General features: G+C 36.9%; 46 protein-coding genes (1 of these 46 running past the window's edge). 2 read left to right on the forward strand and 44 right to left on the reverse strand.

Annotated features, from left to right (window positions below; genetic code table 11):
* Positions 1 to 49: 49 nt before the first annotated feature.
* The 20 genes from T323_RS28095 to uxaC all read right to left on the reverse strand — a co-directional run bounded on the left by T323_RS28095 (position 50) and on the right by uxaC (position 26,204).
* A complete protein-coding gene (locus T323_RS28095) occupies positions 50 to 4,849 on the reverse strand; it encodes a right-handed parallel beta-helix repeat-containing protein (protein ID WP_051556591.1) in 4,800 nt (1,599 codons plus the stop codon).
* Between the two features lie 131 nt (positions 4,850 to 4,980).
* Complete coding sequence (locus T323_RS0117835; RefSeq protein ID WP_026674500.1) at positions 4,981 to 6,510, reverse strand: tagaturonate reductase; 1,530 nt, start codon at positions 6,508 to 6,510, stop codon at positions 4,981 to 4,983.
* A gap of 30 nt (positions 6,511 to 6,540) precedes the next feature.
* Positions 6,541 to 8,034 (reverse strand): UxaA family hydrolase, encoded by a 1,494-nt coding sequence (locus tag T323_RS0117840; RefSeq protein ID WP_026674501.1) that lies wholly within the window; start codon positions 8,032 to 8,034, stop codon positions 6,541 to 6,543.
* Positions 8,035 to 8,103: 69 nt separating this feature from the next.
* Entirely contained in the window at positions 8,104 to 9,075 is a 972-nt protein-coding gene (locus T323_RS0117845) for a bile acid:sodium symporter family protein (protein WP_026674502.1), read from the reverse strand.
* A complete protein-coding gene (locus T323_RS27045) occupies positions 9,062 to 9,721 on the reverse strand; it encodes a YesL family protein (RefSeq protein WP_051556592.1) in 660 nt (219 codons plus the stop codon). Before T323_RS27045 ends, T323_RS0117845 begins: the two co-directional genes overlap by 14 nt.
* A 29-nt stretch (positions 9,722 to 9,750) precedes the next feature.
* Entirely contained in the window at positions 9,751 to 10,272 is a 522-nt protein-coding gene (locus T323_RS0117855) for a hypothetical protein (RefSeq protein WP_026674503.1), read from the reverse strand.
* A 16-nt stretch (positions 10,273 to 10,288) separates the two neighbouring features.
* Entirely contained in the window at positions 10,289 to 11,404 is a 1,116-nt protein-coding gene (locus T323_RS0117860) for a glycoside hydrolase family 88/105 protein (RefSeq protein ID WP_035179132.1), read from the reverse strand.
* Positions 11,405 to 11,432: 28 nt separating this feature from the next.
* Positions 11,433 to 12,923: a glycoside hydrolase family 28 protein gene (locus T323_RS0117865; protein WP_026674505.1), complete on the reverse strand. Its 1,491-nt coding sequence runs from the start codon at positions 12,921 to 12,923 to the stop codon at positions 11,433 to 11,435.
* An 18-nt stretch (positions 12,924 to 12,941) separates the two neighbouring features.
* Positions 12,942 to 13,253, reverse strand: coding sequence for a cupin domain-containing protein (locus T323_RS0117870; RefSeq protein ID WP_026674506.1), 312 nt, complete (start codon positions 13,251 to 13,253; stop codon positions 12,942 to 12,944).
* Positions 13,228 to 14,469: an MFS transporter gene (locus T323_RS0117875; protein ID WP_026674507.1), complete on the reverse strand. Its 1,242-nt coding sequence runs from the start codon at positions 14,467 to 14,469 to the stop codon at positions 13,228 to 13,230. The genes T323_RS0117870 and T323_RS0117875 overlap by 26 nt, the downstream gene beginning before the upstream one ends.
* Before the next feature lie 51 nt (positions 14,470 to 14,520).
* Complete coding sequence (locus T323_RS0117880; RefSeq protein WP_035179135.1) at positions 14,521 to 15,627, reverse strand: prenyltransferase/squalene oxidase repeat-containing protein; 1,107 nt, start codon at positions 15,625 to 15,627, stop codon at positions 14,521 to 14,523.
* A 56-nt stretch (positions 15,628 to 15,683) separates the two neighbouring features.
* Entirely contained in the window at positions 15,684 to 16,559 is an 876-nt protein-coding gene (locus T323_RS0117885) for a carbohydrate ABC transporter permease (protein ID WP_026674509.1), read from the reverse strand.
* A 23-nt stretch (positions 16,560 to 16,582) separates the two neighbouring features.
* Positions 16,583 to 17,476, reverse strand: a complete 894-nt coding sequence (locus tag T323_RS0117890; protein ID WP_281175748.1) for an ABC transporter permease — start codon at positions 17,474 to 17,476, stop codon at positions 16,583 to 16,585.
* Between the two features lie 570 nt (positions 17,477 to 18,046).
* Positions 18,047 to 19,588: an extracellular solute-binding protein gene (locus T323_RS0117900; protein WP_084309317.1), complete on the reverse strand. Its 1,542-nt coding sequence runs from the start codon at positions 19,586 to 19,588 to the stop codon at positions 18,047 to 18,049.
* Between the two features lie 318 nt (positions 19,589 to 19,906).
* Entirely contained in the window at positions 19,907 to 21,232 is a 1,326-nt protein-coding gene (locus T323_RS28100; protein ID WP_051556593.1) for a helix-turn-helix domain-containing protein, read from the reverse strand.
* A complete protein-coding gene (locus tag T323_RS28105) occupies positions 21,177 to 22,208 on the reverse strand; it encodes a cache domain-containing protein (RefSeq protein WP_051556594.1) in 1,032 nt (343 codons plus the stop codon). The genes T323_RS28100 and T323_RS28105 overlap by 56 nt, the downstream gene beginning before the upstream one ends.
* Before the next feature lie 206 nt (positions 22,209 to 22,414).
* The gene (locus tag T323_RS0117915; RefSeq protein ID WP_026674512.1) at positions 22,415 to 23,239 is read right to left on the reverse strand and encodes a sugar phosphate isomerase/epimerase family protein; all 825 of its coding nucleotides are present in this window, start codon (positions 23,237 to 23,239) and stop codon (positions 22,415 to 22,417) included.
* Between the two features lie 12 nt (positions 23,240 to 23,251).
* Positions 23,252 to 23,905, reverse strand: coding sequence for a rhamnogalacturonan acetylesterase (locus tag T323_RS0117920; RefSeq protein WP_026674513.1), 654 nt, complete (start codon positions 23,903 to 23,905; stop codon positions 23,252 to 23,254).
* 29 nt (positions 23,906 to 23,934) lie between these two features.
* Positions 23,935 to 24,681, reverse strand: a complete 747-nt coding sequence (locus tag T323_RS0117925; RefSeq protein WP_026674514.1) for an NAD-dependent epimerase/dehydratase family protein — start codon at positions 24,679 to 24,681, stop codon at positions 23,935 to 23,937.
* A gap of 116 nt (positions 24,682 to 24,797) precedes the next feature.
* Positions 24,798 to 26,204 carry a glucuronate isomerase gene (gene uxaC / locus T323_RS0117930; protein ID WP_026674515.1) on the reverse strand — a complete coding sequence of 469 codons (1,407 nt, stop codon included), beginning with the start codon at positions 26,202 to 26,204 and terminating at the stop codon, positions 24,798 to 24,800.
* Positions 26,205 to 26,344: 140 nt separating this feature from the next.
* Between uxaC and T323_RS0117935 the strand changes: the two genes are divergently transcribed.
* Complete coding sequence (locus T323_RS0117935) at positions 26,345 to 26,554, forward strand: hypothetical protein (RefSeq protein WP_026674516.1); 210 nt, start codon at positions 26,345 to 26,347, stop codon at positions 26,552 to 26,554.
* Positions 26,555 to 27,039: 485 nt separating this feature from the next.
* On the opposite strand, the gene T323_RS0117940 is transcribed toward T323_RS0117935, so the two are convergent.
* From T323_RS0117940 to T323_RS27055, 3 genes are all read right to left on the reverse strand, one after another.
* The gene (locus T323_RS0117940; protein ID WP_026674517.1) at positions 27,040 to 28,377 is read right to left on the reverse strand and encodes an ABC transporter substrate-binding protein; all 1,338 of its coding nucleotides are present in this window, start codon (positions 28,375 to 28,377) and stop codon (positions 27,040 to 27,042) included.
* Positions 28,378 to 28,710: 333 nt separating this feature from the next.
* A complete protein-coding gene (locus tag T323_RS0117945; protein ID WP_245613745.1) occupies positions 28,711 to 30,078 on the reverse strand; it encodes an MATE family efflux transporter in 1,368 nt (455 codons plus the stop codon).
* 91 nt (positions 30,079 to 30,169) lie between these two features.
* Positions 30,170 to 31,339 carry a glycoside hydrolase family 27 protein gene (locus T323_RS27055; RefSeq protein WP_084309318.1) on the reverse strand — a complete coding sequence of 390 codons (1,170 nt, stop codon included), beginning with the start codon at positions 31,337 to 31,339 and terminating at the stop codon, positions 30,170 to 30,172.
* A 136-nt stretch (positions 31,340 to 31,475) separates the two neighbouring features.
* Between T323_RS27055 and T323_RS0117955 the strand changes: the two genes are divergently transcribed.
* Positions 31,476 to 32,330, forward strand: coding sequence for an AraC family transcriptional regulator (locus T323_RS0117955; protein WP_035179143.1), 855 nt, complete (start codon positions 31,476 to 31,478; stop codon positions 32,328 to 32,330).
* Here the strand turns inward: T323_RS0117955 and T323_RS0117960 are convergent, their stop codons facing one another.
* From T323_RS0117960 to T323_RS0118060, 21 genes are all read right to left on the reverse strand, one after another.
* Positions 32,331 to 33,323 (reverse strand): glycoside hydrolase family 113, encoded by a 993-nt coding sequence (locus T323_RS0117960; protein WP_026674520.1) that lies wholly within the window; start codon positions 33,321 to 33,323, stop codon positions 32,331 to 32,333.
* 80 nt (positions 33,324 to 33,403) lie between these two features.
* The gene (locus T323_RS0117965) at positions 33,404 to 34,237 is read right to left on the reverse strand and encodes a carbohydrate ABC transporter permease (RefSeq protein ID WP_026674521.1); all 834 of its coding nucleotides are present in this window, start codon (positions 34,235 to 34,237) and stop codon (positions 33,404 to 33,406) included.
* 3 nt (positions 34,238 to 34,240) lie between these two features.
* Positions 34,241 to 35,152 carry a carbohydrate ABC transporter permease gene (locus tag T323_RS0117970; RefSeq protein ID WP_373279345.1) on the reverse strand — a complete coding sequence of 304 codons (912 nt, stop codon included), beginning with the start codon at positions 35,150 to 35,152 and terminating at the stop codon, positions 34,241 to 34,243.
* Positions 35,153 to 35,245: 93 nt separating this feature from the next.
* Entirely contained in the window at positions 35,246 to 36,586 is a 1,341-nt protein-coding gene (locus T323_RS0117975) for an ABC transporter substrate-binding protein (RefSeq protein ID WP_026674523.1), read from the reverse strand.
* 587 nt (positions 36,587 to 37,173) lie between these two features.
* On the reverse strand, positions 37,174 to 37,770 hold the full coding sequence (locus tag T323_RS0117980) for a YesL family protein (protein ID WP_026674524.1): 597 nt from the start codon (positions 37,768 to 37,770) through the stop codon (positions 37,174 to 37,176).
* Between the two features lie 27 nt (positions 37,771 to 37,797).
* Positions 37,798 to 38,751, reverse strand: coding sequence for a mannose-6-phosphate isomerase, class I (manA, locus tag T323_RS0117985; protein WP_026674525.1), 954 nt, complete (start codon positions 38,749 to 38,751; stop codon positions 37,798 to 37,800).
* Positions 38,752 to 38,835: 84 nt separating this feature from the next.
* Complete coding sequence (locus T323_RS0117990) at positions 38,836 to 39,765, reverse strand: glycoside hydrolase family 113 (RefSeq protein ID WP_026674526.1); 930 nt, start codon at positions 39,763 to 39,765, stop codon at positions 38,836 to 38,838.
* A 27-nt stretch (positions 39,766 to 39,792) separates the two neighbouring features.
* Complete coding sequence (locus T323_RS0117995; RefSeq protein WP_026674527.1) at positions 39,793 to 40,992, reverse strand: AGE family epimerase/isomerase; 1,200 nt, start codon at positions 40,990 to 40,992, stop codon at positions 39,793 to 39,795.
* A gap of 272 nt (positions 40,993 to 41,264) precedes the next feature.
* The gene (locus T323_RS0118000) at positions 41,265 to 42,305 is read right to left on the reverse strand and encodes a substrate-binding domain-containing protein (protein WP_026674528.1); all 1,041 of its coding nucleotides are present in this window, start codon (positions 42,303 to 42,305) and stop codon (positions 41,265 to 41,267) included.
* Positions 42,306 to 42,396: 91 nt separating this feature from the next.
* Positions 42,397 to 43,572 (reverse strand): glycoside hydrolase family 130 protein, encoded by a 1,176-nt coding sequence (locus T323_RS0118005; protein ID WP_026674529.1) that lies wholly within the window; start codon positions 43,570 to 43,572, stop codon positions 42,397 to 42,399.
* Positions 43,573 to 44,059: 487 nt separating this feature from the next.
* Positions 44,060 to 47,431, reverse strand: a complete 3,372-nt coding sequence (locus tag T323_RS0118010) for a glycosyl hydrolase (protein ID WP_026674530.1) — start codon at positions 47,429 to 47,431, stop codon at positions 44,060 to 44,062.
* Between the two features lie 331 nt (positions 47,432 to 47,762).
* On the reverse strand, positions 47,763 to 48,266 hold the full coding sequence (locus T323_RS0118015) for a PTS sugar transporter subunit IIA (protein ID WP_373279343.1): 504 nt from the start codon (positions 48,264 to 48,266) through the stop codon (positions 47,763 to 47,765).
* A 140-nt stretch (positions 48,267 to 48,406) separates the two neighbouring features.
* Positions 48,407 to 50,047: an AMP-binding protein gene (locus tag T323_RS0118020; RefSeq protein WP_026674532.1), complete on the reverse strand. Its 1,641-nt coding sequence runs from the start codon at positions 50,045 to 50,047 to the stop codon at positions 48,407 to 48,409.
* Between the two features lie 45 nt (positions 50,048 to 50,092).
* On the reverse strand, positions 50,093 to 51,622 hold the full coding sequence (locus T323_RS0118025; RefSeq protein ID WP_026674533.1) for an acyl-CoA carboxylase subunit beta: 1,530 nt from the start codon (positions 51,620 to 51,622) through the stop codon (positions 50,093 to 50,095).
* A gap of 17 nt (positions 51,623 to 51,639) precedes the next feature.
* Positions 51,640 to 52,422, reverse strand: a complete 783-nt coding sequence (locus tag T323_RS0118030; RefSeq protein ID WP_026674534.1) for an enoyl-CoA hydratase — start codon at positions 52,420 to 52,422, stop codon at positions 51,640 to 51,642.
* Positions 52,423 to 52,439: 17 nt separating this feature from the next.
* Positions 52,440 to 53,348 (reverse strand): hydroxymethylglutaryl-CoA lyase, encoded by a 909-nt coding sequence (locus tag T323_RS0118035; RefSeq protein WP_026674535.1) that lies wholly within the window; start codon positions 53,346 to 53,348, stop codon positions 52,440 to 52,442.
* Positions 53,349 to 53,351: 3 nt separating this feature from the next.
* Complete coding sequence (locus tag T323_RS0118040) at positions 53,352 to 53,564, reverse strand: acetyl-CoA carboxylase biotin carboxyl carrier protein subunit (RefSeq protein ID WP_026674536.1); 213 nt, start codon at positions 53,562 to 53,564, stop codon at positions 53,352 to 53,354.
* A 14-nt stretch (positions 53,565 to 53,578) separates the two neighbouring features.
* Positions 53,579 to 54,934, reverse strand: a complete 1,356-nt coding sequence (locus T323_RS0118045) for an acetyl-CoA carboxylase biotin carboxylase subunit (RefSeq protein ID WP_026674537.1) — start codon at positions 54,932 to 54,934, stop codon at positions 53,579 to 53,581.
* A 114-nt stretch (positions 54,935 to 55,048) separates the two neighbouring features.
* Positions 55,049 to 56,233 (reverse strand): acyl-CoA dehydrogenase, encoded by a 1,185-nt coding sequence (locus T323_RS27060; RefSeq protein WP_051556595.1) that lies wholly within the window; start codon positions 56,231 to 56,233, stop codon positions 55,049 to 55,051.
* Between the two features lie 61 nt (positions 56,234 to 56,294).
* The gene (locus T323_RS0118055; protein ID WP_026674538.1) at positions 56,295 to 56,954 is read right to left on the reverse strand and encodes a 3-oxoacid CoA-transferase subunit B; all 660 of its coding nucleotides are present in this window, start codon (positions 56,952 to 56,954) and stop codon (positions 56,295 to 56,297) included.
* A gap of 25 nt (positions 56,955 to 56,979) precedes the next feature.
* Positions 56,980 to 57,671, reverse strand: the 3' portion of a protein-coding gene (locus T323_RS0118060) for a CoA transferase subunit A (protein WP_026674539.1). Its footprint extends 1 nt past the window's final position; the window shows 692 of its 693 coding nt (coding positions 2-693); the start codon is cut by the window's right edge — 2 of its three bases fall inside, at positions 57,670 to 57,671; the stop codon is at positions 56,980 to 56,982.

The following is a 57,671-nucleotide window of genomic DNA, read 5'->3' on the forward strand; positions in this document are numbered from 1 at the left end:
GTTTTGTCCTTCATCACATCGATGAAGGACACTTTCATTCTGGCATATACTAGAACGTTTGCTTTTGCTTCTTTCTAGCAATCCAAACACCGAATACCAGCAATAAAATACCTAAGAAAAGCCAATTATACATAGTCGTATATGTTATCGGAAGCTTGTTTTTACCATCTAGAGTTGGCACTTGAGATAGCTCCTCTTCTTCTCCTTCTGGCGGCAACTTCTCTTCTTCTCCTCCCGGTGGCAACTTCTCTTCTTCTCCTCCCGGTGGCAACTCTTCTTCTTCTCCTCCCGGTGGCAATTCTTCTTCTTCTCCTCCCGGTGGCAATTCTTCTTCTCCTCCCGGTGGCAACTCTTCTTCTTCTCCTCCCGGTGGCAACTCTTCTTCAGAAGCATTCATTAAAGCAGAAAATTTATCCCACACATCATCCCAAAGAATATTTCCGTCCTCATCCCTTTTCACTGAAACAATTCTACCTTGACTATCATATTCAAAAAGAGCTTGGACGCTATCGAAAATATCGTCTGGGAGTATATCTCCCGCTTCGTTGACGGATTTGTCTCCATCAAACATATAATTTCGATTTGACTTAAGGGGTGTTGGAAAACGATCTCTTTCCTTTTTCCCCTCCTTCGTTTGATAAGAGACAAAGCCATCGATCGTAAAGTCTGTTGGAATTTGGGCATAGGTTGTAAAGCTAAGGTTAGCACCTTTATTATTTACTCCGATATTATTTTCGGCAATTACTCCTGGGTTACTATTACTCGTGAAGCCGAAATATCCATTTTCAAATGCGATGCTATTTTTGATGACATGTCCAACGTGAACCCCTTCTCCCCCTAGTTTAAATCCATTTTTTCCTGCATTTCCTTCATAACCATTTGTTAATGTACCATTATGAAACGCGATGCTATTTTCAATCGTTACTGCACCAATCGCTCCTGTTCCAACTTTTGTATACAAATCCCAGCCATCATCAATATTATTATGAGCAATCGAGCCACTAAACACATTTCCTTCACCAACTGTCAGTTTTGCAGCAAACCCATCGGCATTATTTTCAGATGGATCACGATTATCAAAAGATACACTATTTAACACTGTATTGAAAGCTGGCCACTCTTCTCGAGGTGTAGACGGATCGGTGCGACTAATTTGTAACCCTGTATCCCCATGTTCAAAAACGCGAACATTTTCAACGATATTGTGGCTTCCACCGATTGTATATCCTTTTGTATTACCAGCGGATTTCGCAAAATCTATTCCAATAACGTGCCAATAATCGCCGCTATGGACAACTCCTTCAGACTTACGATCAAAATCAACTAACGGTCGCTCTTCTGCATCAGGGTCAGCCAGCAAATATTTCAATGCGTTCTCTGAACCATCGTTGTATTTTTTTATTTCAAGAGGTGCTTGACGAACATAATGGCCTTCTTGAACGATAATGGCCTGTCCTTTTTGTAAAAAATCAATCGCCGTATCGAGGTCAAGCGGGTTCCCCTTTGTTCCTTCTCCCGTGCTTTCTCCATCTGGTGAAACATAAATATCTTCACCATTACGATACAATCTGTGCTCAACTGAAAAGTTTTTTACAATTTGGTGATAGACTGTTAAAAATTGTGTATCATCCGGTAAAAAGACAATCGTTAAATTCGTTCTGTCATTTTCATTTATCGTAGTCGGAATTTGCAGTTTTTCGCCAGACACGATTTCTTGCTCTTGAACAATTTCCTCTTGACCTCGTTTCACAGTAACAACACCATCAACATTAGAGCGTAGCAATAAGTCATACTCTGTTTCTGCTGTTTTATCAAGTGATAAAATGTCAATTGACGGATTTATCGGCTGTTGTGGTGGATCAACTTTCGGTTTGTCTGTCTTTACAGCTGTTACTCGAAAGTCAATATTGCTCACTTCAATTGTCGCAAGGCGTGCGGTATAAAAACCGACATATACTTTCTCATCTTGCACATGTAAAATGTCTGGTTCATAAAAAATAACTTCTTCCCCATCATTGAGTGCCATTGTATATCCACTATTTGTTTTTGTTAATGTTAGACGATACGGCTGCTCTGGGTGCGTCGAGGAAAGGTTTGGTTTCCCCTGCTTTAACATGTAACTTTGTATTCCTTCACTTCCTTCGCCATCAGGAGCAAGGACACCAGTTCGGATAAATCCTTGTGTTCCATTTGGATTTCTTGTCCCCCCACTGTATCCACCAACGGCTGCTATATTGGAAGCAAATACACTCGCATCTTGGACCGAATTAATCGCGTCTCTTGCCATTAATCCGAAAGATTCTTGTCCGTCATGTGGTTCTTTTGCATATTCAACGACTTTAAGATCAGCCGATAACGTAAAATTATCTTCTGTTGCATCAATTTCTGTGTAAAAATAAGAAACTCCATCATGGTCTCCCGTAATTTTCCCACCGCCTTCTAATGCAACAAGTCGTACTGTGCCGTCATCAAGTGTTTCAATATAATTACGTTGACTTGAGGTCGATTGTCCAAACACGATGGAATTCCATTCATAATCAACAACCTCTCTTACTGTCACAAATAATGAAATCGCTTGAATCGCAGGATCAGTTGGAACTATGACAATGTCGTAGGTTCCTTTTTTACTTGAATCAAAACGGGAGGAATCAACCCTATATTGCTCTTTTGGATAAACTTCTGTTTCCCCGTTATCATATACTTTAGAAACTTCTAAACCGGTTGAATTAAAGCTCTCCCCTATCGTATAGGTCGTAGTTGGGTACTCTGTTATCTCAAGACCGATGAGCTCTTTTTCCTTGACAATAACTGAAAAACTAGTCGTGATCCCTTTGTGGCTTATTTCCACATCTTTTTCTCCAATAAAACTTGTATCAAGCGGTGCGACTTCATACTCATCCGGCAATAGGCGAACTTCATTCCCATTACTATACGTCGCATACATTCGTAATCCGGCTAAATCAATGTCTTCCTCTAAGAAATACACTGTTTTTTGCGGGAGTTGTTTTATCGTTACACTCGTTAATTCTGCGTCTATTACAACGATAGAAAAGGTAGTCTGAATATGAGAGGCTTCCTTTGCCGTCACAGTAACCGTTTTTCTTCCTGGTTCCGAGAAAGTATACTGCTCGACTCCTTCTCCATCGATAGTAAGGACATAATCAGCATTTGATAATTCCTCCTTGTAACCGTTTTCATATTTTCCGATAATCGTTAACCCTTCAGTTCTAAACGAATCACCAATATAATAGTTTGTTTTTGCTGGATAAAAGGAGATTGATAATTCGGTTAAAGTTAAAGCAATGATCTTGAGGTCAATGGTTGCTGTTGCGCCTTGGTAATGTAGTGTAATCGTATTTGTTCCCGGCGTCGAATTGTCGAATCCTGTGACAATATAGTCGCTGTCTTGTAAGACTTGCTCTGTCCCATCTGAAAATATAGCTTTCACTACTACATTTGACATATCCAATTGTTCACCGACAAGGTACTCTGTTTTCATTTGACTTGTATCAATTTGTAATTCATTAACTTCTCTTCTGTCAATGACAATATCAAAGTCTCGAAAGGTCACTTCGGCATCTCGAGCAACATAAACACCGGCATAGAGAGAATGGTGAAATAAATCTTCAGCGATGATGACTTCCTGTTGTCCGTTTGTTGATACAACATACGTATTTCCTGATTTTCGAATTGATAATTCATATTCCTCTCCATTTGTCGGCACTGAAACTCCTTGAAAGGCATCTCGTTTTGTTTGATTTCCAGCTTGTTTGTAAAATCCTTTCATCACTGTATCTAGAGCTCCGACAGCGACATAATGACTCGTTACTGTTGTTGAGTCAAGATGTTGTCCGATTTCATCTCGGAGCATTAATCCAAATGACTTTTGATTTGGTGTACTGATGTTAGCATTCTGATTAAATGCACGTACTTCAGCTTTTGTTGTTAAAAGAAAATTAGCATCTGCTGGTATTTCTTTAAACATAAAAGACAGTCCTTCATCTCCAGAGGCAATTTTTCCACCTGAAGCGGTTAGTGTAACTGCACCATCCTCATGTGTAACCGGACCAGGATTACGTTCTTCACTCGTATTTCCTCCAAACGCACGAAACTCCCATTCACCAATGTCTATTTCATCGTTCACTATGTTTAATTGCACATCTGTAAATGTTACTGTCGTATTTCTAGACGTATATAAACCAGCAAAATGAATGTCTCCGTTATAATGTTCGATCGTTTGAATTTCATCATCTACTTTCAAGATATACAGTTCCCCAAGTTTTTGGATGCTTAACTGATATTCTTCTCCTGCAAGTGGTGGGGATGCTTGAAACTCAAAGCCGTTTTTTTGAATCGAACTTTCTTTATATTTATAAAATCCTTTCATTTGTTGATCGAGAGCTCCGACCGCAACGTAATCACCTGTAAACGTGCTATCATTTTCATTATCCAACACATTTCCTCTAACCATTATTCCAAAGGAAACTTGATTATTGGCCGTCCATTCCTCAACACGAGCTTTCGCCGTGATTTCAAAATTATCAGAGCTCTCCACTTCTTTGTAATAGTATGCAATTCCTTCACTAGAGCTTGCAATCTTACCCCGGTTGTTTGTACTTCGTAGTGTTACAGTTCCAAGTTCATGTTCAGTAATTTCAAAGTTTTCATACGTAATGTTGGCTTGTCCACCATTATCACCAAACACAGCCCCATTCCAATCACTCTGAATTTGAATCATTTGTTCTTGGGATTTCTCACTTTGCTCTTCTGCTAGCACTGCCACATGCAAAGGTGATATAGCTAATACGATAGCTAATATAAAAGCAACCCAACTTTTCCTTTTCTCCATGTTTTTCCTCCTTTCATTTTGAACCAACAAACGCGCTCACGCCTTTCTAGTAATCTTTTAAATAAAATTCATAAAAAGGAAGATTCACCTCTTCCTTTTTTATGAAAGAAATGAACAACGTTGTAAAATGACTATCGCGTAACCTGTTTTATTTTTTCCTTCACAGTTGCTCGCATGCCATTGTTTACAATATGATTGACATCAGTTGTGACGGTTTGCGTTAAGTCTGGAATCAAATTTAAATCCATTCCCCATAACTCCTGATTTGCTAATATTTCCGTCACCATCATTTCAATCGTAGACTCATTACACTCCACTTTATTCCACGCATTTGAAAACTGTAACAGTACATCTGGATTATCACGAATCGTATATTCTTGTTGTCCTCGTTTACCGATTAAAAAATCTCCCTCAACTCGAAGTGGACGATAGTAAGTAAATAAAGCTGCCAAAGAAAATACAATCGCATCTGGTAGCTTTTGATTTTGGCTTACATACTCTTGTAATGTAGGAAGTAATCTCGACTTATATTTATACACAGCATTCATGCCAATGTCGGTTAAAAAATGTTTATTATATGGGTTTAAAAAGCGTTCAATGACAGAAACAACAAATGCTTCTTTTTCTTGTTTTTCCATGTTCACCATTGGAAAGATTTCTTCATTGATTCCTTGTTCAAAAAAGCTTCGTAACGTTTCATCTGTCATTGCCTCTAACACCGTATCAACACCTGATAAATAACAAACGGCAAACATCATCGTATGTGGCCCATTTAATAATCGAACCTTCAACTCGCGATATGGTGTCACATCGCCCCATTTTACATTTAACCCCGCTTTATGAAACGGAATTTTTTCAGCTATATCCTCATCTGCCTCAATCGCAAACATATGATAAGGTTCTCCTGTTGTAAGAAGGCTGTCTTCATATTGCAACGTCTTGTTATAGTAAGCCAATTCACCTTTCGGATAACCCGTTACAATCCGGTCCACTAGTGTGTTACAAAACTTGTTATGCTCGCTTATCCAGTCGATAAATTCTTGTGGTAAGTTCCAATCACTAGCATACTGTAACACTAACTCTCGTAATCGATCCCCATTGTTCTCGATGAGCTCACAAGGGATAATGGTTAAGCCCGCTTTGGCTTTATCTTCGAAAGCTAAATAGCGGTGATGTAATATCGCTGTCACCTTTCCCGGAAATGACAGTGGACTTTCTTTTTCGTTATAGTTCTCTTTGTGATACGTCATCCCCGCTTCAGTTGTATTAGAAAACATAAATTCTAATTGTGGAGACTCAGCTAAAGTGACGATTTCACTCCAGTCTGTATACGGATTAATTGCTCGTGAAATAGCCCTGATGATTTCGTTTTTTTCAACTCTTTTCCCCTCTTGAATTCCTCGTAATGAAACGGTGTACAAACAATCTTGGGCCAATAGTTTAGGAACAACTTTTCCATGAGGTGTTGGTTGAACCGCTACAACCTTCCCGTTAAATAATCCTTGTTTATTCATCTGATGAATCATCCAATCGACAAAACCACGCATAAAATTGCCTTCCCCAATTTGAATCACTTTCTCTGGAAGCTGTACTTCATCCTTACTAAATTCTACTTCTTCTGCGATTTTTGTCCGTTCTAACGCCAGATTTAATTTTTGCATTGCATTCCCACCTCACATCTTGTAATAGAGTTATAGAATAACGCCATCTTTAAAAATCGAAATCTCTTTAAATCCATTTTTTTCGTTATTTGTCCGCTTATAACCTGAAGCAAGATCGATAATGTAATCAAATAATTCATCTGTTAGTTCATCCATCGCTTTTCCATGAACTAAGTCTCCGGCATTAAAGTCAATCCAATTTTTTTTCTTTTCTGCTAATGCCGTATTCGTTGACATTTTCACAGTAGGAACAGGTCCCCCAAATGGTGTTCCTCTGCCTGTTGTAAAAATGACGATATGTGCTCCTGCAGCTGCCAATGCTGTGACTGACACTAAATCATTCCCAGGTCCTTGCACTAAATTTAACCCTGTCTTTGTCACACGCCCACCATAAGGCAAAACATCTGTCACAGGGGAAAATCCTCCTTTTTGAACACATCCTAATGACTTCTCTTCTAGCGTTGTGATGCCACCTTTTTTATTTCCTGGGGAAGGGTTTTCATAAACGACTTGATTATGTTTAAGGAAGTATTCTTTAAAATCATTCACTAAATCAACAATCTTATGAAACACCTGTTCATCTGATGCTCTGTTCATTAAAATCGTTTCTGCGCCAAACATTTCTGGAACTTCGGTTAATATCGTCGTTCCACCATGGGCAATTAGTTTATCTGAAAATGCCCCTACGAGAGGGTTTGCCGTAATTCCTGAAAATCCATCCGAACCACCACATTTTAATCCGACTTTTAATTTCGATAGTGGGACAGCTTCTCGCTTAAACGATTTGGCGTAAAAAACTAAATCACTAACTAGTTCAAGAGCTTCTTCAAGTTCATCGTCTGCTTCTTGAACACTTAAAAATTTCACGCGATTTTCATCATACTCACCAATCACTTTTTTAAATTCGGCAATATGGTTATTTTCACAACCTAAACCTAAAACTAAAATCCCAGCGGCATTAGGATGGTGAACTAAATTGCTTAATATTTTTTGAGTATTATGAAGGTCGTCACCTAACTGAGAACAACCGAATAAATGTGGATAATGATAAACTCCATCAAATCCTTCTTGTTGAAATTGTTGATTGGCTGTTTTTGCTAGTAGCTCCGCTGTTTTATTAATACAACCAACAGTATTAATAATCCAGATTTCATTACGGATCCCGATGTCGCCATTTTTTCTCACATATCCATAGAATGTTCGGTCACTTTTCTTTTTTGTTAGCGAGGTTGTTGTTGGTGTGTACGTGTATTCAAGTGTACCAGCTAGATTTGTTGCGGTATTATCGGTATGAACCCAATCCCCCTCTTGAATGTCTTGTTTTGCATGACCGATTGGAAAACCATATTTAATAATATCAGTTCCTGCTTTAATAAAGTCCGTAGCTATTTTATGACCAATAGGAATATCTTTCTTTACAATAATCTCTTTCTCTTGAAAAAAGAGCTTGTCGCCTTTTTCATAGTCTTTTAATGTCACAATAACATTATCGTTTTGGTGCACATGAACGAACGAGGTATTCATTATTGTCACTCCCTTTTTTAAAAATAACAACGTTGTTATTCTCAATAGTATAAGACACCATCTTCATTGTCAATCCATTGAGTGCTTTACAATTTTTTTGTTTTGTTGTCCTCGTTTATGTAAAAATAGGGGAAGCATTCGACCAAAAATCGCAGCTAATGTTTGTTGAAATAAAGTGCCAATGACAACAGGGACAGATACTTTTGCTGGAAAATATAAGATTGCTATCGTTGCACCAACACTAATATTTCTCATTCCACTATGAAACATAAAACTAATCATGACATCATTTTCATATTTACAAAACTTTGCGACAGCTATTCCAAGAAGATAACCAAATGAGGCTACAAAAAGGACAACAAAAGCAATCATCAATAATTCAATATCTAAAGTTATAACAGGGGCAGCTACAGCACTATTTATTGCAATCACGATACATAAAGCTATTTTTGAAATAGGTGCTACAGTTATTTGAATGGCCTTCGCCCTACGATATGATAAATACTGAACAAACATACCAAGTAAAGAAGGAATGACAATCATCCATATTAAACTTGTCATCACTTCGGTTATTCGAATATCCACATTTGCACCGACAAATAAAAATAACGACAACGGAATTAACAACGGTGCCAATAATGTATTGATGACGACGATTAAGATGGATAAGGATGAGTTCCCACCATAAATAGACACCCACATCATACTCACAACACCAGTCGGAATAATAAAGGCAATAATCAGCCCTGTTATCGTATAAGGATCGGTTGAAAAAGTTAAATGACCAATACTGTAAGCGATACAAGGCATGATACATTGAATGATGAGTAGTGCTACGAATATAGGAGTGGGTCGCAGTAGGATGAGTTTCATCCGACTTACTTGTATACCAAGACTACTTGCAAACGTAATGAAAGCAAACACCCATGGTACGGTATGAACAAACAAATAAAGCTCATTAGCAAATAATAACCCGATACAAACACTTAATGGCGTTAAGAAAGCTAGTCGTTTTTGCAAAAATACATTAAGCGTATTCATTTGAGACTTCTTTATTTACGTCCTCTTGAATTGTCTGCTTATTTTCAACTATCTTAAATATAATTGAAGCGATTTTCGTCATCACATAGCATACAAGACTAGCAGTAAAAAACGGGATTAACCCAGGTAAAAACATTAGAAGGTATTGGATAGCGACAATCGCAATCCCCATTACTATCATATACTGCGGATATGCGAGACTAAGTAGAAATGCGGTTTTTATATAATGTGTCCCTTTGTTTTTTACATGTACATACACTGGGAAGAATAATAGAAATGTCATGAAAAACACAATCGTCAAAACAAGGAGAACATAACGAACCATAGTCATCCAAAAGACTTGGTCTGTAGCCAGAGTAAAGTTTATATAAAGAATTAAACTGAAAAAAGCAAAAAATAAACCAAAACCGTTCGCTTTCATAAACTCTTCTTTATAATACTGCCAAAACGTTGAAAATAAAGGAAACTCCTCTTTTTGAATGACCCATTTTCTCATCACCGCAAATAAAGCGACCGTAGCAGGCATAATCCCAAATAAACCAAACCCTACGAGCGTAAACAAAATCCAGAGTAGATTCATGTAAGCTAAGCGAGAAATAATTACACTTACTCGATAAAAACCACCAACCCATCCACTCATCTCCATGTTTATCCCACCTTTCATACTCATTATTGTCATTGTAGCTTTCCAATCGATTGTATTAGCTGCTTTGCCACTGCTTCTTTATTCGAATAAATCGGTACTAGAGCAACTAACGACTGTTCTTTGTCGATTCCCATTTCTTTAAACCACAATGATTCGCGCTTGATCGGGATCGCATAAATTTCACGCTTTCCCGTGTCTTCATTGATTAAAAAGTATGGATTCGTTTCCACAAGTGAAACATCCCTTAAATCAGATAGCTCATATAATCCGTCTGGATCATAGGCTGCACTCATCAATTCTTCGTCAATAAGAAGTAAATCCCCATTATGTGTTGCTATTTCAGCTACTAATCTTTCAAAAGTAACAGGAAAGACAGTCAAATTATACTGACTTTCTTCAACCTCTAACACATGTTGGACATACTTATTCACTTCTTCTTGTTTTTCACTAGGAATATCAGCAAACATTAAAATCGTGAATTGATCATTCGATTGGCTACACCCTATCATACTAAGTAAAATGAAAACGAAAAAATACTTTCTATACTTCATGAAATACACCTAAGCATCATTCATTTCCATCTTCAATTTTCTTTACTTGCATACTTGCTAACACAAAGGCACCAACACCATGTAAATCATTTTCGCTCGTTTCACGGCTGACATAATAGTCATACACCCCAATGGATGTGCCAATACAAATGCGCGTTAACACGAATTGCCCTTGTTCGTTTTCTTGAACACAATGAGTAAGAAGACCTTCATACGCTTTCTTAACCTGTTCATAATACGTTTTATCAACTAGTCCTAATTTGATCGCTTTAGCGATTGCATAAACGAATAAACTAGAACAAGAGCTCTCAATCCAATTATCTTCTAGGTGTCCTTTATCGATAATTTGGAACCATAACCCTGTGTTTTCATCTTGATAGCGAACGATATCCGCAACGAATTGTTGCAACACTTCAACTAATGTTTGTCTTTTTGGGTGGTTTTCTGGCAACAGGTCAATCATATCAACGAGTGCCATTCCATACCATCCTAAAGACCGTCCCCAAATTTCTGGTGCCGTATTCGTATCCGGTACATTCCAAGCTGTTTTTCCACTTTCATCCCAACCATGAAAATATAAGCCAGTTTTTTCATCCTTCGTATGTTTTCGCATTAAAGATTCTTGATATAAGACAAGGTCAACTAATTCTGGTTCATCGAATTGCTGCCCATATTGAAGTGTGAAAGGACCGGCCATATACAATCCATCTAACCACATTTGATACGGATATTTATCTTTGTGCCAAAAGCCACCTTCACTTGTTTTGTTAATCGTATTTAATAGATTTCTTAATTTTGAAGCTGCAATTTTATAACGTTCTTCCTTTGTTTCCTGATAAAGAGGGAATAAAAGCAAACCTGGTTGAATTGCATCAAGTTGGTCTCGTTCAAAATAAAAGTTCCCATGTTCATCAACTAATTTATCGACATACTCTTTGAAGTAATGAAAATACTGTTCATTTTTTGTTTCTTGCCAAACACTATACATCCCACATAAAAATACTCCTTGATGGTAATGCCAACGATAGGCGGGTGGTAATAATATCGGTTCATATTGTCCCATTACACTTTGACACGCTTTTTCTGCCCATTCCAACACATTTTTCCCATTTATCGCAACAACTTTTTCCATTTTTCTTTTCCTCCCTTTATACTTTTATCTAGTCACAAGCAAGATAATGTTCTTCTTTTTGTGCTTGCTTACCTAAAACATAAACATCTTCACAATTTTTCAGTTGTATCACAGATGTATTAGCATGTATTTTCGGCATTTCCACATTGTCTAATTGAACATGTTTTGTTTCTATTAATTGAATTGCTGACCCTTGCCGCGTTTGAATATGAACATCGTGACAAGTCAATCTATGAATATATTTCCCAAACATCCCGGCTCCCGCCATGATTAGCGTTTCTTGCACCATATCTGGTTCTCCCCCTTGCTCTAGAGGGTCTTCTATCGTTTCAATCGTGACATGCCGAAGGGAAACATCTTCAATTGGTTTTTCAGGTAACCCATATAGAAAACCTGCAGCAGCACGACACTGCTTTGCTGTGATTTGGTGGAGTTGAATATGTTTGATTGTTGGTGTCTTTTCAGTAATTTCGACTGCTTCTGGACTTGACATGAGCGGGTCATGCTCATCAATCCCATATCGATAAAATGAATTAATCGTAAATGGACATAACACATGTTCCATGTATACATTGGAAATAAGAATATTTTCAATATATCCACCACGAGCACGATTCGTTTTCAAGCGAATCCCACGGTCTGTTCCTATAAACAAGCAATTCGATACCGTTACGTTTCGAATCCCGCCTGAATTTTCACTTCCAAAAACAACACCACCATGACCAGCTTTCATCGTGCAATTTTGTACCGTCACATGTTCTGTAGGTCTTGCTATGTTACGACCATCTTCATTTATGCCTGATTTTAAACAAAGACAATCGTCTCCAACATCAAAATGACAATTGGAAACTCGGACATATGTGCAAGAATCAAGGTCTAAGCCATCACCGTTAGGAGCATCGGCTGGATTTTTAAATGTTACTTTATCAACTGTTACATCATGGCAATACACAAAATGTGTATTCCAAAATGGCGAGTTTTGTAGCGTTACCCCTTCAAGTAAAACATGCTCACATTCAAACAGCTGCAAAAGCGGTGGTCGCAAAAATTGAGATTCCCATTCAACTAGATTTGTTTTTATCGCTAGCTTTTCATGATTTAATTGTTTTAATATTTCTGTAATCGTAGAATGATAGGTCTCCCCTTTTTTTAATTGATGATACACATTCCACCAAGCTTCTCCTTGTCCCTCTAATATTCCACGACCTGTAATAGTAACATTTTTCAAGCCATTTCCATAAAGCAAAGGCGAAAATCCATAACACTCATAACCAGACCAACGCGTACGAACAGGGGAATACCGTTGAAATTCCGGATAAAAGATGACAATAGCTCCCGCTTCGACTTGAAGAGTGATATTACTTTTTAGTTCAATCGGTCCAGTTCTATATTGGCCAGCAGGGATAACAACAGTTCCTCCACCTGCTTTTGTGCAAGCGTTAATCGCCGTTGTAATTGCCTCTGTATTATCGGTTTTATTATCGCCTTTACCACCGAAATCGAAAATGTTGTAATACACTCGGTTTCCCCTTCTTTCCTATGAGTCTAGTAAATCCTCTCTTACTGGTGTAAATGTATCAATTAACTTTCCTTTTTCAATCGCAACTACTCCATGTAACGCACCACCTGGAATATATAATGTGTCTCCTTGCTGTAGCTTGACTTTTTTTCCATCAACCTCAAATTCAAACACACCTTCTATGCAATACGTATATTGCTCATGATGATGATAATGCAAAGCACCGACTGCACCTGCTTCAAACTCAACTTCCATCATCATCAATTGATTACCTGGTGGGTGAATTTTTCGTTTTACACCTGTGTCAACTACTTCCCATTGTCCGATCATACGTACCACTTCCTTTTCTCTTTTCTTTCGTAATAAGAGGAATGAACATCTGTATTCCTAGCACAAATGCAAGTACCCATGGAATCGTCTGCATATTGATTTCAGTTGAAAAAATCATAAAAAGAATGACACCTAAACCTCTTCCCATATTAATAACCGCTTCTCGTAACACAACAGATTCAATGCGAAAATGGGACTGTAATGGGAGAGCATCAAGCCAAGTATAATAATAGACCGCATATGTATTCGCTTGAATCGGTTTAAAAAAAGAGTTAAAGACCATAAATAATACGACTGTGATAATAGAAATATCCCAAAATAAAATGAGTGAAGACACAAGCATTCCAATGGCTGCAATCGTTACATTCAGTGTTGTTCCATTCTCAGTTGCAGTTCGTGACAAAATATAACTAGCGATAATAGATACTACTAAAAAGACGATATTCATATAGCCAACAAAGCTCTCATTCGGGAAAATTGAAAATAATAAAATTGGCGGTATATACATTAAAATCCCTTGTGGAAACCCGATAATAAACCAACCAATTAAAGAATGACCAAATCCTGGCTGTCTTTTAAGCAGTAACGGTATATATTTCATATAATATTGCTTATGATGTGTTCCCTGCTCTTTAATTTGAAAACTACCGATCGTCGCTATGACAAACATAAGAAAAGCAAAAGAAAAAACTATGCTATATCCCGTTAAATCTGAATTTATACTAATGACAACACCAGCCGCTGCAGGTCCAACTAAATTCGCTAACCCCATCACAATTTGATTCCAACCTAAATAGCGATGTCGATTTTCATGGTTTGACACTTCATGGGCTAATGTAAAATAACTAAGCCAATACGCTGCTTGTGAAACCCCGCGAAACAACGCAAACCAAATAAAATAATGAACCATATTTTCTTGTGTTAAAACAATTCCTAAGTAAAAAAGAGCTGTTAACCATATTCCATAGCGATAAATGACTAAATGACCTTTTTGTTTTGCAAACTTTCCAATAACAAGTGTCGCTACTACTTGTGAAAGAATTGCCGTTACATTAAAAACTCCATTTACTAGTAAACTCTCTGTTAGTCGCCATAAATATAAATTAATAAATATAATTGATAGTGAATTACCAAATTGAAAGATGGCATGGTTAATGAGGGTGTATACCGCTTGATTTGATAATTTTTTTTCTTTTGGCACTGCAAATCTTAGCATTCATCACACTTCTCCCTGCCCATATAAACAAACTAAGCATCGTGTCGTTTTTTATAAATAAGAATAAAACTGGTCGCTTCCTTTAATTGGCGCTGCTTTTTGTCCAGCTAAGCGATGACATTGTAATCGAATGAGTGTCGCTTGTGTCGTTGCATTCATATCACCTTCCACTTTCCCTCTCCCTAGCAATACAGGTTCTGGCATCAACGGATAATGTTCACCTTCTTTAATTTGGGCCACATTTGGGGCTGGTGGTGATCCTTGTCGCTCTCGTGAAAATCCCCCATCACATCGTTTTAATTTGCTCATATTTTCAAATGTGATTGTCAGTATTTCTACTAATTCCTTTTCCGGAATCTCAACATTCATATAGGAAAGTAGGTCAATCGGGTTGCGAATATAACACATATCCTCTGCTTGCTCTGTTCGCAAACAAGTTAAAATACTTTGATAGATTTTCTCCTTATGCGGAAATGGAACTTGATATTTACTGAAAAACGTATACAGCTTAAACGTTCCTGATAGCTGAACATATAAACTTCCTTCCCCCCATAAGCCCGTTTCTTTATTTTGGCGTTGTTGTAAATACTGAACCGCTTCATTCACAAAACGTTTTTGTTCATTGTGAGGTAATTCTTCCATATACACACAAGAAGTCGCAAATAGATCACAGCCCCGCCAGCTATTTGAAAAATTAATCGTATCCCAATGGGTGCGATAAGCTTCTATCGATTGCACATACGGTGGAGCAGTCTCAGAAGCAACAGGTAAAGGATACAATGGAGAAGCACCAAGTCGTCGCAAGCTTCCTACCGCATAGCTAAGCGCACGGTGAACCATGACTTCATCTTGTTTCATCAATGGATTCACATCATAAAAGTAACCAGTGCTATCTTGTTTTTTTTGAAAAAAGTCAACTAGTTGTTTCTTCATTTGGTCCGGCATATTGTCTAGTAATTCATTTCGATGCAAAATATTTAATGCTTGTGCTGTCGATTCAATATCAGGGGAGAAATATTCATCATTGATTGAACTTTGCGCGTAATAAAACCCACCTGATCTTTTGTCATATTGGCTAGCGAGCCATTGAAATATTTCATCAAATACATCTTCCATCTCCATAAATAAATCGTTCAGTTCATTGACTATAGAAGTCATTTGTCACCATCTCCAACGTATTTACTTGAAAGGTTACACATCGTAACCTTTCATGACTATCCTTTTACAGAACCGATAAGAGCTCCTTTGGCAAAGTATTTTTGCAAAAATGGATAAACGATAAGAACAGGAATGGTAGCGACGACAATAACAGCCATTTTAATCGTGATTTCCGGCGGTGGAACACTCGAAAATTCCGAACTATCATAATTTAACCCACTTGCTAATACAACAATTTGCCGTAATAATACTTGAACAGGCCATTTGGAAGAATCACTTAAATAAAGAATCGCATGCATGTACGTGTTCCAATACGTCACTGCATAAAACAATGAAATTGTCGCGATTGCAGGCATAGAACATGGAATAACGATCCTAAATAAAATCCCAAAATCACTACAGCCATCAATTTTCGCTGATTCTTCTAACCCTGCCGGAAGATTTTGAAAAAAGCTTTTTAAAATAATCATATTAAATGCATTTATCGCGACTGGAATTACTAACGCAGCCAAAGAATTCAGTAACCCTGTTTGCTGAACTACTAAAAAGGTTGGTATCATTCCACCATTAAACAACAATGTAAAAACGATGAAAAACATAATAAATCTTCGGCCGACTAAATCTTTACGAGAAAGCCCATACGCAGTTAACGTCGATAAAAACATACTAAACAACGTTCCCCCGACCGTCACCCCGATTGATACCATCATCGCACGCATAATCGTATCGGTTGAAAAAATATACCGGTACGCATCCAAGCTCCATACAGTAGGAATTAATACGAATTTCTTTTGAGCTAATTCTGCACTTGTTGTAAACGAAGCCGCCACAACATGAATAAACGGCAATACACAAAGAAGCGCGATAATCGTTAATATCGTAATATTTGTTATATTGAATAGGCGACTGCCTAATGATTTATCCCCAACCATCTTTGTTCCTCCTTACTAGAATTTTAGTAGACACCTTCTTCACCTGCTTTTTTCGCAAGCCAGTTTGCGAAAATAACTAAGATCAATCCGACAAGTCCTTTAAAAAATCCAACTGCGGTACTATAACTAAATTGACCTTGTTTCAGTCCTGCCGTATACACATACGTGTCGAAAATTTCACCTACTTCACGGTTTGAAGCATTTAATAATAAGTACACATGTTCAAATCCAAGCTCTAGTACATCACCAATTTTTAAAATTAATAATACGACAATTACGCTTCGAATCGCCGGTAGCGTAATATGCCACATTTGCCGTAAGCGATTCGCACCGTCCATTTTTGCCGCTTCATATAGTTGTGGATCGACGGCTGCAATTGCTGCTAAGAAGATTATCGTTCCCCAACCTGCTTCACGCCAAATAACTTGAAGAATATACATCGGTCGGAACGTATCTGGGTTCATTAGGAAATTTATTTTTTCAAATCCTAACGATTCAATAATCGAATTTATAATTCCACCATCTAACGTTAACATCACAAAGCTGACAGATACGATAACAACCCAAGACATGAAATGTGGAATATAAATTAATGTTTGCACACTTTTCTTAAACATTTGATTTCTGACTTCATTTAGCATTAAAGCTATAATGATAGGAATCGGGAAAAACACAAGAATTTGTAAAGCAAATAAAACAAGTGTATTTCTGAATATCATCCAAAAATCAGGACTCGTAAAAAGTCTTTCAAAATGTTTAAAACCGACCCACTCACTCCCTGTTACACCTAAATACGGTTTATAATCTTGAAATGCGATAATAAGACCGTACATGGGAATATATTTGTATACAAAAAAGTACAAAATTCCCGGTGCAATCATAAGATAAATCCACTTATTTTTCTTTATTCGCCTCATGAGCTCAGCTCGTTTAGCCGACTTCGGTATAGGAGGCTTTGACTTTCCAAGCGCAACTTGATTATCCATAACCTAACTTCCTTTCTGTTCAAAATGACTAGTAGATGTAAACGCTTTCTAGGTTTCATAGTAGTGTGTTATTGTAATTACAGCTATAATCATTACTTCATAAAGTCGTAGGAAACCTTGATTTTATTAGGGTTTCACACCAAACAAAGATGATGATTATACTGGTCATCTTTGTTTGATAATCGTGAAGTGGCAAACTGATGTTGTCATTGGAACCGTCCGTACATTTCATTCGGACACCTGTTCCACTATTCTTGCAAAACTCACCTGTTTTGGCTTACGTTCGGACATACGTTCCGCTATTTCACTGTTTCGCCCGCTTTTTCTCCTCTTTTTATACCAATAACGGATCTGAAGTCCGCTACAACGTTGAATTTCATAGAAAACACTTGATTAGCGGAACACATGTCCGTTACCGCTACAAGCATGCTACCCATCTCGCCCTCCAAAAAGAAAAAGCTGGTTAAGACCCGACGGCCTTCAACCAGCTTTTGTTACTCATTAGTTTTGTGCTTGATAAGAAGCGTTAAATTCTTCAATAATCGCATTTCCACCTTGAGACTTCCAATTTTCAATCGCTTTTTCAAAACCGTCTTTGTCAATTTGTCCTAAAATATATTGGATAGTAGCATCGTCAATCAGTTGCTTTAATCGGTCTCCGTCTTGAATAAATGTGTCAGAATCTAGTGTGACTGTTGGGTCTGAAATTAAATAGTCATTATTTTCAAGAACAAGTACATCTGCTTTTTGGCGAACTTCATAATCAGTATAAAGCTCATAGCGGCCTGTTGTTTCTGGTTCACCAATTTCCATTGTTAAATATGGACGGATTTCACGGTCAATGATAGCTTGGTCTGCGATATAAACTGCTTTTCCGTCTTGGACTTCATAATGCTCTCCTTCAATCCCCCAGTAAAGTGTGTTCATTACATCAGGTGAAGCTAATTTGTCATAGAATCCAAGAATTTTTAGTAACTCTTCTTCTGTTTGCACTGATGATTTCGGGAACATCATTACTTCACTAAATCCAGGAATAGCCCAAACACCAAATTCACCATGCGGTCCTTCGACATAATTATGAACGTCAAATTCCACATCTGGGTTAAGCGCCACTGCATCGTTATAAATGGTATTTACATCTTGCATCGATCCTACATAAACACCAGCCGTACCATTTGCTACCATGGCAACTTGGTCGGTCTTACTTGTAACAGGGAAGTCTTGGTTAATGTATCGATTCGAATGCATTTCTCGGTAGAAATCCAATGTTTGCATATACTCATCAAACATAAATTCAGGTAGTAACTCCCCGTCTTTCACACCCCACTCATGTGGTGTTCCAAACCAAGAAGCAATCGTTTTAAACCCACCATAAATTAAGTCACTGCGGTCTGCTAACCCAATTGTGTCATCTTTTCCAGAATCATTTGGGTCATCTTCTGTAAAGGCACGAACCATTTCCATAAATTCATCTGTTGTTGTTGGTGCTTCTAAACCTAAGTGGTCAGCCCAATCTTTTCGGTAAATGATCCCTTGACGAGATAACGGTCTACCTTGATAAACCCCATAAATTTTTCCATCAATTGTTGTATTTTCCATAATCTCTTCATTTAAATTACTTAAATTTTCGAATTGATCTAGATACGGCCCAATTTCCCAAAATTGGTCATTTCGAATGGCATCTTTAAATTGATTCATTTGAGCAAACCCGATTCGGACAGAATCTGGGAAAGAACCTGTTGCAAAAGCAGTATTTAAACGCTCGTCGTAATTATCGTCTGGTACCCATTGAATATCAAGCTTATATCCTGTTTTTTCTTCAATCAATTCTTGTATCTTTTTATCCGGAGTTTCAGGTGTATGAAGATTCGTCATAATAGAAATTTCAAATGGTTCTTCTGAATCCGCCTGCTCTGTTGCGTCATTTGTTTCGCTATCATTATTATTCGATGTATTTTCACTACTGTTATTACAAGCTGAAAGTAAGGCTAAAACAAGAAAAAACATACAAAACATGCTAAACGTAATTTTTGATTTAAACATTTACAAACCCCCATCTTTTTTTGTGTTCAACTGTTATCTTCCATGTAAACCTCCACTTTGTAACCCCTTTCAAAAATCACCGCCCCCTACGTTTTTTCAAGAAAGTAACAACGTTGTTAACGAAAATAATAGAGGATATAATCGGTGAAGTATATAATCAACAACTCATAATGTAAGCCCTTACAACCCTTTTGTTTCAAACTTTTACTACAATCTAACATAATGATTATCCTGTTCATTCCCATTATCGATGGAAACAAAAAGACATCGAAAGTTCAGTTTATTATCGACAACCAAACTTCCTGATGTCTTCCATTTCTAAGGTGTCTTTTTATATTTTTCACGATATTGTCCTGGTGTCATATGTTCCTGTTTTTTAAAAGAACGAATAAAGTTTTGTGGATTTTTATATTGCAACCGTCCAGCAATCTCCTTTACCGTCATATTCGTTTCCATTAACCATTGTTTTGCAATCGTAAAGCGATACATCGATAAATATTCTGTAAATGTGTAATTTGTTTCTTGCTTAAATACACTACTTAAGTAATTTGCATTATAGTGAAGCTGTGCTGCGCATTCTTCTAACGTAATATCTTGATCGTAATTTTTCTGAATAAGGTCAATCATTTTTTCAGATAAATTTTGAAATTGTGATTCACGGCGGTCGTGAAACACTCGAATTAATGGAGTAATCAGCCTATCTTTGAACCATTGTTCGATTTGTTCTTTCGTATGAAAGTCCAATAGCTCTTCGTATAAAGAAGAATGTTGAACATCAATTTGTTGAAAGCTAATCCCACTTTCTTGTTTAATAATCAATAAATTGTTTAACAACCGCATCATCGCAACCTGGTATTCCTTTGGTGATTGTGTATTTTTAAATGCTTTTGACATCCATTCTGACAAGAGCGGAGCCGCTTTTTCCTCATCGGCTAACTTAATTGCTTCCACTAATTCTTCCTCTGTTCGTTTTGGATAATCAAACAAAACTGTATGTTTTCCTGAATTTACCGTACTAAAATGAACAATGACACCGTGCCCTAATTGCATACGATGCTTTAATGCTTCAATGCCTTCTTTGTATCCTCGTTTTGCTTCTTTCAATTCCGTAAATGGCAGACTAATTCCAATACTAACCGATATTTTTAACAGCTGACTAATGTTCATTTGGATTTTTTCGGTTACATCATACACAAGATCTTCATTGTTGGATTGCTTTTCAAAGCCAAGGACCATAACCATGATTTGGTCGATCCAAACGACAGGAAAACGCTTTGTTTTCTCCACTGTTTCTTCTACAATATTTTTAATCGCAAAAGACATTTTTTCATGGTCAAAGCTCTCCCATTTTTGTTTATTATCATTATCCACAGTTAATGTACAAATCACCATTTCTCTCCAATTCTTTGTTACGTCTTCTAATTGAAAATACTGAAGATTATCTTTAATTTCGTTCGTTTTATAATGGCCTGTGAATAGCCTTGTTAAAAACAATGACTTTAATTGTTGTGTATGCTCTCGTAACTCCAATTCAAGCGATGAGTTCGATGAAAACAATTCATTAATATGTGCTTCGATAATTTCTAACTCATTCTTTTTTTTTATTTTTTTCCTCGTTTGGCCATCTTTCTTCCAAATAAGCAACAAGTTTGTTAACAGGAGAATAAAGTTTCCTGCTTATAATCCATATATAAAGACTGCATGTTAACACAATAAAAGTAATCATTAAAAATGTAATGAGACCGATTTTTTTACTTTCCCTTGTAAGAATATCAATCGAGTTAAACGAAATATAATACCATTGGTTAAAATCTGATTGTTGATATGTGACAGCATAAGGATAGTTTTTCGAATGAACATTAAACTGGCCCGCTTGACCTGTAAAGCCCTCTAATGAATCGATGTAATGCGTATCAACAAGTGATTGACCGATAAGTTCTGGGTCACGGTGCACAAGGATACGAAACTGTTCATCTGTTATCATCACTTCATCAGAAAGTTCATCGACATTAATCATCTCAGCTAAGCTACAAGTCGAAATGTTTGTGAAAGCTAACCCATATTTTGAACTTCGTTTAGGTGGAAGTTTTTTGACTAAGCTAATGGTTTGTGGACAATCACTCACAACGAGTGGGGATTCAAACTGCTCTTCATCAAGCAAAACCCACATTGTATTATGTTCTAAATCAAGATAAGACAGATATACTTCTTTATCTGGGTGCTCATCTAACCGAGATAAACCTGCATTATTTACAAGCCAATCTTCTTGAAAATTGAGTAAAATCACTTCATCGACTTTCGTATAATAGGAACGAATATTACTTAATTCTTGTCGTAAGTCGCGATAAATTGAAAAATCTTCTCCCAATAACGGCCGGCGAATTACCGCCTCCATTAACGAAGAATCAATCGTATTACTAACCGTATGATGTACAGTAACAAGGACTTGCTCTACGTTAGATTGAATTTGTCGAATGACTTCGACTTTTTCTTGATTAACCTTTTCTTGTATATGTTTTGATGATTGGGAATAGGAAAATACCCCTACAATAATGACAGGGATGATACTAATAATACTGGCAAACACAATTAGTTTTGTTAGCAAACTTTGATTTTTCATTTTAAGCCTCCCTTCAACCTCATACCTTCCTACCAACCGTTGAAAGGGTTTACATTTGATTGCAAAAAAAAATAGGAATTTGGAAATTACATAATATTTTGTTAATTATACCATGTCTTTTTAAAGGTATGTCTAGAAAAAATACAAAAAGAGTCGGTTGTTCCTACCAAAAAGATGTAGAATACCGACTTTTTCCTTATTTTTTCTTATACATTTTCCCTTATGGCTTCAATATATTGCTTTATCTCTTCCATTTGTTCTCGTTTCGTATGTTCAAGTATGACATCACAATTCGGCTTATATTTCTCTAGTAGTCTCATATATAGTGCAAGATTCATATCACCTTGTCCAGGGGTAACCGTTTCTAATAATCCCTCATCGGTTAGCTTCCGGTCCTTAATATGTCCGGCAATAATCTTTGGGCCTAAAAGTTCAAATACTTCCCTTATCACATCATCTTGTCTTGAAAAATTTGCTGATGTTAATAGGTTTCCTGGATCAATGATCACGCCAAAACTTGAACTGTTCAACTCGTCTAACACATTTTTTAACGTTTTCGCATCGTCAATTAAATGTCCCACAGCTGGTTCAATTCCGATTATTACTCCCCATTTTTCAGCTTCTTTTTCTAGTTCTTTAAGAGTTGCTTTTAATATCAGCCAATCTTCTTTTGTTCGGTCTTGCTCTGCCATTTTTCCTACTTCAACCGCTACAACCGCTGCTCCAAATTTCGGCGCATACTGGAGTGCTTCTTTAAAACGGACGATATTTTCTCTTCTTTTCACTTCATCTCTTTCAAATAAATGGACATAACAAGCTAAAATAGAAATCACTACATCATTTTTGTTAAATTCTTTTACTATATTTCTAACTAAACCCGGGCTCAAAAAACCTGGTTTTTCAAACTGATAATCACTACATGCTTTCCAAAGTGCTAATTGTACATGTTCAAAGCCAAAACTACCAATCTCTTTTGCCAATTGTTGATAAGGTTTTTTTCCGAATAAATGAGCCAACACACCGACAGTCATCTGTTCCTCCTCTTATAGTAGCTTTTGAGATTGAAGATTTCTTACAATTAATTTCGCTATTGTCCTTGCTCCTACTTCTGAAAAATGTGTATCATCTTGAATACCGTCTTCATAATTAGAATGATTCCGTGGGGGAAGCCACATAAATAATGTTTTCAATTCCTTTGGGCCGATGTTCTCAAACAAAACTCTACTTTCTTTCGTTACATCAATCATCGCTACCTTCTCCGACTGAGCAAGCTCTCGAATTGCAACAGGATAGTCTCCATGTGTCTCAACAAAATGTCCATCTTCAGTGAAGCTTCTTCTTTGAACCGGGGTTAGTAAAATCGGAGTGACCCCTTTAGTCTTTGCACTTGAAATAAACTCCTTTAAGTATTGCTTAAATGTTGAAAAAGGGGTTGTAAATCGCTCATCTTGTTTTGCATCATTATGTCCAAATTGAATAAGTAATAAATCACCTTGTTTAAAGTGTTGCTCCATGTTTTGTAATCTCCCTTCCTCAATGAAGCTTTTTGAACTTCTTCCAGAAAAGGCAAAATTTCTTATGGTTACACCAAATAAGTAGTCACCGATAACTTGCCCCCATCCTGTCATTGGTGCACAGTCTTGCGAATAGGATGATGCGGTTGAATCACCAGCGATAAAAAGCTGTTTACCTGCCATCGCTCTCCTCCCCTAACTCTTTATGAAAGTTACTGCAAAATATCAGTCGTATTTTCATGCGATACAAAACCAAGTTCCTTTTTCGCTAATGCCATATCCCATGGCTTTCCTGGATTATCTGAAACACCATAATACGTTCCAAACGATTGGTCAGAATCTATGGCTGCCGTAAACAACCCGACTACATCCGTTTGTGAAAGCAATGTTTTTTGAAGGCGTTCATTCGATTCAACCTCTTCTTTTGTCACACCTTTTGGAACAGAGCCAATGCGTATATTCATCACAGATAAATTTTCTTCCGTTGAGAATAAATAACCTAGTTGCTCAGATGCATACTTGAGGACGCCATAAACTCCTTTAGAACGCGGAACATCGTCCGTTGTAATTTCACGTCCAAGCAAGGAAACGCCATCAAGCTCATACACATCTGTAACATGATTAGAAGAAGCAAAAATCACTTTTGGAATTCCTTTTTGTTTTGCCGTATAGAACAAATAATACGAAGCTTTAAAAAAGATGTCAGTCATTCGTTCAAACGTATCGACGTCCGAAATCGAGTGGGACGTTTCTGTATTTAGTAAATTAATTAGGACATCTGCTTTAGGCATTTTCGCTTCAATGTCTTTTCTATCGGTAGCATCGACCGAAATAAAAGTAGCTTTCATCCCTATTGGCTTCTTTTTATCCATAATGATGACATCATATTTTTCTGACAGTCCATTCGTTAAAATTTGACCTATTGTCCCTGAGCCACCGACCATTACGACTGTTTTCATACTTTCATCTGTCCTTTCTATCTCCATATAGTATTAGTATCTCAACAAAGGTCAGAAAGTATGAAAGTCGCGTGCGATAACTTACGTAAATTGCTAATGATGAAAGTCACATCGTGTTATTTAATAGAAAAATAGTTTTTCGCGTTAGTAAAACTTATATCTTGAACCATCTTTCCAATTAATTGTTCATCATTTGGTACTTCGCCTTTTTCGATCCAAGTCCCAAGTAAGTCACATAATATGCGGCGGAAATATTCATGCCGAGGGTACGAAAGAAAGCTTCTCGAATCGGTTAACATTCCAATAAAACTACTTAACAACCCTAAGTTTGCTAAGTCAGTCATTTGTTTAACCATTCCATCTTTTTGATCATTAAACCACCAGCCTGAGCCAAATTGCAGTTTCCCCTTTATACCACTTCCTTGAAAATTTCCGATCGCTGTACCAATCACATAATTATAAATCGGATTTAGATGATACAAAATCGTTTTTGGTAATTCATTTTGTTTGTCGAGCTCATTTAAAAAACCATTTAATGATTTCGCTAATGGGAGGTCATGAATGGAATCAAACCCTGTATCTGGACCTAATGTTTCAAACATTCTCTCATTGTTGTTTCGAATCGCTCCAATGTGAAGCTGCATCGCCCATCCTAAAGAAGCATACAGTTTTCCTAAATAAAGAAGAGTATACGTTTTATACTTCATTTCTTCTTGAACTGAAATCGTTTCTCCATTCCATGCTTTCGTAAAAATACGAGATGCTTCTTCATAAGTACACGGTTCAAACGGAACATTTTCAATGCCATGATCAGAAATACGGCAACCGACTTCATTAAAAAATTGTGCTCGTTTTTCAAGAGCCGTTAATACATCTTCATATTCTTTAATTGAGATTTTCGCAGCTTCTCCAAGTTTTCCAATATACTCTTTAAATTGGGGACGGGAAATTTCAACGGCTTTATCGGGACGAAATGTCGGCACAACGTTTGTTGTTATAGCTTCACTATTTTTTATGGTAATGTGATGTTCCAATGAATCAACGGGGTCATCGGTCGTACCAACAACCTCTACCTTGAATCGATTTAATAACTGTTGTGTCGTAAAGTCTTCCTGCTCCAGTAGATGGTTGCAATGATGCCACACTTCTTCACTCGTTTCTTCACTTAGGAGAATATCCAGATTAAAATAACGCTTTAACTCCATATGTGTCCAATGGTAAAGCGGATTACCTACAGTATGGGGAACGACTTTTGCCCATTGTTCAAACTTTTCCTTATCTGTTGCATTACCTGTAATGAAATGCTCATCTACCCCAAACGTTCGCATCGCCCTCCATTTATAGTGGTCTCCTTCTAACCAAATTTCGTATAAGTTTGAAAAAGAGCGATTTTCCGCAATGTCTTTCGGACTTAAATGGCAATGATAATCATAAATTGGCATAGCCTTCGCAAAGTCATGATACAATTTTTTCCCAGCGTCATTATGTAACATAAAATCTTCGTGAATAAACGATGTTTTCATTATAACCCTCCTAAAAATAACAACGTTGTTATTTTGTATTAGAAAATTGAAAAGGTTGTGTCACTAATTATTATCTTACCTTAAATTTCCTATTATTACAATCGAAATTTCCTGTTCTATGAACAAAAAACATAAAAAATATGACCCTCGAACAATATCAAAGTCAACTAACGAATATGAATTTACAAACCCGTTTTCTTTCAGGCCAACTCGGATATCCATTAACTGAACAAGATTTACAGAAAGTGGTGAAAAATATCGAAACACACTTTTCTGTTGTCGGAATAACCGAAGAATTTAATGAGTCGTTATTTTTGATGAAACAACGATTTGGCTTGACCCAAACCTAATATAAAAAGCTAAATAAGTTAAAGAAAAACTCCAATTCACAAAATAGGAAAAACACATGCTCGACATGATTATGCCAATACTACTCTCGACCAACAGCTTTATTCCTTTGCGAAACAATGATTACAACAACAACTCCACCAATTCTATCATACAAAACAATAACAAAAGGCTTCCGAACCCCTTTTTCGCTTTGACGACCAATTGCTCCATTTACGATTCCTTAGTCAATTCTCTTCGCTTTTACTCTCGTTTTGTCCAATAGAACCCTTCTATTAGACACTTCTTACTCAAAACCACTCTGTATTGTCCTTATCGAACCCTATAACACACAATTCAAACGCCCCCCTTTAATAAAAAATAAGGGAGCGTCTTTTCGTTTATAGAATAAGCTTTCAAAGTTTCACTGCTATACCAAAATTTTTCTTTTATGTTAAGAAATCAAAAGTGAGCCCCTAGTACTAAAAGAGACTCACTTCTATTTTGCTTATTCTACTACTCTAGCTCTTGCCGCTTCCCAGCTACTATTTAAGTCAGTCATAATGTCATCAAAGCTTTCTGAACGATTTCCAATAGCCGCTTCAATAATACGTTGTTTAAATCCAGATTGCCATAATCCTACTTCACTTTCATTATCGATCATATCTAACCAGCCTTCTTCTCCTTCTCTATGAGTAGCCTCTGAAATAAACTCCACGCCTAGTTCTTGGAATGCTGATAATGTTTCAGGATAATCTTCACCTACAATTGGTGAAATTCCTCCTTGGTCAATGGCATAATTTGATTCATTAATGAACCAATCTAACCAAGCTCTTGCTGCTTCTTTGTGTTGAGAGTTAGCATTAATCCCGATGTTAAAGTCTCCGCCTACTACAGAATACACTGTACCATCTTGTTGCGTATAAGGGAATGGCATATATCCAATCGAATTAGGATCACTAGCTAATTCCTGCACTTGCGTTATCGCCCAAGAACCAAGAACCATTGTTGCAATTTTTCCATCCGCCATCATTTGTTTCGAAGATTCCCAATCTGTTGTTAATGGGTCACTTTCAATTAAACCTTGGTTTGCTGCATCATACATAACTTTATATAAGATGTAATGTGGTTCACCTTCAGCAAACGGGGCATCCGTGTCAATTAAATGATTAGCAAATTGCTCATCCCCAGCAATAGAAAGACGATTTGGCTCCCATTGGTCTAATGGCCATCCTGCAGAATAGTTCGTGTACAAAGGAATCGCATCTGTCTTGGCTTTAATTGCTTGTAATGCGTCAATAAACTGTTCAGGGCTTGAAGGAATATCAGTAACTCCTGCTTCTTCAAACACATCTTTATTATATAAAATTCCTTGTGCGTTAACTGTAATTGGAATTCCATAAGAAACACCTTCATATGCCATATCATCAGCAAATAAATATTTCTCTAACATTTCATCTGTTTGTCCGAGCGGTTCAAAGAAATGAGGTAAATCTTCTACTGGGACATTATCTGGAATCATAAGAACATCTCCGTATTCTTTTGTACTCATACGAATATTGACTTGTCCTTGATAATCTGTAATCGCTTCAAAGCTTAACTTTACATTAGGATATATTTCATTAAATTGTTTTTCATAGTCTTTGAAAACTGTATCAACAATATCTGTTCGGTGAATAAGTACCGTAATGTCACCGCTTACATCTTCTGGTTTCATTTCAGTTTCTTCTGTTTTTGTCTCTGTCTCATCATTTGTCGTTGGTTCTGTCGTAGTTTGCCCTCCACACGCAGTGACAAAGACTAACAAACTTGCTAGCACGATAAACAACCAGCCTTTTACTTTCATGTAATCTCCCCCTAACATTCATTTAAGTAATCGATAAAGAAATAACCATTCTCAAAAACTTACTCACTATCATATTAAAAACATATTTACTTTATTTTGATTACCTGTATTTCTATTAATTGGAATAAAAGAAAGGAAAATAAGTAAATTTTATTTTTTCCAGGTAATCAGTTGATTAATATACTTTATTATCACCTCACATATTATGATTATTTAACTTATCGTTTAAGTTATAAGTTTATATTATAATGTTTTGTAAGCGATGTCAATTATTAAAAAATAAAAAAGGGAATGATTTTATCCCCCTTTTTAATCTTCTTCCTAACTTATCATTTATCCGGTTTTTTGCTTTATATTCACAACACTTTTAATCCATTTTTTTGACAACGTTCGTTTTAACCCAAAAATCACTCTAGCGATCTCTTGTGTGTTTGCTAGTAAAAAAATAATATAAATAGGATATTGAAGATAGACACCAAGCAACGCTAACGGCAATCCTACCAACCAAACACCAAGTAAGTCTAAATACATCACAAACTTTGTATCCCCTCCTGGTCTTAATATCCCTATATTATTAACCATGTTTAACATCCGAAATGGGATAATAAATGCATAGACAACTAAAACCGCAACTGCATAGTCAGCTGCTTGGTCAGGAATATTGTAAAAACTTACAAACACAGGAGATATGACAAGAATAACTGAGGACACAAGTATCGAAATGACGATTGTTATTTTTAAAAACTTCACACCATAATCAAACGCCTTTTTTTCATCCCCTTCCCCAATACTATTTCCAACCATGACTGATGAAGCATCCCCTAGCCCAATAAATAAAGCCATCGATAACATTAACAACGGGTCAATGATTGTTACTGCAGCAAGCTGAGCCGTCCCCATCTGAGCATAAACCCAGAAATATGTCGTTTCTCCTAGTGTCCAAAATATATGATTTAAAATCGATGGGACCGAAACTGTAACATACCTCTTAATTAATCCAACATCTAAAACCTCTCTAATCGTTAATCCTTTAACATTAGAAAACAATTCATACCGATAACTGATAATTCCCATTAAAATCGTTTGTATGACTCTTGCTATCACTGTTGCAATTGCCGCTCCTTCAATTCCCATTTCAGGAAATCCGAAATGCCCAAATATAAAAAGATAATTAAGCCCTGTGTTTAATGCAATAGCAAATATACTAATATACATCGGACTTCTAACTTCACCCATCGACCGTAATAGAACTGTCATAACAATCGTTATCCCTGTAAAGAAATAACTAATAGCAAGTAAAGTGATAAAATTAGATCCTTGTTCAATCACTTCACCATCTGATGTAAAAACTCCAATAAGCTGACTTGGAAATGAGAAAACAAATAAAGTAAAAACAATGGCGAAAAACGAGATAATTGCGATTGTGATAATCCCTATTTTACTAATTCCCACCTTATCTTTCTTACCCCAATATTGAGCAGCGAATATACCAGCGCCACTAGCAAACCCTTGAAAAATTAAAAGTAACACAACTGTAATTTTGTTCGCTACTCCAACCGCCGCTATACTATTTGCTCCTAATTGACCTACCATTAAAGAATCGACCATATTTAATGCAGCTGTCAAAAAAAATTGTATAGTGATCGGAATCGACAAAGCAGCCATCCGCTTATAAAAATGCTTTTTTTGGTCCAACTCCATTAAGATTACCTCCGATGACATCTACATTGTTCATTTTTGAAAAAGCCATAGAATACCTCCATCGAAAAAAAGAACAGGGAACCCTGTTCTTTTATTTACGAGGTGTTAACTTTAATACGACACATTCATGAGAACGAACTGACCTAATGAGCGTATTATGAACGTTCCCTAAATCGACATTCCCCCAAATATCTTTCACACTAAACGTATCAGTCTGACTAACCGGCAATTCATGCAAATCGACTTCTGCTTCGACTGCGCTTTCTGTTCGATTAAATAATCCGACCGCAAATTGCCCTCCTTCTAGCTCTTTCACCCAATAATCAACGCCGTTTTCCTTTTTAATAATATAACCTTGTTTTCCAAGGGAATCTTGATTAATAGATATAATTTCTTTGTTCATTAACGTCTCTTTTGTCGCATCATCCATCTTTCTAATATCACACCCGATTAATAATGGGGCTGCAGATAAACACCAAATACTAAAATGAGCTCGGTATTCTAACGGCGTACAACCTGGCCCCATCCATTCAGTTGTACCGTTACATCCGACAACGAGCATATCAGGGTCATTCCATCCACCAGGACCAGCATACTGATGCAAATGATGTGTATGATCGATAATATGATTCAACGACCATCCCCAGTTAATATCTTCATCAAAGCTATCTTTTATATCTGGAGTCGTTCGCCACATATGGCCAACTTCCGCTCCCCATGTCCAAGGGTCTGAAGTACCATGTTCACAAATACTAAATAACATCGTTCTACCCGCTTTTATTAAGGCATCACGCATCGTTATATAATCCGTTTTCACATGTCTACCTTCCGGATCTCCAGGAAGAGCACGGAAGTCATATTTCAATAAATCAAATCCTTGGTCTGCAATTAACTTGGCATCACGTTCTTCATATCCTAGGCTACCAGGTTTTTCACCATACGTTTTTTGCCCACACCCTAAATACGTACCAGCTTTTAATCCTCTTTCATGAATATAATCAGTAACCACTTTAAGTCCATTCGGAAACTTTGCAGGGTCTGGTACTAAATTACCTTCACTATCTCTTTCATCAGCCATCCAACCATCATCAATATTGATATACACATAACCTGCATCCCTTAATCCAGATGATACCATCATATCTGCACTTTCTTTAATTAACTGCTCGGTCGGTTCACACCCAAATGTATTAAAAGAATTCCACCCCATTGGTGGTGTGAGCGCTAAATCTTTCCCAAATTCTTTTGAGTAACTTGACATATGACAATCTCCTCCTTATTTTCATTACTTTATCGTTTACTTTATAAGTGTACATGGATACTTTTCTCATTCATATGTCATAATGACCTTTATATATGGTATAATGCTAGATATATTAATGAACAAGGAGGTAAAAATGCAAACTTTAGTCTACCTTCCGAAAAGTCTACCATACCTTGATTTGCACGTTACTCAATTTGGAAAAGAACAATGTTCACCTCGGCATTTCCATGGTCCCGCTATGAGGGAATATTATTTAATCCATTATGTAACGAAAGGAGAAGGGCTTTTCAAAACAGAAAATGAGGTTTATCATCTCAAGGAAGGAGAAGGTTTCATTATATGTCCTAATGTAGTTTCTTATTATGAAGCATCCGAAGAACATCCATGGCAATACTATTGGATCGGCTTTAACGGGCTACAAGCTGAAGCTATTTTAGCTCAAGCTAAATTGTCAGCGCAAAGTCCTACCTTTGTTTATCATAAAATTAATCATTTATCCTATTTATTTGATGAACTCATTCGTACTAAAGAAAAAGAAACATTTACATTGGAGTTAAGAGGTTTAAGTACCCTTTATTCTATCCTTTCTCTTTTAAAAGAGACGAATCATTTATCGACTAGCACCAGTCAAAAGAAAAACAACCCTAAAGAGCTCTATGTAAAGAAGGCCATTGAATTTATTGAAATGAATTATGCCAATAAAATAACTGTGGAAGAGATTTCACGCTTTATTGGTCTTGACCGAAGTTACCTTAACTCACTATTTAAGTCCTTTGTTAATTCAAGTATTCAGGAGTACCTTATTCAATATCGGATTGGAAAAGCTTGTACTTTATTACATACGACCTCTCTTTCTGTTGGTGACATCTCAAGGTCTGTCGGATACGAAGACCCGCTCGTTTTCTCTAAGTCTTTCAAAAAAATACAAGGTGTTTCACCTAAACATTACCGTTCAGACCGAAACCATAATAGAGAAGAAGAGACGTGACTATGCCGTCTCTTCTTCTGTTACCTTCTCTACACCCTTGCGATACCATTGCTTTAACACTTGCTCTGCCTTTTTTCCGTATATATCAAAACCTACATTTTTATGTGCTTCTTCTTTAGCATATAGCTTTGTACTCCAGTCCCACCAGAAAAAGCCAGCAAACCACGGCTCATTCCAAAACACTTTTAATACTGAGCTATAAAAAGCAGCTTGCTCCTCTTCACAAAAAGGAAGTTCTGTATGTTCGAAATCCCAAGGCATTGTCGCACATCCAGCAGCACTTCTACAACCTATTTCTACAAATAAAATCGGTTTATTAAACTTTTTGTGTAGTGCTACCATTTTTTCTTTCACTTTCAACCAATTTTTAATCATTGTATCTTCAGTATCCCCGGCCTTAGTAGCAACAGGATAATATGCACTTGTACCAATAATATCCACGTCAGAAAACCAATCTACTCCATCTTCTTTCCCATGATTCGCATTGTAAATAAGCGGTCCGTTATACACTTTACGAACTTTACTTATCACTTCTTTCCAATACGTCGTCTTCGATTCTGTATTAATCATTTCACAACCAACACAAAACATGTCACAGCCTAGCTCTTCGGCAAGTTCAGCATAATGAAGTAAAAAGTTTGTATAAGAAGTAAACCAACGATCCCAGTAATCTATCGCATCATCAGGGAAACCAATTCTTGCTCTCCAAAGTCCATCTTTCGAATTAACAACTGGCTTTAAACAAACCTTTAATCCTAAGTCCTTCGCTGTTTTTACAGCAAATTCAATATCACGGTCCGTCATCGTAAACCCATAATCAAACGTAATATCTGTAGCTGAAAAAGAAGATTGATAAGTGAAAAAAGATAATGCAATCCATTCACTACCGGTTTCTTTTAACATTTTCAAAGATTCAACCGCTTCTTGTGTTCTGTATGCACCTCGTGTTGTATTCCAACCATAAGTCATACCTTTTATAAAGAATTCTTTCAAACTCTTTCACTCCATTCTAGTCATAGCTGTTTATTTTTCTATGAGTGATAATTGAAACCATTGATAGATGTTATTCTCTACTATTTGACTGATCCTTCTGTAAAGCCATTGTAAATGTATTTTTGTAATGCTAAAAACACTATTAAAGTAGGGATAATAACGATAATAATCCCAGCACATATCACTTCCCACTGAGAACCATACGGCCCTTGGAACCTAAATAAAGCTGTGGACACCACTTGTAATTCCGGTTTTGGCATATAAAGAAACGGCATATAAAAGTCGTTATATATCGCAACACCTTTAATAATAAAGACGGTCGCCATTGCTGGTTTAAGCTGTGGCAAAATGATTTTTCGATAGATTGTAAAATAAGAAGCCCCGTCTAGCATTGCAGATTCATCTAAAGAAACCGAGACACGGTCAAGAAACTGCAAAAAGATATACACGGCTATAATATCTGTACTCATAAAGATAATAATGACTGCCCATCTTGTATTAAATAAACCTAACTCATTTATAATTTGGAATGTTGCTACTTGTGTTGTTACAGCCGGAATTAAAGCAGCTAGTAGAAATAATCCAATTAATACTTTGCTTCCCCAAAATTTAAATCGACTTAGTACATAAGCAATCATCGTTCCTATAATAATCGCAGAGACGATAGAAATAATGAGAATAATCGTTGTGTTAATAAAGCCTAATAACATATTCCCTTCAAAAAAAGCACGGCTATAATTTTCAAAGTTCAACCAATTTTGCGGAGGGGTAAGCGGACCCGTTGTTGCATATTCATTTGGCGATTTAAATGACGCAAAAAGCACAACAACAATGGGAACTAGTGCAATAAGAACACCTATCACCAATGACCCGTATTTAAAAATATCAGCAAGTAGATATTTAGGATGTTTCATGCTTTACGCCTCCTTTTCTTTAAATAAAAATCGTTGGAGCAATGTAATAAAGATAACAATGATAAGTAAAACAATCCCCATTGCTGATGCTAACCCTACTTTATTAAACTTAAAGGCTGTGTCGACCGTCTGAATAACAAATGTCGCACTACCGTTCGCGCCACCTGTCATAATGTAAGGGATTTCAAATACACTAATTGCACCACTGACCGCCAAGATTAAATTTAATTCTACGATTCTACGAATACTCGGGAGAATAATATATCTAAATTTATGCCAACTATTCGCTCCGTCAATATCAGCTGCTTCATAAATATCTCCCGAAATAGATTGAATAGCTCCTAGAAAAATAATAAAATTGAAACCCATGTATCTCCATACAGATGTTCCCGCTAAGGAAATGTTAATTAAATCCGGATTTCCTAACCAAAGTTGCGCATACTCTCCTAATCCAACTAAACCTAAAATAGCATCAAGTGTACCATCCGGTCTAAAAAAGAATAAAAAGATAAACCCAATGGCAACTCCATTTAATAAATAAGGAAAAAATAAAACTCCTTTAAAAAAGTTTTTAAATCGAACATTAAAAGTTAAAATCGTTGCAAAATAAAGGGCTAAACCCATTTGAATAAAGGTTGCAAAAAAGTAATATAAACTCACGGTAAAAACAGCAAAATATTCAGGTCTCGTAAAGATTTGCGTGTAATTTTCAAGTCCAACAAACGTCATTGTAGGACTAATTCCATTCCATTTATGAAAGCTATAGTAAACCATATTCATTAATGGTAAATAAGAAAAAGTTAATAATAACAACAAAGGTATTGCAGAAAAGCTAACGATAATCAAAATCCGTTGTTGTTTATAATTAAGATTTCTCAAGCTGAATCGCTTTCGTTTAGAATGACTAGATTTCAGCTCATTTTCTGGTAGACTCCCCACTTTAATCCCCCCATTCGTTCCTCGACGCTTTCCTTATAAAGATGGTAAAGGGGGTCCCCCCTTTACCCCTTAATCGACTACTCTTACTCTTCCATTTTCCCATCTTTCATTTAATTCATTTGTAATATCCTCAAACGTTTCTGCACGATTTCCGATTCCAGCTTCAATGATCCTTTGTTTAAAACCTTCTACCCATAAACCTACTTCTGATTCATTATCAATCATATCTAAGAAACCTTCTTCCCCTTCGCGGTGAGGGTTTTCTGAAATGAATTCAACCCCTAACTCTTCAAATGAGGCAAGTGTTTCAGGATAATCTTCTCCTACTACTGGAGAAATCCCACCTTGGTCTACTGCATAATTTGATTCGTTAATAAAATAGTCTACCCATGCACGAGCAGCATCTTTATTTGCTGAATTTACATTTATACCGATATTAAAGTCAGCTGCAACCGCGGAATAAATCGTTCCGTCTGGCTGTGTAAAAGGAAACGGCATGTATCCAATTGAATCTGGATCTGAAGCTAATTCTTGCACTTGTGTAATCGCCCATGAACCTAATACCATCGTGGCGATTTTGCCATCTGCCATCATTTGTTTTGAAGATTCCCAATCTGTCGTTAGTGGGTCGTTTTCAATTAGTCCTTGCTCAGCTACATCATACATCACTTTATATAATGTGTGGTGTGGTTGTCCTTCTACAAAAGGATGATCCGTATCTACTAATTGATTTGGAAAATCAGCATCGCCTGCAATTGAAGTTCGGTTTGGCTCCCACTGATTTAATGGCCATCCTGCACTATAATTTGTGTATAAAGGAATCGCATCTGTTTTTTCCTTGATTGCTTGTAACGCTTCTAAAAAAGCTTCTGGTGTTGCTGGTACACCAGTTACACCTGCCGCTTCAAATACATCCTTGTTATAAAGAATCCCATTAGCATTAATTGTAATCGGAATGCCATACGTCACACCTTGATACGCCATATCGTCTGCAAATAAATATTGTTCTAACATTTCTTCTGTTGCTCCTAACGGCTCAAAAAAGTGTGGTAAATCTTCGACTGGAACATTATCCGGAATCATGAGCACATCACCATATTCTTTCGTACTCATTCGAATATTCACTTGCCCTTGATAATCTGTAATCGCTTCAAAACTAACGTTTACATTTGGGTATGTTTCATTAAATTGTGCAGCATATTCTTTAAAAACCGTATCGACGATATCTGTTCGATGAATTAACACCGTTAGCTCACCTTCAATTTCATCCGGTGATACATTTATTAACTCGCCATCTTCTCCAAGCTCTGGGACTGGTGTTTCCCCTTGTCCCCCACATCCAACCATCGTTAAAGATACGACTGCTATCGTAGCCATTAACCATCCTCTTACTTTTTTAAACTTACTCATATTTTCTCCCCCTAAGTTTTATATTAAGTTATCGTTAAAGTAATAAGTTAATAATATCCTGTTACCGCTTTCTTGTCAATAATTGATCTCTTTTTTTATTCATTACATATTCTTTCATTTTGGCAGATATCGAAAGAATAACAACCAACACATCCCATATCTCTTTTTTGCGGTCAGAGCAGCCGTTATTTATGAACATGATACTGGTTTCCATGTTTTAGCGGCCACAGGAGCACTTATTCACGCCAAAGCCACTCTATTCCTAGCGTTATATTATGATTAACTGCTCCTGTGTCCACCAACGTTCCAAAACGCTAGCAATGTTCACAGATAACGTCTTTCATGGCCGCTTACTTACCATAAGAAAAACGCGGAGCGTCTTTTCGTTTCAAGCGAAGTGCGGATCCCTGCCCACTTTTGACAGTGAACCACAAGTGCTCTTCTTGGGGTGAAACGCGAAGGTGCGCTGGTGCGCAGCCTTCGCTCTTCTTAAATAAGTTTTCATACCTTCGCTGCTAGCCCAAAAGTTTATACTCCCTCTTTTAAACAACAAAAAAAGAACACCGAAGCGTCCTTTTTTCACTCTATTACTTTACTTCCATTCTTTTGACTTTCCCTAATAAAGCAACAATGATATAACCATAAACTGCCGGAAAACTAACGATAAATAAAAGCAAATTTATTGTCGCGATATAAAAGAAACCATAAAGGATCGCTAGCAAAATCACTGAAACAAAAATGTTTTTTACCGCTGTTAAAAATCCATAAATAAAGGCTTGTTTTGGTTGTTTTTTAAAAAAAACAATAAAGTAAATACTATACGACAGCGTAACAATAAAAATCGCAAGTAAATATAAAAGAATGATTGTTACTAGAAGTGTAACTGTATTTGTTTTAGTAGCATTGATAAAATATAAACTAACATAAGATAATATGAGAAAAATCGAAGCAAAAAATGAAAAGAGGGTTAAATGTTGATATTGAGCATAACTTTCCCGATAAAGTTCTCTTACACTCACTTCATTTTCTTTACTATCTTTTCCAATAGTATCTATTACAGTCACTATCCCACATATAGCTGGTACAAATCCGTACACAACAAAACCTTTGCATAAATACAACCAAAATAACAAACTTGCTTTAATTAAATTATATACTTTTGTAATAAAATGAAGCTCAAACACTTTTCCCCTCCTTTCCGAAATTGAAGACTAAGATGAGAACGAATAAATAAACTCAGCTTTTCCACTTAAGCTAAATCCATTTACTGTTGCAGGGATAATAAAGTGACTTCCTTTATTAAAGGGAAACAACTTTTTATCTACCTTAATCTCGCCACTCCCGCTAATACAACTGAACAGAAGAAACTTCCCATTCGTCTCTTTTTCGACTTCCCCATTTAACGTTCCGTGAAATACAGTAAAATAAGCTTCTGTTACAAGCTTTTTTTCTAGTAAGCCTTGGTTTTGCCTAGATATAGGGTTTACTTTGAAATCTTCATGTGGAACAGACATCACTTGAATAGACTCTTTTATATGAAGCTCCCGTTTTTGTCCATTTTCATCTACTCTCTCATAATCATACACTCGATATGTCGTGTCCGAACTTTGCTGCGTCTCTAAAATTAACGTTCCTTTTCCGATCGCATGAACCGTCCCACTAGGTACATAAAAAAAGTCACCAGGTTGAATTGGGACTTTCTTTAATAATTTCTCCCATTGTCCTTCTTCAATGAATGAACGTAGCTCTTCTTTCGTTTTCGCATGATGACCTAAAATTAATTCAGCCCCTTCATCGCAATCAATGACATACCAACACTCTGTTTTTCCAAGCTCTCCTTGCTCATGAACAAACGCATAGTCATCATTTGGGTGAACTTGTACAGATAAATCCGTGTTTGCATCTAGTATTTTTACGAGTAACGGGAATTGTTTTCCTTGCTCATGATTAAAAAGTTCGCGATGGTGTTCCCAAGCATACTGGAGACTCTCCCCTGCAAGAGGGCCGTTTTGGATAATGGAAGGACCATTTTTATGTCCTGAAATCGCCCAACACTCTCCGGTTGATTGAGAAGGAATGTCATACTGGAATTTCTCTTGTAATGCTGTCCCTCCCCAAATACGCTCTTTAAAAATCGGCTTTAGAAACAATGGCTCACTATACATAAAAAAACTCCTTTCTTTTATAACGTATCATAAAGAATGAAAGATATCAGGCAAATCTTATTTTGATTGTCTGATATCTTTTTTTTATTTAGAAGCATAAAAAGCCTTTACTGTTTTTTCTGCTTTTTTTCCATACATACAGTAGTCATCATTTTGGGCTGCTTCATCTTTTGAATAAAGAATAGCAGGCCAATCCCAAAGCATAAACCCGTTAATCCATTGGTGTTTAGATGTTTCACGAAACATCTCTTCAAAATATTGCTGTTGCGCCTCTTCATTCACTTGACCTTTATTGAGATTCCAATCGTTCGGAATTTCTGGAGAGCCATTTCTACTAGGACATCCAGCTTCCATGAAAAAGAATGGTTTATTATATTTCTCAATAACAGGTTTAATCCGAGCACATTGTTTGTCCCAAGCCCCTATCGGATAATACCCGCTCGATGAAATAATATCAACAGCATCCCACCACTTTACTTCTGTTTCTTGATACTTATCACAATTATACGTAATGAGCCCAGAATAAACGGAACGTACTTTTTTAATTAATCCACGCCATTCCACTTCTCGTCTGTCCGTTTGTACCATTTCACACCCAATACAAAACATTTCACAACTCGTTTCCTCAGCTATTTTAGCATAATGTAAAATAAAAGCCTCATAACTAGCAAACCACTCTGACCACTTCGGCTCACATGGAACATCAAGATCAAAGAAATTAATGTGAGCGCGCCATGTACCATCTTTGCAATTTACAACCGGCTTCAGACAAACGTTTAAGTCTAATTGTTTTGCTTGTTTAATAGCCCAATACACTTCATCATCTGTTACAACTGGGTCATTTTTAAAATCAATTTCTGTAGAAAATGCAGTTTCCTGTAATCCTTGAAAAGCGATAGCCGTCCAATTAACGGCCATTTCTGACATCGCGATCATCGATTGTTGTGCTTCTTCTGTTTTCCATTCTCCTCGTGTTCCTACCCAACCCCATGTCATCCCTTTAATATATTCCATATTCCTTCTCCTCTTCTTCTGCAAATCTTATTTTGTCATTTCTTTTATTCTTGCCAACATTTCAAAACAAAACCTACTGTTATGATACGGACATTTCCACGGCTCAACCTTAGGCATATTTGAAATTTCTAGGTTCGCCTCTCGTTTCCAAAACCATTCCCCGTTTGTTTGGTCAATTATATATTTTTTCGTAAACGCCCATATCCGATTGACTGTTTCTACATACGCTCGATCCGATGTTAGCTGATAGGCATTAAAGAAACCTACCATCGCTTCTGCTTGAACCCACCAGATTTTATCTTTATCGATATGCTCATTTTCCCGTTCATTTATTACACTACCATCTTTATCTAACCCTTCTTCCAACACCTTTTTAGCCATCGCAATGACGATACTTTTTACTGTCATTAATAGCTCCATATCTTCGATTACTTCAGTTGCTTCGTACAAAAGCCAACTTCCTTCAATATCATGACCATAAGAGATAATGTTTGATTTCGAATTCCACTTCTCATCAAAAAATAATTTAAATTGAGCTTCCCCAGAAACAATATGCTCTAACGTTACAATGATTAATTCTTTCACTTTTTCCTTAAATTGCTCATCTTTCCAAACTCTATATAAGTTTGTATACGCTTCTAAAATGTGTAGATGAGTATTCATTGATTTTGGCGTATTTAAGTCTTTTCCGCTTAAGCGTAAATCTTCATCAGTCTGCCATTCGCGTGTGAACGCTTCAAAATATCCTTTGTTTTCCTTGTCATACGCATATTTTTCTATTAATTCATATAACTGAATCGCTAGTTTCAAACTTTCTTGCTCTTTTGTCGCCATATAATACTCTGTTAATCCGTAAATCCCAAAAGCTTGATTATAAATATGTTTCCTATCTTCTACTGGCACTCCTTTGGAATCAACCATCCAGTAAAGTCCACCGTATTCCTTATCTAAAAAGGCATTCTTTACAAATTGAAATGCATGAGTTGCCATTTCTAAGTATCGCTCGTCATCATATGTCCTGTATGCTTTTGAATAAGTCCATAAAATTCTAGAATTTAAAATACAGCCTTTTTCAGCATCTTCATTCACATCTAGGTCGTTCGTAATAAAACCATAAAAACCACCGTTCGTTCGGTCAACGGAATGTTCAATCCAAAACGGAAGTATATTTTCTTTTAATTCCATTTCAATCTCTTGATATAGGGAAGGTAACGAATTTAACATCATTTCATAGATTCTCCTTATCATTGGTTTACTTTTAATCATTCATTTTAATTAGTTTATCGTTTAAGTTACAAATAAATCATATCTTGATACAGTTTTCCTGTCAATGGATTTGAACATTTTTCTATAGCAATATGGTATTTAATCAATTTGGACAACAAAAGTAATCAAAAAGAAAAACAATCCTCCAGTAATAAGTACATAACGCCAAAAAACACCTTTGAGATATAATTCTCAAAGGCGTTTTTTTACAGTTACTTAGGTTTTATTGTTTGTTAACAATTAGAAATAAGACCATTCTCTTCTTCTCTATATAGTGATTTGACTGAATCACGATGGACGATTTTTCCTTTTACTAACACTCTACCATAGCTTTTATCGATATTTTTAATTTTACCGATAATAAATTTTACCGCAACTTTTGCCATCTCCTCGATATCCACTTGTACAGTTGTCAAAGCTGGATTTGATAAAGTTGAATAAATATCATTATCAAATCCTACGACAGAACAATCTTCTGGAACAGAAACACCTAATCCTTGTAGTTTGTTAATTAAATTAAATGCGACTTGGTCACAATTACAAACAAAAGCCGTAGGTAGTGATTCTGGTATAGTTAAATCAATATAACTTCCACGTTCATCTCGATCGCTAATGATAAAATCATTTTTTAATGTGAGTTTATGTTCTAATAACGATTTATAATAGCCTAAAAATCGGTCTTGAATACTGCTCGTTGAGTGAATATTTCCGACAAAAGCAATGTCTTTATGTCCGCTTTTTATTAAGTAATTCGTAAGCTCATAAACCGCGTAAAAATTATCCGTAATAATCGAATCAATCTCTGAATGATCGGTATAAAAATCTAAGAACACTTTCGGTATCCCATTTTCTGTTAGAAGATCGATATACTCGGTACTTATTTGTCCTAATATGATAAATCCATCAACTTTATTTTCATAATATATTCGAGGTAAATTTAAGTTTTTTTCATCCTCTTCAGTTAACATCTGAAGAATGCCATAGTAATTATAATCCTCAAGCATTTTTGTAATATATTGATAAAATTTTAAATAAAAGGATTGGTCTTCACCTATAAATCGTTCTGGTATGACAATGCCTATATTATAGGAATACCCTTCTTTCATCGACTTTGCCACTGTATTAAAGCGATATCCCATTTCCTCTGCCAAATCTTTAATCTTTTGCTTTAACTCTTCACTAACTCCCTCTTTATCATTTAATGCCTTAGAAACCGTCACACTACTTACACCAATTTTATCTGCAATGTCACGCATCGTTACATTATTTTTCATGGAAACACCTCCTACTTTACCCATTATGACAAATACTATCAGTATTATTCTATACTAAAGCAATAAAGTTTGTAACTATAATTTCGAAGGTTTACTTTCCAAGTAATTTTAAGTTTCTTTCGATTAAAGATTTTCTTTGTATTGCATTCTCAATCGAACAAAGTTGGTCTTCCGGTGTATTAAAGGTATAATCCACTAATTTATCAATTGTCGTTGTTGCTACATGCATTCTCGTATCACTTGATGCATAGTAAATAAAAACGTCATTCTCTTCATTTACGATAACACCATTACAAAAAATAACATTAGACACATCGCCCACTCTTTCGTCGTCATAAGGAGCAATAAAGTGTCCACCTGGTTTGGCAATTATTTTTTCAGGCGCATCTATGCTTGTCGCAAACGTATATAATACGTATCTTAACCCAGCAGCCGTATTTCTCACTCCATGAGCAATATGAATCCAGCCTTTATCCGTCTTAATCGGAGCTGGCCCTTGTCCATTTTTCACCTCATAAACGGTATGGTATATTTTCTCGTCCATAATGACTTCTTCTTGAATGACTGGATTTGTTATATCATCACAAACTCCAAACGCAATTCCTCCGCCTTTTCCAGTTGAAATAAATCCATCTTGTGGTCGAGTGTAAAACGCATATTTTCCATTAATAAATTCTGGATGTAACACAACATTTCTTTGTTGTGGCGAAGGTGTTTCAATATTAGGCATTCTTTCCCACACCTTTAAATCTTTTGTTCGAACCAATCCAGCTTGGGCAATGGCACTTGAAGTATCAAACTCTGAAGCTTCTGGATCTTTGCTTTCTGAACAGTAGATTCCATAAATCCATCCATCTTCATGTTGGACTAATCTCATATCATATATATTTGTTTCCTCTTTGTATGGATTTTCCCAAACAATTGGAGTATCAATAAATTCAAAATTATCTATTCCATTCTCACTAACTGCGAGAGCAAAAAATGACTTCCTATCTACTGCTTCTGTTCGAACTACAAGATAATATTTTCCTTCAAAGTAAATAGCGCCTGCATTAAAAGTAGCATTAACCCCTAATCGTTCCATAAAATGCGGGTTTGTCGTTTCATCCAAATCAAAGCGCCAATGAATTGGTACATGATGACGTGTTAAGATAGGATATTGATAACGGTCATAAACACCATTGTAAAATTCAATGTTTTTTTGATTTTTTCTTTGTATTAATTTTTGTTGCTTGTTTACTAGCTCAACATATTTTTTATGGATCATTTTGTCGCACTCCTCTTTTGATTAATTTATTACTTTATCGTTAACTCTATATATTCATAATGTTACTAAGTTTTTATTCTATTGTCAACAAGAGAGCGCTTTCTAATTTGGATAACCTATTGAAATATTCCCAAGAATGAAATGTTTTTTTTAGAAGATAAGACATCGATAGTGAGCAGCTAGTGCATGTTGTGGTCGAACTGCGATGAGTTTAGTCTGTCGTTGCGGACATCTATTCCGTTATATGATAAAAATCTGGCATGTTCTATTTTTTAACGGACAGCTATTCCACTATTTGCCCCAATCACCATAAAAATCCTTGTTTTTTTCTATTTAGAGGAACAGATGTCCGTTAGCATTCGAAAAACGTGATTCATTTTACAAATAGCGGAACACATGTCCGTAAGTTTTTTTTTGGAATAAACAGTTAAATACACAGTATCACGTGTACAAAAAGGCCTAACGCAACGCGTCAGACCTTTTCTTGTTACACTTCTTTTCTTCTTTTATAGATAAATAGAATAAATCCAATTCCTACAAAAACAAAACCGATTAGTAAGTAATTAAATATTGACGTTGCTGTTTTGGGTAGGTTCTGTCCATTTTCATTTGAATCCTTAACTGCTCTATCTTTATCAACTTCATCGCCTTCAGCGTCTGGTGTTCCTGGTTGCTCTGGTTGCTCCGGCTGCTCCGGCTGTTCTGGCTGCTCCGGCTGCTCCGGCTGCTCTGGCTGCTCCGGCTGCTCTGGCTGCTCTGGCTGCTCTGGCTGTTCTGGCTGTTCTGGCTGCTCAGATAATTGATCGAGACTCGTAACAATTGCAACTGAATCTATGAGAACGTTCGTCGTCCCTGATGAACCAGCTGGTGCCAAAAATTCAAATCCGATTTCTTGGACTGCATTTTTATTAGCTAGAGTAGTAATATCATACACAACTTGAGTATAATCGCCGGAATCAATCGGTTGATTTCCAGAATCGGCCCATACCCAACCTCCTGCTTTCGTAAAGATTTTCACTTGAAGCGGGTCATTACCAAACGTTCCTGTTTCATCATGTTTCATATTTGCGACTATATAATTATATCCTGTTAAATTATAGTTCGATGTTTTCTTCACTTCAGTTTGCTGACCTTCACCTAAACGAACCGTTACTTTGAGGTGACCATTGCTATGTGTTGCTTGTCCCCCTTCCCAATTATCTATGCCAGATTCAAAATGATAAATAATAGGAGTGATCTCTTGTTCCTCCTCTTCTTTCGGCGCTGGAACTGATGGTAAACTTTCATCATACACCGCTCGTAAATCATCAAAATAAATGGTTCCAGACTGCTTAACCCCGCCTGTGTAAAGAGCAAATTGACTTACTCTTTTCAATTTTTGGTCGTCAATGATAACACCAGGCTTATTCTCCCAAACAGCAGGAGCAAATTCAGAAAACGGGATTGTCACTACACCTTCATGAGCATCATCCAATTCGAGATTTTTTTCAAAGCTAACATCGCCTATTCGGATTTGGACAGTTAAATGATTCCCTTCAAGTTGTCCATGTTTCATCCAAAATTCAAAAGCATTAGCTCCGGTCCAATCGACAGGTCCTAGTGATGTTTGTCTCCCCGCATACCCCATCGATCCAATCGAATAATCATATTTCAATCCATATTCTCCATTATTTTTAAACTCATTTGTTAACGAAAGTGTAATTGGATCTCCATTGCTAGAATAATTGCGATGTAATAATGTGTCATCCCCAAAATAACCTTCAAAATCATCAACAAGAAAAGGATCTGCTGGTGGTGCTTCAAAGGAATTTAGAAGTTCAATATTATCAATGTAGACAGGTTCTAATAAAGCGAGTTGTGAACCTACTAATGATAAAGCAATTCCTGTAGCCCCCCCTTGATTGTCGATAGGAACCGTCACTTCGAACCGTTTATAAGCGTTACCATCAACAGTAACAGTCTCTAAGTCTGTCATTGACTTCGTTGTTGCATTCATCCCATATTTCGTCTCCCAATCCGGTGGGAGTTGTACGATTCCTTGGACTGAACCTTCTTCACTACCTACTGGGATAAGCGCGTCAAACTTCATTTTCGTAACCGCATCAATGTTCACATCTGATAGTTCTGTTAACTCTAACTTGAGCTCTTGCCATGTTTCAGTAGGTAACATTCCTTGAACAGAGAACATCAACTTGCCGTCTCCATCTACAATAGCATGGACAATTTCAGATGTTACCCCATCTTCAGGCCATGTTCCATTGCTCTTGATTCCGTTTATATCATCATCAAACGTTAATGTTAACAAAGACAATTCAGGAATTTTTACAAATAAACGGATTGTTTCTTCTTGAACTTTTTCTCCTTCTGAATAATAAGCTACAATTACGTCTACAGACCCTCCATTTACTGCTGCATCAGGTGTAAAAGAACCTGTATAATATAAAGTATCCTCATTGAAATCCATTTCTTCTTCCACACTAGAGCGATCGACTCTGAAAGTGACTCTTGCCTGTTCGTCATTCGCTACTTTGGCTTGGATTGTTACCGTTTCTCTTGTCACTGTAGAACCTGTAATCGGAGATACAACATGCATAAATGGCTCATGAGGAGACACGGTATATTCCTTTCCGGTGTTATATACCTTTCCTTTTACCTCATCTCGAAATGCAGTATAGTCATCCGTATGGAAAGCTTGAAAGTCCGGTAATAGCTCATGGTCTCCACCTAAATCATTGTGGATATCACGATAAGGAACATACATATTATTCGGCCAACCAAAGTTTGCCCATGTCAACATGTAAGATATTTTACGGGCATCTTCATCTGCAGCAATTGCATCTAATACACGTGTGTACCAATCTAATGTATTCCCTTGACGATTAATTCCGGTCGCACTGTAGCCATACTCAGTAAAAGCTGCTATTTTTCCTTTTTGTTCAGCTAATCGGCTAATCATCGCCAAATCTTTGACCATACTACTTAACCATGCTTCTGTCCCAGCATTATCTTTATTGTCATAATTATCAATTCCTAATATATCAACGTAATCATCCCCAGGATATGTTTCTAAATAACGATTTACGTCTCCAGCAGGTCCTGCCCCAGGTGAAAATCCATATAAAATATTATTTACACCTTGAACATCGCGCAAATATTCTACTGTATAACGAAAGATCGCTTTATATTGTTCGGGTGAAGTTGTACTTGCTCCCCACCAAAACCAAGATCCTGTTTGCTCATGGAACGGTCGAAAGATCATCGGAATAGGTTCACCATTCTCATCTTTAAGCTCGTGAGCAAGCGCAGCAATATTGTCCAACCACTCATTAAACTCTCCATGTTTCGATCCCCCTGGAAGAATTTCTTTTACAACATTCCCTGTTGTATCACCATAAGGATCCCCTGTCACAAAATTATCAGGGTGCATGCTTAGTGTAATAATTCCACCTAAATCATGAGCCACTTTCATGGACTGAGCCGTATTTTTTATACTTTGTTCTACATTACCTGCAATGCCAGGCTTTTCACGACCGTCTAGGCTATTCGTGTCCCATCCAAACACTGCTGGATAGTCCCCAACTGCATTGAAAACTTCAGATTGAGTGGAACCTGTTCTTGGAGCTGGATTCGTTAAAGTTACTCCTTCATCTGTTGCATGTTGTTGTCCAAATAACACTTGTGAACCACTTACATCTTGAAGAAAAGCAAATAACTCCTTCGTATACTTTGAAGCATCCTCATCTGCCATGTTAAGTTGACGCCCTCCTTGTGAAGCGCTTACATTAAAGCCTAACATCGATACATCAAAAACTAACAATAGAACAATAAATAACACAAACCCCTTTTTCCATGTTCCCATAAAATCCTCCCTTTTCTTTATTAAATATAATAAACTATCGAAATACCAAATAAGGCAATCGATAAGTTTATTGAAAAGTTTTGTAAACTTATTATACTACCATTTTTTATGAATTCAAATGTATTTTTTCCTTTTTTATTCTAGCTTTTAATATAAACATTAAAGAAATGACTATGATGCCCTATTAATCTCGATATTTACCTTTACTAAATGCGTTCGCTAGATTTAGCAAATCCCATGCATTTGTATAAAAAGTAAACTAAACGATTACTTTATAAACAAAAAAAAACACCCCCTTCATTGTTGAAGAGGGACACTACCTTATTTTCAATTATTTAAATATACAAGTGAACAGGGGATCTTGTTGATTTACTGGACCGAACTCATGCTCAACGTTCGCAACTTTTTCATCAGTATTTGTAATGATAATTGGTGTTGTGATTTCTTTGTTTTGACTTTGTAAAAAAGGAATATCAAACGTTAAAATTGGATCCCCTACTTTAACCTGTTGTCCTTCTTTAATAACAACATCAAATCCTTCCCCTTTTAAAGCAACTGTATCAATCCCGACATGAATCAATACTTCTAACCCGTGGACAGATTGTATACCGATCGCATGTTTCGTCGGAAAAACCTGAACAATTTTTCCTTCAACGGGAGACACGAGCTTTCCTGACTTCGGAATGACTGCAATTCCTTCTCCCATCATTTTTTGGGCAAACACAGGGTCTGATACTTTTTCTAAAGGAATTGCTTCTCCTTCTAATGGCGAAAAAATGCTTTCTTTATCTACTTTTTTCGTTTTATTAAATAATTTTCCGAGCAACGCACTCACTCCTTACTACAATAATTATTTACTACTTTATATCCAAAAATCCAAAAAGTAAAACGGTATACAAAAAACGGCAACCGTTATGTCACTTTAAAACGGAGCCGTTCCCTATATCTCGATTTTGTTAATACATTAACCACTAACTATGCATTCGACTTAAGATTAAGTCTCTTCATTGCAAGTTCTTGCAGCTTATACTTTTGGATTTTCCCTGATGCTGTCATCGGATATTCATCAACAAACCTAAAATAACGAGGAATTTTAAAACGGGAAATTTTCCCTTTGCAATATTCTCTGAGTTCCTCTTCTGTAGCTGAAGCACCGTCTTTTAAAATAATCCACGCTGATACTTCTTCCCCGTATTTAGGATCAGGGACACCAACAACTTGAACATCTTGGATTTTCGGATGTTCGTATAAAAATTCTTCAATTTCACGTGGGTATATATTTTCGCCGCCACGAATAATCATATCTTTTAGGCGACCTGTAATTTTGCAATAACCATCTTCATCCATCACTGCTAAGTCCCCTGTATGAAGCCAACCATCTTCTGTTATTACTGCTTTTGTTGCATCTGGATTGTTATAATATCCTTTCATCACATGGTAACCTCTTGTGCAAAGCTCCCCTTGAACACCAAATGGAACTTCTTGTTCGGTACCTGGTGTAACAATTTTCACTTCAACATTCGGTAAAGCCTTTCCAACCGTTTCAACTCGACGCTTAAGTGAATCATTGACACGTGTTTGTGTTATAACTGGGGATGCTTCTGTTTGTCCATATGCAATTGTAATTTCTGTCATACCCATCTTGTCAATGACCGCCTTCATCACTTCAACTGGACAATTGGATCCTGCCATAATTCCTGTTCGTAATGAGGATAAGTCATATTGCTCAACGTCTTTATCATTTAACTCTGCAATAAACATCGACGGGACGCCGTGCAGTGCTGTACACTTTTCCTTCTCAACAGCCGCAAGTACCGTTTTCGGATTAAATTCTTGAACAGGTACCATTGTTGCTCCAACTGTCACACAAGCTAATGTACCTAGGACACAACCAAAACAATGAAAAAAAGGAACTGGAATACACATTCGATCTTGACCAGATAAATTCATACACGAAGCAATGTTGATCGCATTATTCGTTAAATTCGAATGAGTTAACATCACTCCTTTTGGAAACCCTGTCGTCCCTGACGTATACTGCATGTTAATGACATCATAAGGATGTAACTGTTCCATCCTTTCATCTAACTCTTCATCCATGATTTCTTTTCCCATTGCAACAATATCATCCCATAAGAACATTCCTGCTTTTCTTTCTTTTCCTAATAGAATAATATTTTTTAAAAAGGGAAGTTTTTTTGATTGAAGTTGTCCTGGTTCAGCTGTTTTCAACTCTGGAATCACTTCATATAAGATGTCTAAATAAGAGCCACCGCGATAACTCTCCATTAAAATTAATGTCGTTGCATCGGATTGCTTCAGTAAATATTCAAGTTCTACACTTTGATATTGGGTATTAACGGTAACTAACACAGCACCCATTTTCCCTGTTGCAAACTGTGTCGTTAGCCATTCGGGTTTATTTGTTGACCAAATGGCTACATGTTCTCCTACTTCAATTCCTAACTTCATTAATCCTTTTGCAACTTGACGACATAACAAATCAAATTGTTCATACGAATAACGAAGGCCAAGTTCCGGATAAACAACTGCATCACGAGTAGGATGCTGTTTGGCCACATCCTCTAACAATTTACCAACAGATACGTCAAGCAACTTTGACAAGAGACATCCTCCTTATATTCAATCAATGAATTATATTTACACAGGATACACGGGATGTTTTCGATGACTAAACAACATATACTTCGACATATACGCTGAGAATCTTGTTGTCAACTCAGACCTCAAAGAATTAGCCGGAATCACACCATCAATAACCATTTCTGAAGCAAGTCGATAAATGTCAATATTCTCTTTATACTCTTCACGCTTTTCGGCTATAAATGCTGCACGTTCGTCTTCAGGCAGTTCGGCAATTTTATTCGCATACACTGCATTTACTGCTGCTTCTGGTCCCATTACAGCAATTGAGGCGGTTGGTAACGCTAAACAACAATCTGGTTCAAATGCTGGCCCTGCCATCGCGTAAAGTCCAGCACCATATGCTTTCCGAACAATAATCGAAATTTTCGGGACAGTCGCTTCACTCATTGCCGAGATCATCTTTGCACCGTGCCTAATAATTCCAGCTCGTTCCACTTTTGTTCCGATCATAAACCCTGGAATATCGGCTAAGAACAATAACGGAATGTTATACGCATCACATAATGTAATAAATTTCGCAGCTTTATCAGCTGAATCATGGAAAAGAACTCCACCTTTCATTCTCGGCTGATTTGCAATAATACCAATCGGCTGTCCATCGAGACGAGCAAGTCCTGTAATTAATTCTTGAGCAAATAATTTTTTTATTTCAAAAAAAGAGTTTTCATCAATGACTCGTTCAATTAAATCCATCATATTAAATGGTGCATTTTGATTGTGTGGAATAATCTCTTCAATGGTTTTCTCAAATGCTTTTGGTTGAATCGGTTCTTTTACAGGGGCAGTTTGACTGTAGTTTGCAGGAAAATAAGATAAATACGCTCGTGCTTGCTCAATGGCTTCTTGTTCTGTTTTTGCTAATATATCCCCACATCCAGAAACGCTACAATGCATTTTTGCTCCGCCCATTTCTTCTAGTGACACTTTCTCACCAATGACCATTTCTGCCATTCGTGGTGAGCCAAGATACATAGAGGCATTGCCATCGACCATGATGACGATATCACAAAACGCGGGAATATACGCTCCACCTGCGGCTGACGGGCCAAACAGAATGCATACTTGTGGAATCTTTCCAGACATCTTGACTTGATTATAAAAAATTCGTCCTGCTCCTCTTCTTCCTGGGAACATTTCCACTTGATCTGTAATTCTAGCACCTGCAGAGTCAACTAAATAAAGCATAGGCACCGATAATTTATCTGCCGTTTCCTGAATACGAATTATTTTTTCTACGGTCCTAGCTCCCCACGATCCTGCTTTTACAGTGGAATCATTGGCCATCACACAAACCGTTTCCCCGTTAATTTTCCCCATACCGGTTACAACACCATCTGCTGGAAGTCCGTCTGCTTCACAGTTCGCAAAAAAACCATCTTCTATTTGTAATCCGTCATCAAATAACAACTCTAGCCGTTCTCTTACAAATAATTTTCCTTTTTCTTCATTACTTTTATGGTATTTCTCTGCTCCACCTTTTTTTATTGCATCTATTTTTTCGACTAAGCGTTCATTTAAAGACATGAAATCGCCTCCTTCTGCTAGTATCCTTCATATCGGGGAGTTCTTTTTTCTTGAAAAGCTAACAATCCTTCTTTTCTATCCTTTGTTGGAATCGTAATTTCGTAGGCTTTCTGCTCAATCGATAATCCTGTTTCAAGTGGTACTTCAACACCTTTATCAATCGCAAACTTAGCCTGACGCACGGCAACCGGTCCATTCATTGAAATGCGCTCGGCCATCTCCATTGCTTTATTTAGGACATCTTGTTTGGCTACAACAAATTCAACTAATCCAATATTTAGTGCTTCTTTTGCCTCTATTTTTCTAGCAGTATAAATTAATTCTTTTGCTTTACCTTTGCCAATTAATCTTGGTAAGCGCTGCGTCCCTCCTGCACCAGGAATAATGGCTAACGACGTTTCTGTTAACCCGATAGTACAATTAGAAGCAGCAATCCGAATATCACAAGCGAGTGCTAGCTCTAACCCTCCTCCAAAAGCACTTCCATTTAGGGCAGCAATGACAGGCTGTGGTAATTGCTCAAGTAGATTAACAGTTTCTCGAATGAGAGATACGGCTTGCTTTACTTGAGGCTCATCCATTGTTTTTCGTTCTTTTAAATCAGCCCCTGCACAAAATACTTTATCTCCTTGGGCGGTTAAGACAACGCACCGAATCTTTTCATTTTTCTTTATGTCAAGGAGTTGTCGTTGAAATTCATTGAGCAATTCCAGCGATAATGCATTGGCTGCTTCTGGACGATTTAACGATACTGTTGCAATTCCTTTTTCATCAATTGATACGTGAACAAGGTTTTTCACTTCAGCCTCCCACTTCGTTACATAGTCTTTTTTCCTTTAAATGCTTGTAAGTTTTTACTTGGTAATGGTTTCCCTATTTTCTCTTCTATCCACATCGCTGCTTCTAACAGCCGTTGTTCATTTACCCCTGTTTCTATTTCCATTCCATGTAACATATAAATCAAATCTTCTGTCGTCACATTCCCAGCAGCTCCAGGGGCGTAAGGACAACCGCCAAGCCCCCCGACTGCTCCGTCAAATGTCGTGATTCCCATCGTTAATGCGACATAAATATTGGTTAAAGCAACTCCTCTCGTATCATGAAAATGGAGGGCAAGTTTATCAGTAGGGTAGCGCTTTAATAAAGTCTCTATTACATTTTCGACTTGAACAGGATTCGCAACACCAACTGTATCACCTAACGATAATTCATGAATGCCGGAATCAAATAATGTATCCGCGACGCGAATGACATTCTCAATAGGCACCTCATTTTCATAAGGACAACCAAAAACAGTGGATATATAGCCTCTTGTTGTTTTATTTGCCTTTTGGGCTTCTTGAATGACTTCATCTAAAATAACAAACGTTTCATCGATAGATTTATTAATATTTTTTTTATTATGGGTTTCACTTGCAGACATAAAAACGGACACTTCATCAACCTCTGCGGCTAACGCACGTTCTAGCCCTTTTGCATTAGGGACAAGTGCTGCATAGGTAACACCTGGCTTTCTATTTATTTCTTTTGCTACATGAACAGCATCGGCTAACGCTGGAATCCATTTTGGATGAACAAAAGACGTCATTTCAATATAAGAAAAGCCAGATTCTGATAACATATTAATCCACTTAATTTTATCTTCCGTCTCAATAAATGTCGGTTCATTTTGTAATCCATCACGTGGACCAACTTCTTTTATTGTGACGTTAGTAGGCCATTTCATGTTTTACTCTAACTCCAATAAGACTTCAGCTTCATCTACAAAGTCGCCTTCATTTTTGACGATTTCTTTTACCGTCCCACTTACTTCCGTTGCAATCGGGATTTCCATTTTCATCGACTCAAGAATCGCGACATCTTGACCTTCTTCCACTTGATCTCCAACTTTCACTAACAGCTTCCACAAGTTTCCTGCCATATTCGAAACTACCTTTGCCATGAGTTCTCTCCTCCTTATTTTTTTACAGATTGATTTCGTAACTGTTCATTCACAAAATTTGTCGTTGTTTCACCTTTTTGAAACGCCGTGTTGGCTGCTACTTTTTTCAACATCGGAATATTTGTTTTAATTCCTTCCACTTTATATTCTTCAAGCGCCACTTGTAAAAATTGAATGGCTTCGTCTCGACTACGGCCTTTCACGATTAACTTGGCAATCATCGGGTCATAGTAAGGTGTGACGACTGAGCGGTCGTTCACTCCGCATTCATTCCGAACAAATTCGTGTTCGGGTAATAGTAATGCGCTTATCTTGCCAGGAGATGGGAAAAAGGTATTCGGGTCTTCAGCATAAATTCGAACTTCAATTGCATGACCATCATAAATGACATCATTCTGTGTGAATGATAGGGCTTCTCCAGCAGCCACTTTCAACTGTTCTTCGACTAAATCGAGACCAGTAATTTCTTCAGTAACTGGATGTTCGACTTGTAATCTTGTATTCATTTCAAGAAAGTAAAAGTTTTTTTCTTCGTCCACTAAAAACTCAATTGTCCCTGCATTTTCATATCCAATCACTTTTGCAGCTTTTACAGCGGTTTCTCCCATCTTTTTTCGAGTTGTTTCATCTAAAAATGAGGACGGCGCTTCTTCCACTACTTTTTGGTGTCTTCTTTGAATCGAGCACTCTCGCTCACCTAAATAAACCGTATTCCCTTGTAAATCTGCTAATATTTGAATCTCAATATGACGAGGGTTTTCAATATATTTTTCCATATACAACGCCCCATCACCAAAGAAATCGGTTGCTCTTTTTTGGTTTCCTTCAAACGCTTTTGCTAGTTCATCTTCATGGCGAATGATTTGCATCCCAATTCCTCCGCCACCAGAAGAAGCTTTTAGCATAACAGGATATCCTATAATAGAAGCGACAGAAGATGCCTCCTCTATATTTGCAAGTTGACAAGTTACACCTGGGACAATCGGAACACCAGCTAGCTCCATTTGCTGTCGTGCTTCAATTTTACTTCCCATCTTTTCGATAACGTCTGGACTAGGGCCAATAAAGACAATTCCTTCTTCTTTACAACGTTTTGCAAACGATGAGTTTTCAGAAAGCAAGCCGTAGCCAGGGTGAATCGCTTCTGCTTTTGTTTGTTTTGCAATTTCAATGATTTTTTCCAGATTTAAATAACTTTCATTCACCCTTGGTTTTCCAATCAAATAAGCTTCTGTTGCTAAATGTCGATGGGGCGCATCCGCATCTGCTTCTGAATAAACAGCTACAGTTTGAATCCCTAATTTTTCACATGTTCGAATGATACGGAGTGCAATTTCCCCTCGGTTTGCGATGAGTATTTTCTTAAACATTCTGTTCACCTCATTCTCTTTGAGAGCGTTTTCATTTATTTTTCTAGTTCCGAACGGTTTGACCCTTTTTTTCTCTCTTCTCTTATCTTATTCAGCATTACTTCATTTCCATGTCTAATTCGTTACACTTTGTGTTCGAGTGTTTTCCGTTTTATCCCCACACCCTAATTGTCTAGCAATGACTAAGCGTTGGATTTCAGATGTACCTTCTCCGATTTCCATGAGCTTTGCATCCCGTAACATCCGCTCAACTTCATATTCTCGCATATACCCGTATCCACCGTGAATTTGAATCGCTTCATCACAAACACGCATCGCTGTTTTGGACGCAAATAATTTTGCAAAAGCAGACTCTTTCGTAAACGGCTTATTTTGATCTTTTAACCAAGCAGATTTTAAATACATATTTCTCGCTAATTCAATTTCCATCGCCATGTCAGCAAGCTTAAATTGTATCGCTTGAAAATTAGAAATGGATTGACCAAATTGTTTTCGTTCTTTTGCATATTTTAATGCTGCGTCAAACGCACCTTGAGCAATTCCAACTGAAAGCGCCGCTATCGAGATTCTCCCTCCATCTAAAGTATATAAAAACTGCTTAAAGCCTTTTTCTGGATCTCCTAGTAAATTCTCTTTCGGGACACGGACATCCTCTAAAATTAGTTCAGAAGTATTAGAGCCTTTTAAGCCCATCTTTTCATAATTGCTATTAATCGTAAATCCAGGTAAACCCGTAGGCACAATAATCGCTGAAATGATGTTTTTTCCACGGGCATCTTTCCCTGTAACTGCAGTTACGATTACCGTTCTTGAATAGCCCGCGTTTGTAATCCAGCATTTTTCCCCATTAATAACATACTCATCATTTTCTATTATCGCTTTTGTTCTTGTTCCACCTGCATCTGACCCTGCATTTGGTTCCGTTAATCCGAATGCACCTAATGACTTTCCAGAAGCTAAAGGAATAAGATGCTCTTGTTTTTGTTTTTCGGTTCCAAAATAATAAAGTGGACTAGCTCCAAGAGAAACGGCAGCCGCATAGCTTAAACCCGTACTTCCGCAAGCCCGACCAATTTCCTCTACAGCTAACGCATATGAAATCGTATCTCCACCTGAGCCACCATACTCCTCTGGAAAAGGAATTCCTAACATCCCTAACTCACCCATTTTTTTAAACGTATCAATTGGAAATTGACCTGATTCATCTACAAATCTAGCATGTGGAGCCACTTCATTTTGGGCAAAATCCCGGACCATATCTCGAATCATTGTTTGTTCTTTTGTTAGTTCAAAATTCACTTAAAATCCCCCTTAAAATGGTAAAATGGTAACGCTTACATTTATGTCGATAAAAATACAGTTAAAATGCTTCTAGCTTTACATTATCATCAATTTGCAATGGCGCTTCTGTTGCTTGAATAATATCTTCAATTTGAAAACCTTGTGCAACTTCCATTAACTTTAATCCGTTTGATGTAACATCGATAACAGCTCGGTCAGTAATGATCCGATTTACGACATTTTGTCCTGTTAAAGGCAACGAACATTCCTTTAAAATTTTCGACTCCCCTTTTTTATTGACATGCTCCATAATAATTACAATTCGTTTTGCACCATGAACTAAGTCCATCGCTCCGCCCATTCCCTTTATCATCTTGCCTGGAATCATCCAATTGGCTAAATTCCCTTGTTCGGATACTTCCATTCCACCTAAAATCGCTAAATCAATATGTCCACCCCGGATCATCGCAAACGACTCTGCATTGTTAAAGTAACTCGCCCCTTTGATAGCCGTTACCGTTTCTTTTCCTGCATTAATTAAATCTGGGTCGACCTCTTCTTTTGTTGGATAAGGTCCAATGCCAAGTAAGCCATTTTCCGATTGCAACACAACATATTTATTGTCCGAAATATAATTCGCTACCATCGTAGGCATGCCGATTCCTAAATTCACATAAAACCCATCTTGAATTTCTCGTTCCGCTCGTTTCGCTATTTTTACTCTTACGCTATTGGCCATCGATAATCCTCCTTACATTCAAACTTTATGTTTCTTTTACGGTAAGTCTTTCGATACGTTTTTGTTGTTTTCCAACAATTAATCGTTGAACATATATACTTGGCGTATGAATTTCATCTGGATTAAGTTCTCCGATTTCAACAAGCTCTTCGACTTCAGCAATCGTGATTTTTCCTGCAGCTGCCATCATCGGATTAAAATTTTGTGCCGTTTTACGATACACTAAGTTTCCTAGTTTATCGCCTTTCCATGCACGAATTAAACTAAAATCTGCTTTATATCCTTCTTCTAAAACATACTCTTTGCCATGAAATTGTCTTTTTTCTTTTCCTTCTGCAATTGGAGTTCCGACACCAGCAGGCGTATAAAAAGCGGGAATTCCTGCTCCACCAGCACGAATTTTTTCGGCTAATGACCCTTGTGGAACTAGTTCAACTTCTAATTCCCCTTGTAATACTTGTCGTTCAAATTCTTTATTTTCGCCAACATAAGAAGAGATCATCTTTTTTATTTGTTTATTTTTTAATAATAAGCCTAATCCCCAATCATCAACACCACAATTATTAGATATGACAGTTAAGTCTTTTACATTCGTTTTACACAATGCTTGAATCAGATTCTCAGGAATTCCAACTAAGCCAAAGCCACCAACCATAATCGTCATACCACTTTTAATCTCGCTTACCGCTTCTTCAAAACTTCTATAAATCGTTTTCA

Source organism: Alkalihalobacillus bogoriensis ATCC BAA-922, assembly GCF_000621445.1.
In the GTDB taxonomy this organism is placed as follows: Bacteria; Bacillota; Bacilli; order Bacillales; family Bacillaceae_F; genus Bacillus_AO; species Bacillus_AO bogoriense.

Excerpts from the sequence above, each read along its gene's own strand:
- T323_RS28095 (WP_051556591.1), bottom strand. The coding sequence starts at position 4,849 with ATGGAGAAAAGGAAAAGTTGGGTTGCTTTTATATTAGCTATCGTATTA.
- T323_RS0117835 (WP_026674500.1), bottom strand. The coding sequence starts at position 6,510 with ATGCAAAAATTAAATCTGGCGTTAGAACGGACAAAAATCGCAGAAGAA.
- T323_RS0117840 (WP_026674501.1), bottom strand. The coding sequence starts at position 8,034 with ATGAATACCTCGTTCGTTCATGTGCACCAAAACGATAATGTTATTGTG.
- T323_RS0117845 (WP_026674502.1), bottom strand. The coding sequence starts at position 9,075 with ATGAATACGCTTAATGTATTTTTGCAAAAACGACTAGCTTTCTTAACG.
- T323_RS27045 (WP_051556592.1), bottom strand. The coding sequence starts at position 9,721 with ATGGAGATGAGTGGATGGGTTGGTGGTTTTTATCGAGTAAGTGTAATT.
- T323_RS0117855 (WP_026674503.1), bottom strand. The coding sequence starts at position 10,272 with ATGAAGTATAGAAAGTATTTTTTCGTTTTCATTTTACTTAGTATGATA.
- T323_RS0117860 (WP_035179132.1), bottom strand. The coding sequence starts at position 11,404 with ATGGAAAAAGTTGTTGCGATAAATGGGAAAAATGTGTTGGAATGGGCA.
- T323_RS0117870 (WP_026674506.1), bottom strand. The coding sequence starts at position 13,253 with ATGATCGGACAATGGGAAGTAGTTGACACAGGTGTAAAACGAAAAATT.
- T323_RS0117875 (WP_026674507.1), bottom strand. The coding sequence starts at position 14,469 with ATGCTAAGATTTGCAGTGCCAAAAGAAAAAAAATTATCAAATCAAGCG.
- T323_RS0117880 (WP_035179135.1), bottom strand. The coding sequence starts at position 15,627 with ATGACTTCTATAGTCAATGAACTGAACGATTTATTTATGGAGATGGAA.
- T323_RS0117885 (WP_026674509.1), bottom strand. The coding sequence starts at position 16,559 with ATGGTTGGGGATAAATCATTAGGCAGTCGCCTATTCAATATAACAAAT.
- T323_RS0117890 (WP_281175748.1), bottom strand. The coding sequence starts at position 17,476 with ATGAGGCGAATAAAGAAAAATAAGTGGATTTATCTTATGATTGCACCG.
- T323_RS0117900 (WP_084309317.1), bottom strand. The coding sequence starts at position 19,588 with ATGTTTAAATCAAAAATTACGTTTAGCATGTTTTGTATGTTTTTTCTT.
- T323_RS28105 (WP_051556594.1), bottom strand. The coding sequence starts at position 22,208 with ATGAAAAATCAAAGTTTGCTAACAAAACTAATTGTGTTTGCCAGTATT.
- T323_RS0117915 (WP_026674512.1), bottom strand. The coding sequence starts at position 23,239 with ATGACTGTCGGTGTGTTGGCTCATTTATTCGGAAAAAAACCTTATCAA.
- T323_RS0117920 (WP_026674513.1), bottom strand. The coding sequence starts at position 23,905 with ATGGCAGGTAAACAGCTTTTTATCGCTGGTGATTCAACCGCATCATCC.
- T323_RS0117925 (WP_026674514.1), bottom strand. The coding sequence starts at position 24,681 with ATGAAAACAGTCGTAATGGTCGGTGGCTCAGGGACAATAGGTCAAATT.
- uxaC (WP_026674515.1), bottom strand. The coding sequence starts at position 26,204 with ATGAAAACATCGTTTATTCACGAAGATTTTATGTTACATAATGACGCT.
- T323_RS0117935 (WP_026674516.1), top strand. The coding sequence starts at position 26,345 with ATGACCCTCGAACAATATCAAAGTCAACTAACGAATATGAATTTACAA.
- T323_RS0117940 (WP_026674517.1), bottom strand. The coding sequence starts at position 28,377 with ATGAAAGTAAAAGGCTGGTTGTTTATCGTGCTAGCAAGTTTGTTAGTC.
- T323_RS0117945 (WP_245613745.1), bottom strand. The coding sequence starts at position 30,078 with ATGGAGTTGGACCAAAAAAAGCATTTTTATAAGCGGATGGCTGCTTTG.
- T323_RS27055 (WP_084309318.1), bottom strand. The coding sequence starts at position 31,339 with ATGTCAAGTTACTCAAAAGAATTTGGGAAAGATTTAGCGCTCACACCA.
- T323_RS0117955 (WP_035179143.1), top strand. The coding sequence starts at position 31,476 with ATGCAAACTTTAGTCTACCTTCCGAAAAGTCTACCATACCTTGATTTG.
- T323_RS0117965 (WP_026674521.1), bottom strand. The coding sequence starts at position 34,237 with ATGAAACATCCTAAATATCTACTTGCTGATATTTTTAAATACGGGTCA.
- T323_RS0117975 (WP_026674523.1), bottom strand. The coding sequence starts at position 36,586 with ATGAGTAAGTTTAAAAAAGTAAGAGGATGGTTAATGGCTACGATAGCA.
- manA (WP_026674525.1), bottom strand. The coding sequence starts at position 38,751 with ATGTATAGTGAGCCATTGTTTCTAAAGCCGATTTTTAAAGAGCGTATT.
- T323_RS0117990 (WP_026674526.1), bottom strand. The coding sequence starts at position 39,765 with ATGGAATATATTAAAGGGATGACATGGGGTTGGGTAGGAACACGAGGA.
- T323_RS0117995 (WP_026674527.1), bottom strand. The coding sequence starts at position 40,992 with ATGATGTTAAATTCGTTACCTTCCCTATATCAAGAGATTGAAATGGAA.
- T323_RS0118000 (WP_026674528.1), bottom strand. The coding sequence starts at position 42,305 with ATGAAAAATAATGTAACGATGCGTGACATTGCAGATAAAATTGGTGTA.
- T323_RS0118005 (WP_026674529.1), bottom strand. The coding sequence starts at position 43,572 with ATGATCCATAAAAAATATGTTGAGCTAGTAAACAAGCAACAAAAATTA.
- T323_RS0118010 (WP_026674530.1), bottom strand. The coding sequence starts at position 47,431 with ATGGGAACATGGAAAAAGGGGTTTGTGTTATTTATTGTTCTATTGTTA.
- T323_RS0118025 (WP_026674533.1), bottom strand. The coding sequence starts at position 51,622 with ATGTCTTTAAATGAACGCTTAGTCGAAAAAATAGATGCAATAAAAAAA.
- T323_RS0118035 (WP_026674535.1), bottom strand. The coding sequence starts at position 53,348 with ATGAAATGGCCTACTAACGTCACAATAAAAGAAGTTGGTCCACGTGAT.
- T323_RS0118040 (WP_026674536.1), bottom strand. The coding sequence starts at position 53,564 with ATGGCAAAGGTAGTTTCGAATATGGCAGGAAACTTGTGGAAGCTGTTA.
- T323_RS0118045 (WP_026674537.1), bottom strand. The coding sequence starts at position 54,934 with ATGTTTAAGAAAATACTCATCGCAAACCGAGGGGAAATTGCACTCCGT.
- T323_RS0118055 (WP_026674538.1), bottom strand. The coding sequence starts at position 56,954 with ATGGCCAATAGCGTAAGAGTAAAAATAGCGAAACGAGCGGAACGAGAA.